This window comes from Clostridium sp. DJ247, from assembly GCF_014231265.1.
This window is the reverse complement of the sequence record NZ_JABAIW010000041.1, coordinates 1-47704: the sequence shown is the minus strand read 5'-3', so window position 1 is coordinate 47704 and position 47704 is coordinate 1. Positions and strand designations below refer to the sequence as shown.

Below are 47704 nucleotides of genomic sequence, written 5' to 3'. Positions count from 1 at the left end.
TTTTGATGTAGTATTTATTTTCTCTACATCTTTATTAATGCTAATATAATTACTATTTTATCCATTTTAGTACAATACTTATTCTGAAGCCTATGGGCATTAAGCTTCTTTTAGCAATGGCATGTTTTTAGAAATAAAATCCTATAAGATATTTGTGTTATGGAATTTTTAAAGTATTATTAAAGTCATTGTTTTAAACTATACTATGTGTCTAACAACTTCTTGCCAATTTGTTAGCTTAAATCATATTTTGTCATAATTTTTAACAACTGTTGCTACCTCCTTAGATTTAAACTATATAAATTTACACAATAACTACATGAACTAGATTCTGTTGAATTAGATTTGTTTTAATATTCACATTTAACATAAATTACTCAATCAATTATCTATTTTACCATACCTTACAAGAAAACTCGTCTATTTTTTAATTATTATTTTTTTTTAGAAAATTCTTAATCAACATAAATGTTTTTCTTTAAAGTTAACTGTCTATTATCAATATTTTGTCTGTAGATTTACAAATTGTACAATTTCAATGCTATAGCATAACAAATCTTCATGAAAACTATACCTTTTGAGTATACTTTTATCTTTAAATTTATGGGCTTATGATGCCCACTAGAATTTAATGATTATGGTAATTTAGTTAAAGTATATAAAAACAGCACATTTTTAATATAAATCTTTATATAAAATTTGTCAACGAATTGTCAATATTTTTTCTACATTACAATTACAGGAAAAACACAGAAAGGACTACATTATTTTTAATATAGTCCTTTTAGATTCTTATATTTTATAAGTTGTGGAATTCTTCCTTTCCTTCTATCCAATCAATAAATTGACGTGCAGTTCTTGGAGATCTTCCATTATATTTTAACTCCCATTTAATAGCTTCTGCATGTAATATTTCTTTATCAATTTTTAATTTTCTTTTTTCCGCAATACCATCTACAATCTCAAGATATTTATTTTTATTCGGAGAAGTAAATACCACAGTAATACCAAATCTATCTGCCAGAGAAAGTTTTTCCTGAATGTTGTCAGCTGCATGTAATTCGTCATTGGCACTACCATATTGAAGACCTGACCTGTCAGAGAAACTCTCTTTCACTAAATGGCGTCGATTTGATGTAGCATAAATTATTACATTAGAAGGCTTACCTTCTACACCACCTTCAAGCACTGCTTTAAGGGCTGAATAACTATCTCCGGTATCTTCAAAAGCTAAGTCATCAATAAAAATAATAAATTTCTGCGGCTTATTTTTTAAAGAATTTATGATTACAGGAAAATCCACAAGATGAGCTTTAGGCACCTCAATCATACGCAAGCCTTGTAAATAATACTCATTTAGAACAGCTTTTACTGTAGATGATTTTCCTGTGCCTCTATCACCATAAAGAAGCATATTATTTGCCGGAAATCCATTTACAAACTGTAGTGTATTCTCAATTATTTTTGAACGTTCAAATTCATAATCAATAAGGTCTGATAGCTTTGTTGGGTCAGGTGTCTCCACACCCTTTAAATATCCTTGTTCTTTTACCTTGTCCCAAGTAAAAGCTCTGAATCTAGAAAATATACCACAACCATATTTTTTGTAAAATTCATCGAGAGCTTCTAAACAACTACCCCAGTCATTACTTTTATAAAACTCTTCTTTCAATATGGTAATATGGTTAGCATAAACATTGCCAGTATGAGTACATTGCTCTTCTATTCCCCAATCAGGAAGTCTTTCTATTATTTCAGAGTAGAATATAGATTCGTCCACATGCTCTTTTATGTAATTTTTAATTTGAAAGGAAGTAAATTCTGATATTAATTGTAAATTTACCAAATCATTTCTAATGGCTTCTTCAAAAGGATTTTTCCTTTCATTAAACTCAGGGGTCTCTACTATTCTAGAGTAAGGACTTTCTTGGAAAATTATTTTATCAACAATATATTCTTTCAAAGAATTATTGGAATTACAAGCTAAAGTATAGAAAAAATCATTATATAGGCTAATAAAATGACCTAAATCAATATCTTCGCTATTAATATAGTTAACTAGTGTGTGTAATCTATTTATAACTTTATCTTCAAGTAATTGTCTATAAATAGAAATAGAGTCTAATGCTAATTTAATTCTTTTTACTTCATTGTTTATAGGAGTCACTGTATTTTGCATAAAATTCACCTCTAAATGTTGTATTATAACCATGCCCGAAATTCAACTTATACTCCGGTATATATTACCATATTTCCTCACGTTAAATATTTTTAATTAGTCTAAAGCTCAAATTTAAGCAGAGAGCCAAAATCTGTGATTTTGTGCAAATCGCTTACTCCTCTGACCAAAGGAAGAGGAGTTTCATAATAAAATCTAAGAACTTTGATAAACTCGTACCTCAAACATATCTAAAGTTCTAAGATTTTTTCTCAAATTTTCGCTAAGACTAATAAAAAATATTTAAATGCGACTTCAATATTGGTAATATATCCCTACGTATAAGTTAAATTTAAGTTTTGGTTATCTGTATATTTGTAATCCAATATAGCTATTGGTATTATTTATTAGTATGATATTGTTATATTTGGGGTTATTCCAGCTAATTGTGCTTCATATTCACATTCTTCATATAATGCTTCTGCGTCACCATATGCATTTAAAATATTTTCAAAATATAACATAATAACTTTTTTTATGTATTCGGCATAATGGTATTCTTTAGTTTCTTCACCGCTTTGTATGCATTGAAAATATAAATTTTTGAATCTCTTTGCCATTTTCCCCATATCATCAGCTTTATCATTATTAAAGGCTTTTTCTACCTCTTCCCTTGCTTTACTCAATCGGTCTATCATATTCTAAAATTCCTCCTAGTATATAATAAAAATTAATTTTACCCTTTTAATATAGTTGTATTAAAATTAATATAAACATAATACAGCTAATTTTTTAAGTTAAATTATATAAATTTTATATTATTCAGTAATTATAATATCTATATTATTATATAAAAGACCTTGTTATTATTTATATACATATAATAACACTATTTATACAAAACTTCTATTACATTATTTTCGAAAAATAACATAATATCTTATCAAATAATAGTATCGCCTTTAAACGGTAAATCAGAAATCTCGGGAGTAGCTTTTTCCCAACCACCTGCAAAAATGTTAAAGGGATATGTGGTAAAACCACTCATTTTATGATTTGCACCATTCATAATAAACTTAACGCCTTGGGCAATTGCACAAAACTTACCTATAATTAGTTTGTCACCTAAAAATTCATAATGGTGCTCAATGTTATCATAGAAATTCTCTGGATTACTTGCATCACTGTAATATGTATAGTCTCCAATAATAACATTAGGGCGTTTGGGTAGATTTTTTATTTAATGTTAAACAAAATATATAGTAGGGACTTTCCAATTATAGATTTTAAACGTAAGGTATTATGATAAACTAAATATATCAACTTCTCATTGTATAAATACTTGGAAGTTATATTTATCTCAATTCATATTTCCAATTATAATCGCCGCTGTATATCATTTGTTTAGTCATACCACCATTTATAGACACAACCAGTTTAGTTTATGTTTTATCCGATGACTACCCGCTCTCATACTCCCAACTTTATAGGAAACTTCTCTTCTGAGGAGTACTCACAGAGTAAGCGACCATATCAAAATCACAGATTTTGGCTCTCTGCTTAACTGGGAGTAAAGAGCGGCTACGTCCCTGGATTCGTTCAACTAAGAATCAGTTGGGGTCAAACCCCATCTGATTCAAGTTTCACTTTATTTTACCTCAGCACTAATTTTAGTATTTAATTTATTTGTTCTTATAGTTAATCCTTCAGGCAAACCTCTTTCAATTAACTCTATTATTGGTAGTTTAAACATAAAACCCCTCATATTTTTTATCTATAAATTATTTGAGTATAGATCTGATAATTCTATAATCACCTTATTATTTACACTATTCATAATTTCAGAACTTTTAATTACTTAGATAAAAATAAAAAACTCCTACCTTCACTTTCAATCTACAAGTTTTCATAACTGCAATATATATTTCAAAATAATTTTTATACTTCTGAAAGGATATTAATGAAATTATTAACTAAATCATTTACATTTGAATCATTACGTTTGATAAAGTGTATTGGTAATTTGTTAAATTCATCAGATAACTCATGAATATATACTCTGTCATTATCTTTAATCACGCTTTTTAGCAGTAGTGAAATACCCATACCATCTGCTACACACTTTAAAATAGCTTCTAGAGAATCGTTCTCAATAATTCTACTTGAAGTTCCTTTGTTTGCAATAACCCACTTTTCCAAAATAGCACGATAGGGACAATCAATATTTTTATTATGGATTTTATGATTTAAAGTTTAAACTATATCTAACAACAAAAAAAGGCGAAAATAATAATCTGCAGAATAGTTATGCTCCTTTATATCTTTGGAAAGATAGTAACGGACTAAACAAATTCTTATTTAATGGATTCTATGACAATATAATAACTTCTTTTGGATGGCAACAAATAAATATAGGAATACCTTTAATTGATATAACAACATGTAAAATTAAAGATACCAAATATCTATTTGAAATCACAAGAGATATTGAACCACAAGAGAGTTTAAATAACTTTAAAGATAAAATAGAAAAAGATATTCCTAAGATTGATAATACAGAATATATAGTTATTTATAGTCCAGATAAATGGAAATATACTGTGTTTTATTTTATAGATGATTTAAACAAAGTAAAAGCAGAAAAAGGCGTAATTTATAATATACTTCATATATAACAATAAAAGTTTTCTCAATATTACTTACTAGAGCATCTAAACCCGAACAAGAGCCATTTATAGGTTACCAGACAGACAGTAGGGTTTTTCTATTTTTAAACACTGATGATTTTTTGAGAGACTATAGTGAAACGAAAACTCTTATCCATATTATTCCATTTAATACCCTAGAATGTCTCCAACGATTAATACCTTTATTCTTCCCTTAATGAATTGCCCTCTGATTATCACAAAATCATTGCAAATTCTATTTGGACTTTTGCAATCCACACAATATCCAAGCTTTGTACAAGGTGTATCTTTATTTAATCTTTTTGCATCAATTGGTGCTGCATATGACCTTACTCTTTTCTCTGCTTCTTCTATGTCTTTTACAATTTTATTTATTCCTGCAACAAGAATAACCTGCTTAGGTCCATAAATAATTGGAGCAACTCTACTACCATTTCCATCTATATTATATAGTTCTCCACTTTCAGTTATTGCATTCGTGCTACAAATAAAAGTATCAGCTGAAAAATTCTTAATATATATTTCTCTTTTTTCATCTCTTGTCAATTCTTCTTTATACTTATCTAAAAAGTTGAATTTCCCACTCCTTAAAAACTCTATTATTCCAGTTTCCAAAAGAGTCATTGAGTCTCCTAGACCAACTGTAGAATCTTCAACTATTAGTTCTTTTAATTTTTGAAATAACTGCTCTCTATTATTAACATAATACCCTTCCATATTACGGTCATTTAAACCTTTTATAGTTCTCTCAACTCGCTTCTCTATATACCATGAAACATTTTTATCCATATTTATACACCTCTATAATTAAAATTTTAAATATACAGTCTTCTAATAATTTTATAGACTGACTAACTGCTGGCTGTGATGTAAAAAGTTCTTTTGCTGCTTTAGATATACTTCCTAGTTTAGCAGTAATATAAATATTCTGTAAAGTTCAAGATTGATATACATATAAAATTTTAGTATATCTCCTATATTGTATATTAATATTGCTGGCAAATTCATATATAGATACAGTAATGATTTTCTCTTTAGTATTTTTTGATTTTAAGCTTTCATAAAAAATTGCGCTGGTTATTTCTATCAATAATCCAACGCACTTCTTATTAAGTAAATATGTATTTTAGTTTTGTTAACTAAAATCTTATTTAACTATATTTACTTTTTCACCATCATCTAATAGATTTTGTCCTTCTGTAATTATATCAGTACCTTCTTTTACATTACCTGTTACTTCTGTAAATTTATCATTTGAAATTCCAGTATCTATGGATAACTTTCTAACCTTACCATTTTCCACTATATACATATAATTTACACCATTTTCTACCTTAATAGCTTGATTAGGAACAGTTAAGACTTTATCTTTACTTTCAGCTTGTAAGGATACTTTAGCAAACATACCAGCTTTCATATCTCCATTTGAGTTATCAATTTTAATCTTAACAACATAAGAGTTATCTTTAGAATTAGCATCAGGACTAATTGCATCTACCACACCTGATATTTTTTTATCTTGTAATGCGGTAATAGCTACTGGTACTGATTGCCCTACTTGAATTTTTCCCAGCATTTTATCTGGAACAGTTATTTCTGCAGTTACCGTACTTGAATCTATAACAGTCACAGAACCTGATTGCCCGCCAGCGATTTGGCCTACCTCAATATCTCTTGAGGATACTATTCCTGAAATAGGTGAAGTAATTGTAGCATTATTTACCTGAATTTGTGCAGAGTTTACTCCTGCCTGTGATTGTGCTACTTGAGCAGCTGCAGCTTTTGTATTCTGAGGACCAATTTTATCTTGTAATAAATTTAGGTTATCCTGAGCTGTATTTAAATCTATAGAAGCATTATCATATTGAGTTTTTGCATCATCCAACTCTTTTTTTGATATAGCTCCTGCTGAATATAACTTTTGCATTTTATCATAGTTATCTTTTACACTGTTAAATTGAACTTGTGCTTTTCCAGCTGCTTGTTCAGCTTGAGATATTTGCTGTGCCAGTCCAGAATCACTGGTTTTTTCCAAGTTAGCATTTGCACCCTCAAGTAATGCCTGTTGTGCCTGAAGATTTGCCTGCAGCTCTGTTGTATCTAATGTATATAATGTTTGGCCTGCACTAACCTTATCTCCTAGGTTAACATTAACACTAGCAACTCTTCCTCCAGTTTTAGGGAAAACCACCACTTGGGTTTTAGGTTTTAAATTGCCTGCAAATTCTACTTCCGCTGATATGCTGCCAACATTTATTTTTTGCGTCTTAACGTTTTTGATTTCTTGTTTTACTTCTACCTTTTTATTTTTTGTATGAGAACGAATACCCTGAGCTGCAACAGCAACAACTACAACTACAATTACAATTGATAGAATTCTTTTTATTTTAAACTTTTTTATACTAAAATTTTTAAACTTCATATTGTCCTGCCTCCCTTAACTTTTTGTCCTTGTTTTTTCTAAAGACAAAATTTTTCAAATCTTCCATAAGTGTATAGATTACTGGTAGTACAATAGGTGTAACTATAGTTGATACAAGCATACCACCTATTATTACAATACCCATACCTTTTTTCATCTCGCTTCCTTCACCTAGGGATAGAGTAACTGGAAGCATGGAAACTATCATTGTAGCAGATGTCATTATTATAGGTCTTAATCTAGTGACACCTGATTCTATAAGGGCATCTCTCAAACTCATACCTTTTTTCATAAGTGTATTAGTATAATCTATTAGTAATGTACCATTTTTGGATGATAACCCTTCAAGCATTATTATTCCAATTCCAGACATTACATTTAAGCTTTGTCCAGTTATAGCTAAGGCAATTAAAGCTCCCATTAAAGCAAATGGCAGTGCAACCATTCTTATAGCTGGTGTTAAGAAAGATTCGTAAAGTACCACTAATATCATATATATAAGAGCTATTGATGCTCCTAAGGCTAGTATAAGAGATGTTCCTGCCTCTGCCATGCTTTTTTGATCTCCACCAAAGGTTATGCTGTATCCTGAAGGTACTTTAAGTAATTTTAATTTTGCATTAATATCATTAGTAACCTGTCCAACTACTCTTCCTTGAACATTAGCATCTACAGTAGCTACATCCTGTTTCTCTTCTCTAGATATCGATGGTGCAGTGTCTACTTTTTCAACAATTGCAACTTGACTTAGCGGTATTTGCTGCCCAGAAGAATTTGATATTTTTATATTTTTAATATCATTAATACTTTTTACTTCTCCCTTCATAAATTTAAGAGTTATATCATTTTCTTCATTATTTGCTCTATACACCCCTACTTGATTACCGGATAGTGCAACTCTTATAACACTACCTATATCTGAAGTAGTAAGTCCATAGTTAGCAGCCGCTAAACTATCTACAGTTATTCTTATTTCACTATTTCTTACTTTCGTTGAATTTCCTATATCCGTTGTGCCAGGTATTGTTCTTAATAATTTTTCAACTTCATTTGATAATGCTTTTAAAGTGTCTTCATCTTTTCCCTTTATTTTAATAGCTACTGGTTTACCACTTCCTCCGCTGCTGTCTGATTCTGATACCTGAAAATCTATTCCAGGTATTTTTTTACCAAACTCACGAACTTGACTTGCAACTTCGCTTTGACTCTTTGTACGTTCTTTCTTAGGAACTAAGTTAACATAAATTCGAGCAACAGCTTTATCCGAACCATCTTGCCCATTTCCTCCAATTATTGAAAGATAATTTTTTATTTCTTTCGTTTTATGCAAATAATTTTCTACTTCAATCACCTTATCATCTGTTTGTTTTAGTGTAGAACCAGGTGTAAGTGATATATCTATAGAAATAAAGCTTTCATCAGATTTAGCCATAAATTCTGTACTTATTAATCCAGTTAAAAGAAGAGATATGCTAAATACTATACCTATCACAGATGTAACCAAAACCTTCCACCTGTTGTCTAATGCCCATATAAGAATTTTTTTATACAATTCTACACCTTTGTTAAATAAGCTCTTTTTAGATACTTTTTCTTTATCTTCAATTTTTACTTTTTTAAGGGTAGCAGCTGCAAGCATTGGAGTAACTGTAAAGGAAACTATGAGAGAAAATATTGTAGCTATAGCTATTGTTAAACCAAATTCTTTAAAAATTTGACCTACCATACCTGACATAAAAGCAATAGGTAAAAATATAACCACATCGCACAAACTTATAGCTATAGCAGCAAGGCCTATTTCTCTACGACCGGTAATAGCTGCATCTACAGGATTTTTCCCCATATCTAAATGTCTTTGTATACTTTCCAGTACTACAATAGAGTCATCTACCAGAGTACCTATAACTAAAGACAATCCCAGCATAGACATTAAATTTAAAGTAAAATGGAGTTCATACATGAGAAAAAAAGTAGCTATAAGCGATGTTGGTATAGCAACCAAAACCACCAGTGAAGAACGAAGACTTCGGAAAAATAAATATAGCACTATTGCAGTAGTTATGATTCCTTCTATAACGTTGTGTCTTATTTGAGTTAACGAGGAGGTAATAAAAACAGTATTATCAAATGCAACATCTATGTTGATTCCTTTAGGTATAGTTTTTTTAATTTCTTCTAATTGTTTCTTTACACTATTGGCTACTTCTACTATATTGGAGTCACTTTGTTTTGTAACCATTATTCCTATGGTTTTATTATTCTTAAACCTTATTGATGTAGTAGGGTCTGGAAGTTCTAAATCTATTTTAGCTATATCAGAGAGATGTATATTCCCTCCAGCTGATGTTGGGATTAGTAAATTCCTCACAGCATTAATATTATTAAACTGCCCAACTACTCTCACGGATTGATCCATGTTCTCTTGCTTAATTTCTCCACCTGGTATATTTAAATTACTTAATTGAAGTTTTTGTGTTATAGAGTTAACACTTACCCCATAATAGTTCATAGCGGTTTTATCAAGTTTTATTATTAATTGTTTTTTGTCTCCACCTACCAGTGTTACTTTTCCTACTCCTGTGACTTTTTCTATTTCATCTTTTAATCTATCTGCTTCATTGTAAAGCTCATCATAATTAGCATTTCCATTTATAGAAAGAATTAAAATTGGCTGATCACTACTGCTCATTTTATATAGGATAGGTTTATCAGCAGCTTTTGGAAGCTTACCTGTTGCATTTTCAACTGCTTTCTGAACATCTAAATAAGCTGTATTTATGTTTGCAGACATTTTAAAGGTTATAGTAACTGTACCATATCCTTCTTTTGCACTGGAATTAATTGTATCAATACCACTTATTCCAGATACAGCATCCTCAATAGGTTTTATAATGTCTTTCTTGATATCTTCTGCACTTGCTCCATTATAGGCAGTGGTTACTGATATAATAGGTATATTCATGGATGGTAATAAATTTGATCCCATATTTTTATATCCAATAATCCCTAACGCAAGCATCAATACTATTGCCATCCATATGGCGGTGGGCCTTTTTACTGATATTTCAGTTATACTCATATTTGTCCTCCTTATTAAAAAAAATTTGAAATATTAAATATTAAGACATTCATAATCCATAGTCTTCAGATTTCTTAAGGGTGAAATCATGTTACTTATGGACACAAACAAAGGAATTAAAAAGGCATAGAGCATGCTGCTTACATGAAAGCTGTAAACATATTGTCCATTAGGTTCAAAAACTACTATATTAAGCAATTCTACTACTATTATGGTGAATACAATGCCAACAATGAAGCCCAATAAATTTAAAGTAATATTCTCTTTTAAAAGTTTCTTATAAAGAGTTGTTTTTTTGTATCCAATAGCAGTTAAAATAGCAAATTCATCCTTTCTATTTAAAAATAATATATAATTTAAATTACCAAGTGAAATACATAGAACTATGATTACTATAAAATTCAGAATAAACCTAAGAGAATTCATAGCTACAAGCGGCTCACTCATCTGATCATATACAGACTTATAATCCATAACAGTAACCTTTTTTTCCTTCATATAGGTAAGTTCATCATTAATCACTTTGTTATTTTTATTTTTTAGAGAAAATATTAAACTGCGTTTTACTGCCTCTTCTCTTTTAACATTTCCAGCATTAGTTGTTAACATGGTATTTACAGATCCATCAATTATACCGCATACTCTGTATTTTTTATTTAAAATTACATTTAAATCGGGATTTTTACCTATGTAATCTCCTATCTTAATTTTGCTTTGCTTAGCAAGCTTAAGTGGTATAAGCATCTCATTGCTATTTGATAAAGGAAGTTTTCCTTCCACAAGTTTCATATCAAAAATTTTAAGAACTTTAGGGATATCTTCTTCAAAAATATTGAAACCCTCAATACTAATTTTCCCCAAAGGGCTTCTATATTGAAATCTTCCAATATCATTTATGATTGGTATAATATACTCTATATTGCTGCAGCCTTTAATTTTACTTAAAATTTTATCTGGTATAGCATCATTAGTGTTAGTGCTTACAATTGTTGCTTTTTCAAGCATATTTAAAGAACCTTGGCTTATTCCATATACACTGCTGTATAATAAAATTGAGGAAAAATATATAAGAAATACACCCAATACCATACACACAAAACTCGGCAGCACTTTTTTAACATTATTTTTTAAATAGGTGACCGTTGAAAGAGGTTTCATTATATTCCCCCTCTGCCTTTATCAATGGACACTATAGCACCATCAAGCATATTAATAACATGATTGGCATTTTGTAGGATACAGAAATCATGAGTTACTACTATAATCATCTTATCTTTTCTATAGTCTTCAAGAAATTTTATTACCTCTAAGGCACTGCTGTGATCTAATGCAGCTGTTGGTTCATCAGCAAAAATCACTTTGGGGTCTCCTATTAATGCTCTTGCAATGGCTACTTTTTGTCTTTGCCCTCCAGACAGTTGGTAAGGTTTTTTACTTGTAAGATGTGCAAGTCCAAGTTTATCTAGTATGGATATTGCTTTTATTTTCGCCTCTCTGCTGTCATCATTTATGGGTACTAATACATTGTCTAGTACAGTCATATAGTCGATTAAAAAATGCCTTTGAAAAATAAAGCCAAAATTTTTTCTTCTTATTTCAGCACCTTCAGAGGGAGAAATTTTATTATAATCTATTTCTCCATAATAAACCTTTCCTGAAGTTGGTATTTTAAAGCCTGCCATTGAATAAAGAAGAGAGCTTTTTCCACTTCCTGAAGGTCCCATAATTCCGATAAATCTATTACCATCCAGAGAAAGATTTATATCTTTAAGTGCATAGGTTTGAGCTTCTTTACCTATGTCATAAACTAAATTTACACTTTCCATTTTAAAAATCATAACAGTCCCTCCTCAGTTGTTCTCTATCATGTCAATAGGATCAAGTTTGTTTATCATTGCATTTATAGGCACTACAGTAAATAACGTGGTAAATAGCGGAATATATAGAGATACAAGCACTGCCTTTTCATCAAATACTACTCCTAGGGCACCTACATTCTCAAAAATATTCCTTTTCATCAAATAACTTAAGGTAATACCTAAAAACAAACCTAAAATATATGAAATTGTATTAACTGCTAGTACTTCTAGTATAGCTCTCTTTAAAATCTGCCTTTTATTATATCCAATAGCATTGAGTATTCCAATTTCTTCTTTTCTATTAAAAAATTCAACATATTTTGAACTTCCAACTGTAATTACCATTAGAAATATTGATAATATACTTATAACATCAAGAAGTGCTAAGCATCCCATATCCTTCTTAAATTTTTCACTTGAAATATTGAAAGTATTATATACCGCTTCCCCTTTAGGTAAAGCTTCAACTAATTTATTGACTTCATTAATCTTGTTGTTTTTAGGAAAAACCATTATTCCTCTCTGTAGGGACTTTTCGCCATCATCATAATCTTTCAAAATTTCATTATTAAATGATACAACAGACAGCATATTTTCGCCTTTTAATATTCCAACCACCATATATTCACCATTTATTCTATCAAACTTATCTAGTGCATTTCCCACACTATCTCCAATAGTGATTTTTTTATTTTTTGCAACCAAATAATCTACTGCAATTTCCTTTTTACCTTCTTCTGGCAATGTTCCAACCATAACCTGTATATGTTGTTTCTCTAAAAAATAGTTCATATCTTCAGCTCTTAAGGCCATTACATCCGTCAGAATTAAACTTCCTGGAATACTGTACTTTATCCCATACCACATGAAAGGAACTGATCTTTCTACATTTTTATTATTTTTAACTTTTTCAATAATATTTTCATTGTCACAGGCTGTAATTGTGGCATGATATTTATATGAGGAAACACTAAGCTTATATAGTGAGTTATTTATTGATTTCACAAAAGTATTTATTAAATACAAGAAAGAAACCGCAACCAGCACTGGAATAATAGAACTTATAAGTTTATTTTTATTTTTTCTACTATAATTTAAAATGGATAGAGCTTTCATGGTTATATTCCCTTCTGAACATTCATTTTCAGTTCGTAATGCAAAATAATTTACTTATCCAGTTCACTTATATAATAATAAGTGAAATTACAATCATAGAAAAGTTACCCCAGTCACAAAAAATATGACTGGGGTAACTTTTTTTAACTATGATTCAATTATTTTCCTTATCTCAATTGCCGCTGCAGTTCTATCTGAAGTTCCAAGTTTACTATAAATATTACTTATATAATTCTTCACTGTACCTTCAGATATAAAAAGGGATGAAGCTATTTGACGGTTGTTAAAACCCATTGACAGCATTTTTGCAACTTCAACTTCCCTTTCTGAAAAATCAAGTAATATATTTTTTTCTTTAGGTTTAACTATGGTATTTTCAGAAAGTTTTTCAACAAGCTTTTTAGCTACACTTGAAGGAAGCATAAATGAACCTTTATAGGCATCATTTATAGCTTTAACAAGTTCGTCCCCTTCTATGTCTTTCAGTATGTATCCTGCTGCTCCATAATTTAAAGCCTCAACAATATAATCCACATCATTAAATGTAGTTAAAATTAAAACAACAATTTCAGGGTATAAGTTTTTCAATATTTTAGTACATTTAACTCCATCCATTTTAGGCATCCTTATGTCCATTAATACCAAGTCTGGAGAATCTTTTTCACAGAAAGCTAGTACTTCTTCACCATCCTTTGCTGTACCTATGATGCTAAAATTTTCTTCTAGTTCTAAAATAGTCTTTAATCCATCTCGCATGAGAGTTTGATCATCTGCTATTAATATTTTTATTTTCTCCATAAGTCACCTCACCAAAAGATTTTATTTTCATGAAATTTCATCATCTGTTTTTTTGCTATAAGGGAAAGTAATATATATACCAAAACCTTCTCCAAGTTTTGATGATATATCAAGACTTCCGTTAAGTTCTAATATTCTTTCCCTCATAGCCCTAAGTCCAAAACCATGAGTAACTATGTCAGCGCCCATTCCATTATCCTCAAGGGAAAAAAGAACTTTTTCATTATTTGAGTACAACTTAAATAAAAAAGCACTACTTTTCCCATGTTTTATCCCATTGGTAAGTCCCTCTAAAAGAGCTGATAAAATGACCTTCTCCTGAGATTTAGTAAAGGCTATATTATAATCTATTTGGGCTTTAATTATTACCCCTGAATGTTTTTCTGTTTCAGCTATGATTGACTCCATATCAGAATAAAAATCCAGTATATCTTGTCCCTTTTCAAGTATACGTACAGAGTTTCTTATATCATTGAGTCCTTTCTTAACCTGACTTTGAGCTAAACTAAGCTTGCAGGCTGCAAGATCCGTATCTTTTCTTATAAGCCTTTTAGCTGCTTCCATTTCAACTAAAACTGTAGTTAAAGTATGTCCTACTGTATCATGTATTTCTCTGGCAATCCTGTTTCTCTCTTTCAATGCAGTTATAGTTTCTACTCTTTCATAAGCTTCTTTAAGATCATTATACATAGAATCTTTTTCAAGCTTTTTAACAGTAACATCCTTTAGTGCTGCTTCTATAAGTTCCGTTTGTTTTAAAAGGTGATTAATTAGAAAAAATATTATATATACTACAATAAAGATTGGTAAGTTTAATAGTATTTCAGAGATAGCTTTAACATTATCATAATATAATTTGGTTAAAATTGAAACACAGGATATAGCATATAATGTAAAAAAAGCAATAAGGCCTGTAGAAAAACTTTGATTTACAACTATATCAGATAATATAAAAAGATATAAACCTATAGATATACTTGTAATATCAAATCTATTAATTAAAAATATCAAACATACCTCTAAAAAATATACAACAAAAATCAATAAATTATACTTTTTTAAATTTCTCCATTTATTCGAAGGATCATGTAAAAAAAATGTATTAATTGAATAGGATGTAAGAAAAATAAAGTATAAAGACATTAGCATAAACCAATTTGTACTATTATATATACAATTAACAAGCATAGTTAATGTAAATACACAATAGTTTATGATTATCACAATATTCTTAGTTTTACTATTCATTTTGATTTCCCCCAAATGCGTCTTTCATCAGGTGATTGGATTCATTAATTCTTCTTCTCCAATGCCTTTTCCGTTATCCTCAATACTTATATATATTTTATTCTCCTCTTTTATAGAAACTTTTATTATAGTATCAGCCGCATTATGAATTACTACATTTGTTACATAATAATTGTGTACCACCTCAAAAATACATAATACACTTATTACTCTTCATATAAAATAAATTCTACAAATTAACTTCAATTCCTCCATCTGTAATAAAATTTACTGTTGTTTTAACAACAAAATTGTAAAAGGCAGCAACCTGGCTACCCTTAATCCATTGATACCAACATTTTATATTTTTACTAGTCCTTTATTTCACTTTTTCTCTTATTGAAATACTATAATATATAATAACAATAATCCAGGAGATTATATATGTTTTTCAGAATACCTAAGGAGTTATTTAACTATAGGGATAAGGTCTATATACTTCAAACTAAACATGCTGATGTAAACGGTGATGGATTGGATGAAAGGCTTATACTTACTGGTAAAAATGTAAAACTTGTTCAAAACAAAAGACATATCATCTATTATAAATAAGATGATATGTCTTTTAAATTCTATAATATAATATGGCTGGGATGGCAGGATTCGAACCTACGGATAATGGAGTCAAAGTCCATTGCCTTACCGCTTGGCGACATCCCAATAAATGGAGCGGGTGAAGGGAATCGAACCCTCGTAACCAGCTTGGAAGGCTGGCACTCTACCATTGAGTTACACCCGCATATATAGGTATATAATGTAAGTTTAGATCTATTTTGCAGTTTCTTCATGGGACGTGTATTATGATACCATCTTTCTAAATAACAAACACGTATAACACATGTAATTTAATAAGTTTATATGTAAATTACTCTATTTTTCTTTAAAAAACTACATTTTTTTCATAGGGATACACCCGATTTCGTTTACTATTATTTTTTAATAATTTTTTATAATTTTTAATATTGTTTTAATATAATTTTTTTTAACTTGCAAAATAATTTTTAATCCACATTGCTATACTTATATATATAGACATCCATAAGTTAAATTTCGGGCATGGTTATCTATAATATTGGTAAAATAGTATTTTTTAGCCTATAATAATTTTAATTAAACTGTTTTATCAAGTATTTTCCTTGACAATATACAAATTACTATGATATTATTAATTTGTAAAAGTTAATAATCTTTGTTAAAAGGGAGTAGTTGAAATTACAAAGTCAACATTACGATTTAACTAACTAAATCTGGCTTTGTAAACCTAATAAGGTAATAAGACTTTTAACGTAACTCTAAGTGCATGGGTTATGTTAAGGGTCTTTTATTTATTTCAAACCAACATTTATATTAAGGGGGTAATTTTATGTCTACAAAAAAATCTTTACTACATTTAACCTTTTGGGTGGTACTAGCACTAGTATTCAATATTGGTATTTATATCTTTATGGGATCTGAAAAAGCATTAGCTTTCTTAGGAGGATATGTTATTGAACAAAGTTTAAGTCTAGATAACCTATTTCTATTCTTACTTGTATTTGAAAGCTTTTCTCTAAAACCAGAGTATCAAAAAAGAGTTTTAACTTATGGAATTTGGGGAGCAATAATTTTAAGGTTTATATTTGTACTGCTAGGCGTGACAATAGTAAATGAGTTTCATTGGATGCTTTATATATTCGGATTAATTCTTATTATTAGTGGAGTGAAGATGTTTTTAGGAAATGAAAGCTCTGAAAACTTAAAAGATAGTAAGATACTTAAAATTCTTAACAAAATAATACCTGTTTCATCTCAAATTGAAGGTGAAAAATTCTTTATCAGAAAAAATAATATACTATACGCTACGCCTCTATTAGCCATACTTGTACTTATAGAAGGCTCTGATATTATATTTGCTATTGATTCAATACCAGCTATATTTTCTATAACTACTGATCCTTTTATAGTTTATACTTCCAATATATTTGCTATCTTAGGACTTAGGAACTTATATTTCTTACTTGAAAAAATTCATAGTAAATTTGATTATGTAAAGTATGGGGTGGCTTGTATATTAGTCTTTACCGGTATAAAACTTTCAATAACATTTTTCAATATACATGTATCAGTACTTGCTTCTATATCTATAATCTTCTTTATTCTAGCCGCAAGTATTATAGTTTCTTATATTAAAAGTAATAAAGATAAGTCCTCTTACAATACAGATATTTCTAAAAATATTTCAAAGTAGTTTCTTTAAAAGCGGAGATCCATAGAATAGATCTCCGCTTTTAAAGAAGTTTTTCTAGATTTATATTTCAAATGTTATTATAATAGTAGAATAATTAGTATGATTTATAGGTCTATATAACAAGTATCTTAGTAAAGGGAACTGTTAACTTGAATAAAATATCTAATGCTCAATTACCAAAAGAAGTAGATTTTCCACCTTACCCATTACAAATTAAACTATTAAAAAAATAGATGATGAGTTATAACTCATCATCTATTTTTTATTAATAACGCCTCTTGTGCTTATTTAGCAACAGGCTTTTTTAGTAATCCTAGCATTATTGCTGTTACAATAGCTCCGATTAATACTGCTAAAAGATATAATAATGGATTTCCATTAACTATAGGAATTACGAATATTCCACCATGTGGAGCAGGTAACCCTATATTAAATATCATAGAAAGTGCTCCTGCAACTGCTGAACCTGCAACTGCTGAAGGGATTACTCTAGCAGGATCTGCTGCTGCAAATGGTATAGCTCCTTCTGTAATAAAGCATAGACCCATTACATAGCATGTCTTACCTGTTTCTCTAGCATTTTCATCAAATCTGTTTTTAAATATAGTAGTAGCTAAGGCAATTCCTAATGGTGCAGACATACCGCCTGCCATAATTGCTGCATGAGGAGCATAGTTTCCTGCATCGATCATAGCAATACCAAAGGTGAAGGCTGCCTTATTTATTGGACCACCCATATCAATAGTCATCATTCCGCCTAAAACCATACCTAATATAACTTTATTAGCTGTTCCCATGGAACTTAACCAATGTTGTAAACCTAAATTTATTGCTTCTACAGGACCAACTATAACAAGGAGCATTATTGCTCCAGTTATGAATATACCAAACAGAGGATATAATAAAACTGGCTTTATACCTTCTAAAGACTCTGGAAGTGGAGCAAATACTTTCTTAAGAAGCACAACTACATAACCACCTAAGAAACCTGCAATTAATCCACCTAAGAATCCTGCGCCATTGCTAGCAGCTATAAGTCCACCAACCATGGCTGGAGCAAATCCTGGTCTATCAGCAATACTCATACCTATAAATCCTGCAAGTACAGGTATCATAAGCACAAAAGCATTATTTGCACCTATATCATGTAATAACTTTGCAAATGGATGAAATGTTGGATCATTAACATCGAAAGCTTTAATTCCAAACATAAATGATATAGCTATTAATACACCTCCACCTACAACAAAAGGAAGCATATTTGAAACACCACTCATAAGATGTTTATAGAATCCTACTTTTTCATTTTTAGTGCTTGCAGCACCACTGTCACTTCCGCTGTGATGATATACAGGTGCATCTTCATTTAAAGCTCTATTTATAAGTTCTTCAGCTTTCTTTACTCCATGAGCAACAGGAACTTGAATTACTTTTTTACCTTCAAATCTAGCCATTTCAACTTGCTTGTCTGCTGCTACTATTATAGCAGTAGCTTTTTCTATTTCTTCTGCAGTTAGCTTACTCTTTATTCCTGTAGAACCATTAGTTTCTACCTTAATCTTTACACCCATTTCCTTAGCTTTATTCTTTAATGCATCTGCTGCCATATATGTATGTGCTATACCTGTTGGACATGCAGTTACTGCTAATATAAATGCTGTTGGTTCAGCAGCTTCTTCCTTACTTTCTTCTACCATATTTACTTCTTCTTCCGCCTGCTGAGCTTGCAAATATGCTTTTTCTTCTTTATCAATTAAATCTAAAACTTCATCTTCTGTCTTTGAGTTCATAAGGTCTTTTCTAAAATTTTCATTCATAAGCATGCTAGATAATCTTGACAATGTATCTAAATGATCGCTATGAGCTCCTTCACTAGCAGCTATCATGAAGAATATATAAGCATTATTACCATCTAAAGAATCATAATCTATACCTTCTTTAGAAAGTCCAAAAGCTAAAGCTGGAGTCTTAACTGCAGCTGTTTTAGCATGAGGTATAGCTATTCCATCACCTATACCTGTCGAAAACTGCTCTTCTCTTTTTAATATAGCCTTTTTATATTCTTCTTTATCATTTAATCTACCAGCACTATCTAACTTATTTACTAATTCATCAATTACTTCAGATTTTGTAGTAGATTTTAAATTTACAATAATAGTATCTTTCTTTAATAGTTCAGTAATTTTCATTTTTTTCCTCCTTTGAGATTATAAAAGCTCTTCATATGTATAATTTATAACTTAGTTACCTTCACTTCTGGAAGTAGCTTTTCTACATATTCTTTTTCACACAAATCCATTGAGAATGCAGTTGCGCTTCCTGATGCAGCCCCCCATCTAAAAGCTTCAACAATATTTAAAGTTTGAGAATAATTTGCTAGGAAACCAGCTACTAATGAATCTCCTGCCCCAACTGAATTTTTTACTGTACCCTTAGGTGCTGATGCATGATATACTCCTTCGCTTGATATTAAAAGTGCACCCTCACCAGCCATTGAAATTACTACATTTTCTGCTCCCATTTCTCTAAGCTTTTGAGCATAATGTATTATTTCTTCTCTACTTTTAAGTTCTACATTAAATATTTCACCTAACTCATGGTTATTAGGTTTTATTAACAATGGATTATATTTCAATGTTGAAGTCAAAGCTTCTCCAGTAGTATCTACCACAATTTTTACTTTTTTGCTAGAACACTTTTCTTGAATTAGTGAATAAATATTTGTCGGTAATGACTTCTGAACATTTCCTGCTAGTACTAGATAATCCTCAGAACTTAAAGCATCTATTTGTTCAAATAGCTTATTTAAATCCTTTTCCTCAATAGAAGGTCCTGCTCCATTTATTTCTGTTTCTTCATTAGAGTTAAGTTTTACATTTATTCTTGTATCTCCACTTACTTCTATAAAATCAGTTTCTATACCTTCACTCTGTAATGAGTCTTTTATGAACTGTCCTGTAAATCCTCCAATAAATCCTAAAGCTTTGCTCTTTACTCCAAGATTGTTTAACACTCTTGAAACATTAATTCCTTTTCCACCAGGATATTTCTCTTCATTTGCTACTCTATTTACTGCTCCTGGTTGAAAGTTATCAACTTTAATAACATAGTCTATGGAAGGATTAAAAGTTATAGTGTATATCATTTCTTCTTCACAACCTTTACTATAGTTTTTTTAATGTATTCCTCATAGTTATCTATTTCAGAATTAGTTATAATTACAGCCTCTCTTAAATCTGCTATTTTTACAAAGCTAACTTCACCAAATTTGCTTTCATCAGCTAACACAAAAGTTTTATTAGAGTGTTTCATAGCATTTTCTTTTAATATTGCCTCCTCTGAATCAGGTGTGGTAAAACCATAATCCATATGTATACTGTTAATACCAAGAAAACACTTATCAAATCTGTATTTTTGAAGATTTTTTAAAGCATCTAAACCAATAACTGCTTTTGTTATGCTTTTGACTTTTCCACCTAAAATATATGAATTTATATTTTGTTCAATAAGAGTATCTATGTGTTTTAAGCCATTGGTAACTACTACTATATCTTTTACATCTATATATTGAATCATTTCAAAGGTCGATGTACCAGCGTCTAAGTATATGCTGTCACCTTCCTCAATAAGCGCTGCAGCGTATTTAGCTATAGCTTTTTTCTCTTCGACACTCTGCCCCTCTTTTTCTTGATAACTAGGTTCTACTAATCTTCTTTTTGGTAAAGTTGCTCCTCCATGTACTCTCTTAAGCATACCAATACTTTCCAAGAAGGTAAGATCACGTCTTATGGTGGATTCTGACGTATTAGTTATTTCCACAAGTTCACTTATTTTTGATATGCCTTTTTTTTCTAGGAACCCTAATATTAAATTATGTCTTTCTTCTGTTAACAACCCTTAACACCCTCTTGTTTATCTTGTAATGTTATTATAATATAAAACCTCACAAAAAACAATCATTTTTAGTCAAAATCACTCAAAATAAGGCAAATTTTTTTATAAATAGTCAAAATCATTCATCAATATAAGTTATTACTATTAATTGAATATGATAAAAAAACAAGCAATGTGAAATTCACACATTGCTTGTTTTTAATTTAATTTATTTTTGTTCTATTGGTTTTTTTAGCAATCCTAACATGAAAGCTGTAACGAAAGAACCAATTAAGATAGCTAGAATATAAAGTAGAGGATTTCCTTTAACTATTGGAATTACAAACAGTCCACCGTGAGGAGCAGGCAATCCTATATTGAATACCATTGAAAGTCCGCCAGCTATAGCTGCTCCTACAACTGCTGAAGGTATTACTCTGCCTGGGTCTCCTGCAGCAAAAGGTATAGCACCTTCTGTTATAAAACTTGCACCCATTATATAACATGTTTTACCTGCATCTCTTTCTTGTTCTGTAAATCTATTCTTAAATATTGTAGTTGCAATAGCTATTCCTAGTGGTGGCACCATACCGCCTGCCATTATTGCAGCATGTGGATAGAAGTTTCCTCCACTTATCATAGCAATACCAAATGTGTAAGCAGCCTTGTTTATTGGACCACCCATATCTATAGCCATCATTCCACCTAGTACTAAACCAAGTATAACTTTGTTAGCTGTACCCATTGAGCTTAACCATCCAGTTAACGCTGTGTTAAGAGCTTTAACTGGGTTTATTATAACAAGGAACATTATTGCACCAGTAATAAGTATTCCAAATAGAGGATATAAAAGTACTGGCTTTATACCTTCTAAAGACTCTGGAAGTGGAGCAAATACTTTCTTAAGAAGCACAATTGAATAACCACCCAAGAAACCTGCAATTAATCCACCTAAGAATCCAGCACCATTATTAGCAGCTATAAGTCCACCAACCATGGCTGGAGCAAATCCTGGTCTATCAGCAATACTCAAACCTATGAATCCTGCAAGAACAGGTATCATTAGTGAGAATGCATTACCTCCACCTATGTCCATTAATAACTTAGCAATTGGGCTAAAGGCTGGATCCTTAGGATCAAAGGCTTTAATACCGAACATAAAGGATATAGCTATTAGTATTCCTCCCCCTACTACGAAAGGAAGCATATTTGAAACACCACTCATAAGATGTTTATAGAACCCTGTCCTTTCATTCTTGCCTTCCCCTGAATCTCTACCACCACTATGATGATAAATTGGTGCATCTCCAGCTATGCCTTTATTTAACAGTTCTTCAGACTTCTTAATAGCATGAGCTACAGGAACTTGAATTACTTTCTTTCCCTCAAATCTAGCCATTTCAACTTGTTTATCTGCTGCTACTATTATGGCAGAAGCCTTTGCTATTTCATCTTCAGTTAACCTATTTTTTATTCCTGTAGAACCATTAGTTTCTACTTTAACATCTATACCTAGCTCCTTAGCTTTATTCTTTAGTGCATCTGCTGCCATATATGTATGAGCTATACCTGTTGGACACGCTGTTACAGCTAGCACTAAACCTTTAGATTCTTTAATTTCATCAGTACTTACATTATTTTCAGCTTCTTGTGCTTCTAAGTATGCTTTTTCTTCTTTATCAACTATACTTAATATTTCATCTGCATCTTTTGCATTTATAAGATTTTTTCTAAAGTTTTCATTCATAAGCATACTAGATAATCTTGATAACGTATCTAGATGATCATTATGTGCTCCTTCACTAGCAGCTATCATAAAGAATATGTGTGCATTGTTTCCATCTAAAGAATCATAATCTATACCTTCCTCGGAAGAACCAAAAGCTAAGGCCGGAGTCTTAACTGCAGCTGTTTTAGCATGAGGAATAGCTATTCCATCACCTATACCTGTAGAAAATTGCTCTTCTCTCTTTAATATTGCTTTTTTATATTCTTCCTTATCATTTAATCTACCAGCACTATCTAACTTATTTACTAATTCATCAATTACTTCAGATTTTGTGCTTGACTTTAAATTGGGTATAATAGTATCTTTCTTCAATAACTCTGTTATTTTCATATACTTTCCTCCTTAATTATTAATAGATTTTATTAATTATGTTATTACTGAATTTATCTTAGGGGTAGCATACCTACTAGATATGTGCTGTAATATAATTTTATATATTTAACACAGAATTAATTTAAAATAAACCTTTATAGCGTATATTTAGTGTATACTATAAGTAAAATCATATTTTGTTCAATGAAAATTTTATATTTCAGTGACCTTCACTTGTGGAAGCAACTTTTCCACATCTTCTTTTTTACATAAATCCATTGAGAATGCAGTGGCACTTCCCGATGCAGCTCCCCATCTGAAAGCCTCAATAATATCTAAAGTTTGAGAATACTTTGCTAGGAAACCAGCTATTAGTGAATCTCCCGCTCCTACTGAATTTTTCACTGTACCCTTAGCTGGTGATGCATGGTAAACACCTTTACCACATATTAAAAGTGCTCCTTCACCAGCCATTGAAATTACTACATTTTCTGCTCCCATTTCTCTAAGCTTTTGAGCATAATGTATTATTTCTTCTCTAGTTTTGAGTTCTACATTAAATATTTCACCTAACTCGTGGTTATTAGGTTTTATTAAAAATGGATTATATTTTAATGTTGAAGTCAAAGCTTCTCCAGTAGTATCTACTATAATTTTTACTTTTTTACTAGAACACTTTTCTTGAATTAATGAATATATGTTTGTTGGTAATGATTTTTGTACGTTTCCAGCTAAAACTAAGAAATCATCAGAATTTAATAATTCTATTTTATTAAATAAGTTATCTAAATCCTTTTCACTAATAGCAGGACCTGCTCCATTTATTTCTGTTTCTTCATTAGATTTAAGTTTTACATTTATTCTTGTATCACTAGCTACCTCTATAAAATCAGTATCTATTCCTTCATTTTCAAGTGAAATCTTTATGAATTGACCTGTGAACCCTCCAATAAACCCCAAAGCTTTGTTCTTTACTCCAAGATTGTTCAGTACTCTTGAAACATTAATTCCTTTTCCACCCGGATATTTATTTTCATCAGCTACTCTATTTACTTCTCCAGGCTTGAAATTTTCAACTCTTATAACATAATCAATAGAAGGATTAAAAGTTATAGTATATATCATTTCCTCGTCACAACCTTTACTTTAGTTTTTTCAATATAACCTTCATACTGTTCTACTTCAGAGTTTGTTACAATAACAGCTTCATTTAACTCTGCTACTTTTACAAAACTAACTTCCCCAAATTTACTTTCATCTGCTAAGATAAAAGTCTGCTGAGAGTGTTTGATAGCACTTTCTTTAAGTATAGCTTCCTCAGAATCAGGTGTTGTAAAACCATATTCAAAATGTACACCGTTAATACCTAAAAAACATTTATCAAATCTAAACTTCTGCAAATTTTTAAGAGCGTCTAAACCTATAACAGCTTTTGTTGTAGCCTTAACTTTTCCGCCTAAAATATATGCGTTTATATTTTGTTCAATAAGAGCATTAATATGCTTCAATCCATTTGTAACTACTATTATACTTTCCTTATCAATATATTGAATCATCTCAAAGGTGGATGTTCCTGCATCTAAATAAATACTGTCTCCTTCTTCTATAAGAGATGCACAATACTTTGCTATGGCTCTCTTTTCTTCTACATTTTGTACTTCTTTTTCTTGGTAACTTAATTCTTCAAGTCTTCCCTTTGTTATCTTTGCTCCTCCATGAATTCTCTTCAGAGCATTTATACTTTCTAAGAAGGTAAGATCACGTCTTATGGTAGATTCTGATGATTTGGTTATGTCCACTAAATCATTTATCTTTGCTAAACCGTTTTCTCTTAAGTAGTCTAATATCAAAGCTTGTCTTTCTTCTGTTAACAATTGATATCACCCTCTTGCTTGTTTTATCTCTCTATGTAAACATTATAATACATAAATATTCAGAAATCAATCGTTTTCTTTCAAAATTAATCGAATATTCGATATACATTCCATTTTCAATCACAAATAATTATTTTGCATAATTTAACCTTTTGTCACTGCAAAACATATAATATATGGTAATCTTTTTAAGGAGCGTATAATAATGTTTTTCTGCAATTTTGCTTGTCCCTATAATTTTCTTTATCGTCAATTTCCTTCAACCATGTACCCAGGCTCAACCTATGTAATTCCAATAACTCAAATTCAGGGTACACCAGCAATGGCTCAAGTACCGCCAGGTTCTACATCAGCATCACCTACTCCAGTTGGTCCACCGCCTCCATTTATACCTAACAAGACAGATGCTTTATATCAGTCTATCGAGGGTGGTCCTGCTTCATTTCAAACTGTTCCTGCAAAGCTTACTACATGTAGATTTCAATATGTTTATATTTGGTTAAAAACTGGAGCGGAATTTTGGTCATGGGTAAGCTATATTTCCGGAAACACCATTTATGGATGGATATGGAATTCTAATACATGGACTCCACTTACGCTGGACATTAGAAATATCGAGGGTGTAGCTTGTTATACCCCAGCCCCGTAAATCTATTTAACTCTAAACAGTACTAAAATACTATTCATCAACTGCCTATTAATTATTATATAGATATCCACAGCTTAAATTTAACTTATACGTAGGGGTATATTACCAATGTTGAAGTCACATTTAAATATTTTTTTATTAGTCTTAGCGAAAATTTGATAAAAAATCTTAGAACTTTAGATATGTTTGAGCATAGCGAGTTTATCAAAGTTCTTTTATATTATTATGAAACTCATCTTCCTTTCGTCAGGTGAGTACTCACAGAGTAAGCGACCATATCAAAATCACAGATTTTGTATGTCTGCTTAACCGATTCGCACAAAATCACAGATTTTGGCTCTCTGCTTAAATTGGAGCTTTAGACTAATTAAAAATATTTAACGTGACGAAATATGGTAATATGTCTGGTCGTATAAGTTAAATTTCGGGCATGGTTATCTAAAAGGAGGTGTGATTTACCTTTGATTTACTGTTATCGTTGAGGCTCTCAATGTTGGTCACCTGTAGGTGATGTTAGTGGTACATTACAATCAAGTGTTCCATCTAAAACTCCACCAGCTTTTATTCCACCAAAATCCCAAGCTAAAAACTTTATAGATGTGTCAGGATTAACAATCAATGCAGACAGTTTAAAAACATGTATGCATAAATTAATTTATATATGGTTTAGGGATGGTATAAATTTTTGGGCTTGGATTTCATTCATTGGTGGAGGACATGCGGCTGGCTGGAGGTGGAATTCTCAGAATTGGATTAAGTTTGAGATAGATTTAAGAAAAGTAGATACATTTATTTGTTATGAATAGTTTAGAATGAGTTATTCAAAAAAGAACCCTATATAGTAAATTTGCTTACTATATAGGGTTTATTCAATTTTATAAAAGCTTAATATATTTCTTACATAAAAAACCTGTTTTTAGGTTAAATTAAATTATGAAAGGGAGTTTTATAATTGAAAAAGCATAATATTATAAACATTAGCCTAACCATATGTTTTTTTATAATTCAAGTTTTAACCACTGTATTTTTGATTGTTTTAAAGAAGCATGACTATATTTTAGAAATACTTTTCGTTACTTTTGTTTTCTTGATTTATACTTATATTGAATTTAAATATCAGTTATACATTCATAACTATATTAAAGCAGTGACTTATTTTTCAATATTATGTCACACTCTTATTGGCGAAGCTCTTGATTTCTATGTTAAGTCCTATATATATGATAAGATTCTTCATATTTTGGGCACCTATGCAATAACACTATTTATTTATGCACTGATTAATCAGATAATGCATACAGAATTAAATTTAAAGTATAAAGAATTTCTTTTTATTTTTTTACTTGGTATTAGTCTAGGAACATTTTTTGAAATTGCTGAGTTTATAATAGATATTACAATTAAGCCTAAAGTTCGTGCACAAACCAACTTAGTGGATACAAATCTAGATCTTATTTTTAATGCATTAGGATCTTTGATTTCCGCATTACATTTGAAGTTTACAAATTTTAAGTTAATACGAAAAAGTAATGAAAGTTAGGCTCTATAACTAATGCTTTTTATTTATTTGGATTTTATTTTTAGAAGCTTCTTATCTATTTTTTTTGATATATATTGTGTTATCAAAAATACTCCAATTGGACCTATTATAGCCAATAAATAATTTATAACTGTTAAAGTAAAAAAACTGTTGTTCATTTTTCTCACCTCTTAATGATTTCTCTATAGATATATAATACACATTTTTTATCTAATAATCAATATTATTAGATAAAAAATATCCCTATAATGCAAACACTATCAGTTTATTCAACTTCAATAAACTGATAGTGTTTATCTTTAATTATGAAAGATTATTAATTAATGCTTCAATAAAAGTGTGTTTCGAGAAGACCCTTTACTTTATATAAATAAATTAACATTAGAATCTTCTGCTTCCCCTAGATAGTATCCTACCCCTCCAATTTTAACTCCATCTATTAGCTCTTCTTGCTTAAGTCCCATTACGTCCATACTCATTTGACATGCAACTATTTCTATTCCGCTATCAATAGCTGCTTGGATTAACTCATCTAGTGAAGAAACGTTTTTGTTCTTCATTACCATTTGCATCATTTTTGTACCCATTCCAAGCATATTCATTTTAGAAAGCTTTAATTTTTTAGCTCCTCTCGGCATCATGAATCCAAACATCTTATCCATGAATCCCTTTGAAACACTAACTTTATCATGATTTCTTAAAATATTAAGCCCCCAGAAGGTAAAAAACATTGTAACTTTTTTTCCCATAGCAGCTGCTCCATTAGCTATTATAAATGAGGCCATTGCTTTATCTAGATCTCCACTAAATACAACTAATGTTTTGTTATCTTTTGGTGAAGTTGTAACAAAATTAGAAATATCATTTGAAGCAGAGTTATTGAATGCTATTGCTTTCTTTTTCCCTTTTCTTATGAAAGCAATAATGTTACCTTTATCCTTTTCCCTATTTAGTAATTCGTTATCTGTCCTTTTACACCAAGATCTTACATCCTCATAGAAGCCTTGGTCTGATGCTGTAACCTTTAAAACTTCTCCTTCTTTTATATCTTGTATAGCAGCATTAACCTGCATTAGGGGTCCTGGACAACATAATCCACAAGCGTCTAGATTTTTATCAAAACTTCCCTTTTTGTACTCTTCAGCAGCTTCTTTATATTCGTTAGTATTACTTTCTAAACTTACACTACTTTTATGGCCTCTTAAATCCATAGAACCACCATTATTGCTTTTATTCATTACAACATCTCTTGGTTTAAACTTAGTCATAGTATAAGTTTTGTATCCACCAGTTAGGTTTTTTACTTTAAAACCATTTGCCTCTAAAATTCTAGAAGCTATATATCCTCTAAGACCAACTTGACAATATATTAATATTTCTTTGCCTTTATCAAATTCATTTAGCCTATTTCTTAAAGCATCTACAGAAATATTTACAGCATCCTCTATATGACCATTATTATATTCTAAATCAGTTCTTACATCTACCAGTTGAGTTTTATTCTTGTCTCTGTTATCTATATATTCTGGTAGTATAACTTCTTCCTTACCAGTCAGAACATTTTCAGCAACAAATCCAGCCATATTTACAGGATCCTTTGCTGAAGAATAAGGTGGTGCATATGCAAGTTCTAGCTCTGTTAAATCATAAATTGTTCCACCAAGTCTCATAGTAACTGCTATATCGTCTATTCTCTTATCTACACCAACATATCCAAAGGCTTGAGCTCCAAGTATCTTGCCTTCATCATTGAAAATAAGCTTTATTGACATAGGTGCTCCACCTGGATAATACCCTGCACTTGAGTTAGGGTGAACATATATAACTTTATATGGTATATTCTTAGCTTTTAAAGTTCTTTCATTATTACCTGTACTTGCACCTGTTAAACCAAATACTTTTATAATAGCTGTTCCCATGGTTCCTTTATAAGTTGAATTTAATCCACATACATTGTCTGCTGCAATTCTTCCTTGTTTATTTGCTGGTCCAGCTAGTGCAATAGCTGTTTTACTTCCATTTACAAAGTCAACAACCTCCACAGCGTCTCCTACAGCATATACACCTTCTATATTAGTCTGCATTTTGTCATTTACTATTATATGACCTTTAGGGCCAAATTTTATTCTTGACTCTTTTAAAAATGTTGTATCTGGCTTTACCCCTATAGCAAGTATAACTATATCTGCATATAAGCACTTTCCACTATTCAGTATTACGTTCAATCCATTTCCTTCTTCTTTAAACGCCTTAACCCCGTCATTTAAAACAAGACCTACACCGTTATCTTCCAATTCCTTTTCTGCAAAAGTTACCATATCTGAATCAAATGGTGCTAATATATGCGGTGCTGCTTCAACTAAGGCTACATTTAAACCTCTCTCTCTAAGGTTCTCTGCCATTTCAACACCTATATATCCTCCACCTATAACAACTGCATTTTTTGTATTTCTGTTATCCACATAAGCTTTTATTTTATCAGTGTCAGGTACATTTCTTAGTGTGAATATTTTATCACTTTGTATTCCTTCTATAGGAGGCTTAATTGGGGCTGCTCCAGGTGATAAAATTAAATAGTCATAGTTCTCCTCATACTCTCCTCTATCTTTACTATTAACTTTTACTTTTTTATTTTTAGTATCTACTGATATTACTTCGCTGTTTACTCTAACATCAATTTTAAACCTTTCATTCATAGCCTCAGGCGTTTGTACTAATAACTTTTCTCTTTCCTTTATAGTTTCTCCTATATAGTAAGGTAAGCCACAATTTGCAAAAGATATATACTGTCCTTTTTCAAACATTATTATTTCTGCATTTTCATCAAGTCTTCTAAGCCTTGCAGCAGCAGATGCCCCACCAGCTACTCCACCAACTATTAATATTTTCTTCATAAACAATACCTCCAAATAATTATTAAATTATTTATTCTTCTTCACCTAAAAACAATTTAATTAATGCAGCAACTTTTTCGTTACAAACGCTGTAATATATTTCAAGACCATTCCTTCTACCCTCAATTATTCCTGCAGTTCTGAGTTTTTGCAGATGCTGAGATATGGTTGACTGAGGAGCATCTAAACATGTCTGCATATGGCTAACGTTGCATTCTCCTTTATCCAACAGACCTTTGACTATACAAATTCTTACTGGATGTGCTAATACTTTAAGGATTTCAGCAGTTTCATTATATTTAGCAAAATTCTTATCTATGATTTTCCCCTTCTTTCAAAGTTTACGTATAATCTTTATATTTATATATTACGATATAACGATTTAAAAGGTGAAAATTTTTATATAATTCATTTATTTGTACTTAAAGTATCTTATTTAAGCTTTCATAGGTATATTCTATAATTTCAGCACAACTAACACCATTTTTCTTTAAGTCTCTACAAATTTCTGTTCCATACTTTTCTTTAACAGCTTCCATTAACTGTTTTGTATATTTTCTAGCATCATTTACCTCATCACTGTTTTCTCTTCCCTTCAATGAACCTATTATTATTGCTGCCGCTCCCACAGCTCCACAGAAACTTCCTATAGTAAATCCAGCACCCATGCTGCTACCAAGGCTTATTGGTATATTAGTATTATGCTGTTCATTGTAGGATTTTATAATAGCTTCCCCACATGTAAATCCCTGTTTATGATATTCTGATGGCTTTGTCATTTTCTTTTCCTCCTAAATGTATATTTATTTTAATATTAATATTTCTTTAAAATCTCTCTATATACAATGCTCCGTCATATACTTTATTACATTGAATACTTTATCTTTTTCTTTGTTATCTTTCTAAAGGACGTACATAGGAACCTGTACCACCTATTACATCCACTACCTTGTAACCTTTTGATGTTAGCTCACTACAAGCTCTTGAGCTTCTTCCACCTGACTGGCATATGATGTGATACTCCTTTGATTTATCTAGATATCTCTCACTTTCCGTTAAGATTAAATTCATTGGAATATTTTTAGCAGTTGGTAAATGCCCTCTGGTGTATTCATAAGATTCTCTGATATCTATTAGATTTATCTTTCCAATTAACCCATCTAAATTATTAACATTTATTGAGCTAAATTTATTTCTATTAAAAAGCGAAAACATAATATCCCCTCCAATTTGAACAAATAGTTATTTTCTTAATACAAGTTGAATAAGTATATTAGCAACTTCTTATATACTTATATTATTCTCTAGTCCCAATTTTGTCAACACTTTTTTCTCTTAACCCCAGTTATAATTTTAACCTTGTAGTATTTTCCTCAAACTATACTCCTTTATTTAAAATTTCACTAAATAATATGTTAAGTTGACAACTATATTTAAATAAGAATAGTAATAAATATAAAAAACATCAATTAATATCACTTTATATTCTTTATTTACATTTATATTAAAATATGGTAACTTAGAAAATAAAAACCATAGATAAAACAAGTGATATCTATATTTAAATATAGAATTATGTAATTAAAATTTAAAAATAAGTGAATGTACTAAAGAAACTTAAAGATTATAGGGGGAAGTATTTTATGATTATCAATAATGACATTACATTAGACTACCCACACCTTAAACAAGCTGTTGAAACAAAATTAGCTAAAATAATACTATTTAATGATGGCTCAACAACTCGATTGCTCGAAACCTTAGTGGGTGATAAAGTAGTTGTAGATGTTCACATTCAGGATTTAGTTTCAAATAATAATTTACCAAAGGAAGGTATTAATTATTTTAAAGGAGATGGTCCGTACTTATTCCGGATTGCTTCCTTGTACTATAATGAAGAAGTACTTTCAAATAATGTTGTTATAGTACCGAAAAACATGTTAAACTTAAGTCTTCATAAAGAGTTAAAAAAAGGAAAAATTCCACTAGGTAAATTAATTAATGAAATAGATTATAGAAGGAACCTAATTTCTGGAAAAACAGAGGATTCTACCAAACTAAAAAGTTTATTTGCTCCATATGAATTAGAGCATGGAATATATCCAGTAAAAAAATATACTATTAATAGGAATGGAGAGTGTTGGTTTTATATCTGTGAAGTATTCCATTATAAAACAATACTCAAGTATTTTATAAAGAATGATATTCTTTGAATTAAATGTACCAAAATCATATAAACTTAAAAATATATCTTCAAAGTAAGCTATGCTTTTAAGTATAGCTTACCTCTTAATGTAACTAATTATTCTTTAAGTTTCTTATTTTCTTAAAAGTTCAATCCTTTCCTTAACTTCATTTAAACAATGAGCATGAGAACTGGTACTGTTTTGAAAAAATGTGATTGTTATAGCTTTATTTTAATTACAATAGTTTGCTTTTAATGTTTCAATTAGCTCAACAATTCTATCATCTTGTATTGAATAAGTAATTGTTAATCCACTTTTATTAGAATTCAATATTTTATGGGCCTTTAATATAGACAAATGCTGTGATAAGGCCGATTGAGTTAGATGATTCAATTTTTCATGAAGTTCACTTACAGTCATTGGCTTATCTATTAAATGACATACTATCATTAATCGATTTTCATTAGATAATACCTTTAATAATTCAGATATTTCTTTTGCTTTATCTAGCATTTATACACCTCCTGCACAAATAAGATAGTAAAATGTGAAATATAGTTTTAATTCGACTATGGATTATATAAGCATATTAGAAATTTATTAAATATTTATATTACCATAATACTTTTTTATTTATTAATGTCAACATAAAATTAGTTTAAATAAAAGCTCTGTATTTAGCATTTTTGCCAAAACAGAGCTTTTTCATTAAGCTTTAAATATTAATCCATAATGTTCAGTATTAATATCTACTTCTTCTAAAAATGTAAAGCCTAATGATTTAGATAGGCTTATCACTTCTTCTTTCGATACTCTCTCATTTACAGAAGGTCCATTCTCCATCTCTTTTTTCTCCCAATCGATTATATAAATACATCCTTCATCTACTAGTACTCTTTTTATTTCATTAAAAAATCTTACTTTATCCTCTATTTCATGAACAACATTACATACAAGAACGTAATTAATAAAGCTATCTTCTCTGGGAAAGAATATTCTTCACTATTTTTAAATTCTATATTTGATATATCTCCTGCTTTTTGTCTTGCAATATCAAGAATTTCTGTCATTATATCTACGCCAATTACATTTCCATTAGTAATAATTTTTGCAGCTGGTATAGTAAAATAGCCTATACCACAACCTATATCAAGTAATGTACCTTTATACCCTATTTTAAACTTTTTTAAAGTTTCTTCTGGCGGCATACTCTGTCTTCTTTTTGGATTATCTAATTTTTCTAAGTTTCTAATATCAAATTTATGCATTTTAATCAATCTCCTATTTAAAATATATTAGTATTCATGAAATCCACATATAAAAATTAATAGAGACAATTTAAAAACTGTCTCTATATATACTCTATCATCTTCAGGTATTATTTAACAGTATTTAATTTTAATTTTTAGTATAACCATTACCTAATCCATTACATCCTTTTCCCATTCCGTTTCCTCTTCCCCTATTCCCCTGTCTTTCACCATGAATACCAGTACAATTTTCTAAATTATTCTTTAATGTTACTTTTATAGCCTGGGCTTCTTCCTTAGTTATCTTTCCATCTGCAACTGCCTTATCAATGGCCTTGTTTCTCTCATCAAGTAATGCTGCTTTAAACTGTTCTTCTGTCATGCCTTTTTCCTTTGCTAAATCATACATTGTCTTTCCTGAATTAAGTCCATTTGTTATTTCTTTTTCTGTCATACCAAGGTTATTTTTTAAGATTGACTCCACATAATCATAACCTCTCATAGCTGTAGCTCTTCCAAGTCCAGCCCTTTGATAAGTACTATTAATTCCATTAGCACCATTAGTTGATCCTGTACTTGCATATGCTGTTGCACCAATACCTACTGCAATAGTCATTGTTAAAGCTATTATTAATTTTTTCTTTCTCATTTTTTATTCCTCCAATATATTTTATTTAGTACCTCTTGGATACAGTACTATAATAAAACATATTTAGTACAAAAAAGTGTCCTAATTGTGTTATATTTGTAAAAATAGAATTTATAATTTAATGTTATTTTTTCCAGATGCATTATTCAAAAACTATATAAAGTCCACAATTATTTCACATTTTTAAATAACAGGAATGCTATAATAAAATTGCTTAAAAGAGGAAGGTGATAATATGGATAAAAGTATTTTAATAGCAGATGACAATATTGAAATCATTAAAATTCTTAAGCCTTATATTGAAAAAGAGGGTTTTAGTATTATTACTGCTTTGAACGGAAAAGAGGCATTACATAAATTTAAAGCCCATAACCCTCAACTTATTTTACTTGATATTATGATGCCATTACTGGATGGCATGGAAGTCTGTAAATTTATTAGACAACAATCAAATACTCCAATAATAATGATTACTGCTAAAAGCGAAGATGCTGATAAAATATTATCCTTAGATAATGGTGCAGATGACTATATTGTAAAGCCTTTTAGTTCTGGTGAAGTAGTTGCAAGAATAAAAGCAGTTCTTCGTAGAATACAGCCCTTAGAAAAATCTTTACCTACTGTAATAAACTATCCTCCCCTTGAAATAGACATAACCAACTATTCAGTAAAGCTTGAAAATAAATTTATTAATTTAACCAAAAAAGAAATTGAGGTATTGTGGCTACTTTCCAGTTCACCTAACACAATTTTTTCTAGAGATTCTCTATTAGATAACATTTGGGGAGTAGACTATTTTGGAGATCCAAGAACTGTTGATACTCACATTAAAAGAATAAGAGCAAAACTTAACTTAAATGGAGAGTATTATTGGGATATTAAAACTATTTGGGGATTGGGATATAAATTTGAGGTGAAGGATGTTTAAAAAAAGTATTACTTTAAAGCTTACTTTTGGTTTCTTAACTATAGTTGTAATTTCAACACTTTTAATCGGTATCATCGCTTTGAGCATATTTAAAAATAATATATATGAAGTTAAAAGAAATAATATGAAAAAACATGCTCATGAGGTTTCATATATTATCTCTCCCCTACTTCAGAGAAAAACTACTGCAGAAGATACCAATAATATTTTAAATATTATTGATTCCTTCTCAAATTCAAAGATATGGATAGTTAACTCAGAAAAGAAACTCTTAGCTATCTCTAAAAATGAAAATAATATGGTTGTTGCCATTAATAATTCAAATGTAGAAAAAACCTATAATACTCTTATAAGTAACGGACTAATAGGTATTGAAAGCTCAGATGAATTATTAAACCCATACTATGAAAAAGAAATGATGACAATATCTGTACCTATTAAGGATAACAGTAATAAAACAATTGGCGTGGTGCTTTTACATTCATCTATTACTGATCTTTCAAATTCCATGGATAACTTCTTTTTATATTTAATTTTAGCTCTTATTGGAGAAGTATTTATTGCCGGCTTTATGGCATATTATTTTTCTAAAAGCATATCAAAACCAATAAAAAAAATAAACTCTTCAGCACTTGAAATGGCACGAGGTAACTATGGCATTAAAACAAATATTTATCTTAAAGATGAAGTTGGTGAACTCGCCTCTTCTTTTGACTTAATGTCACTAAAACTTAGACATACAATTGATCAGCTTACTCAAGAAAAAACAAAGCTTAGTAATATTATGACCAGCCTTGGAGATGGTATTATTGCTTTGGATACTAACCTTGACATAATAAATATTAATACCTCAGCTGTAAGACTTTTATCCTGTGACCTAAAGGAAGTAAATATTGATATTAAAACTATTTTAAAAGATTTAGATTTGGAAAGCTTTATAAAATCCTCAATGGCTAGTAACAGAAAAGAATGTGTATCAAAAAAACTTCATAATAAAACACTTAATTTCTCCTTATCACCAATCAGTATAACCTCAGATAAAGTTATAGGTATCGTAATCCTTATACAGGATATAAGTGAAAAGGAAGCTGTAGAGCAGATGAGAAAGGATTTTGTGTCAAATGTATCTCATGAATTTAGAACACCACTTACCATAATGAAAGGAAACTTGGAGTCTATAATTGATGGTATCATTTCTCCTTCAGATGTTCCTGAAAGCTGTTCAACACTCTTGAAGGAGACTAATCGACTTGAAAGAATGGTAAGAGATTTACTAGAGCTTAGCAAATTAGAATCCGGTAAAGTTCAGGCTAATTTCTCTAAAGTTGATACAAACTTACTGATTAAGGATATATCTAGAACCATAAAGCCTTTGGTTATAAATAAAAATATCAATTTAGTCCTTGATTCAGATAACAATCTGCCACCTTTATTTAGTGACTATGATAAATTAAAACAGCTATTTCTAATATTCTTAGATAACGCTATTAAATTTTCACCTTCTAGCAGTGAAATCAAAATTAAATCAACCCTAGCCAATGATTCTATACAAATCTTCATCATTGATAAAGGTATTGGCATAGATTCATGTAATATTGAACATTTAGGAGAAAGATTTTATAAAGAAGATAGCTCAAGAAGTTCATCAAACACTGGTACAGGTTTAGGCATTTCAATAGCCAAAAAGTTAATTGAACTGTTAAAGGGTGACTTTTCAATTCATAGTAAATTAAATAAGGGTACAACTATAAAAATTAACTTACCAATTATAAAAAGTTTAAAGGAGTAAAGCTATGAGACACAACTTCCACTGGGGTCTAGGTTTTTATAGCCCCTATATTATGACTTTAATAGTACTAGTAATGGCCATCATTATTTACTTTGCATTAAAATATAAAGCTCCACCTAATATATATTTCATTAAAGTTTTAGATACTTTAAAGGAAAAATATGCTGAAGGTCTCCTTAACTATGATAACTACATTGAACGTAAAGCTATTATTGAAGAATATGAGTATTTGAATCCTTACTCATTATTGATTCTTGAAAGATATGCTAAATGTGAAATAGATATTACAGAATTATTTAAGCTTAAAAAAGTTATTGAAAATGAAACTATTAATTCATCAATACGTGAAAATTTAGCAAAAGGAGTGCTGTCTTATAATGATTATGAAAAATATAATAAGTAACAAAGTTATTTAAAAAAATAAATTAGTTAAAAACCTTCGCTATATAATATTAGCAACTATTCTTGTTTTTATTACTATACAATCATATGACCGACCCTTGGGCTGCTTATGGACATGTAAGTGAAGGAATCTCCACTCTTATAAGTGAATTTTTAATTGGTTCTATACTATTATTAATTACTATGGTGGGTTGTATATTATATGATAGATTCTTCTGTAAGTATCTTTGCCTTATGGATGCCTTTTATGGAGTAGTATCAAATAAAATCAGCTACAAATTCTGATTTAGGATAGTTAAATATTTCTTCAGCAGTTCCTATCTCATGGATTTCACCATTTCTCATAATAAACAAACAACAAAAAGGAAATATTTGTTTTCTTTAGTATAGATTCTCCCATTAACAAATCACATAAATTCTGGAAAGTCATCGAATAATGACTTAAAATATTATTGGCATTTGACAATAATGCCTGGTTTTATTATAATATGAATTGAAAACAAAAATAATAATTAAATTTATTGAGAAATGTTTATGGAGGAATGTTTTATGAAAATAGCAATTCCAATTGACGGAGATATAGTAAATCAACATTACGGAAAAAGTAAAACCTTTATTGTTGCATCAATTAATGATAATAATATAGAAACTATTGAAGAATTATCTACTTCTTCTCTTGCTCATGAGCATGAAGGCTTGGCAGATTTATTAGTTAGAAATTCTGTAACTATTGTAATTGTAGGTGGAATAGGTATGGGTGCACTGACAGCTTTGGAAGAAAAAGGCCTTAAAGTACTAAGAGGAACCTCTGGAAAATATAGAGATGTTATCAATGCTTACCTAAATAATAGTTTAAAAACAAAAAATGTAATCTGTAATCACCATGATTGTTAAGCTTATAGGGTTCCACAGTGAAAACTTAACTTATACTCCAGAATATGTTGACAAACTTCAACACGTTAAAAACTTTTAATCAGTCTAAAGTTCGTGTTTTAAGCAGAGAGCCAAAATCTGTGATTTTGTGCGAATCGCTTACTCATCTGACGTAAGGAAGATGAGTTTCATATAAACTAAGAACCTTATATAAACTCGCTGCACTCAAACATATATAAGGTTCTAAGATTTTCTAAAACACTTCACTAAGACTGATTAAAAAGTTTTTAAATGTATATTCAGTTTTGTCAAGATATTCCTACGTATAAGTTAAGTTTGGAGCTTGCTACCATATAAGCTGATCAATAACTTTTTACTTAGTAAAACCCTTCACTTTTAACAAGCGTAGTGAAGTTAAATCTTTCACCTTTACGTTAGCAAATCTTCACTAAATTTAGTTATTTGTCCTGTATTATTATATATAAATCTGTCTCTAAACACATATTTTAATTTTTCAACAGCTTTTTCCCCAGTACAATGAGAAACACCTATTAATTGACCTGTATCAAAAATAATATTTATATTATCAACTTGAATATAAAAAGATAACCCATGTTCATTATATAAAAAAGAATTATCATAAGAATTATTTTCTATCAAAGTTGTTATTTTCACAGTGATTTAATTCCTCCTGGTATAGAAAGTTATATGTAACTACTAATCCTTTTCACTATGCCTATTACACATTTTGTGACAAAAACTACTTTTTTTGCTACACATCACATCACTTGACCCACATGACGGACAAATATTTCTATCTTCTTCATATTTTATTTCATATATATTACCACAAGTTATACATTTAAATTGGCAAACATTTCTTGTATAGTTTCCACCACTTATATTTATTGCTTTTCCTTCTATAATAGCAGTTGCAATCTTTTTTCTTGCACTATCTATTATGTTTTGAAAGGTTTGTCTTGAAACATGCATTCTTTCGGCACATTCTTCTTGATTTAATTCTTCAATATCTTTAAGCCTCATTGCTTCAAGCTCTTCAACCTTTATTGTTATATCCTCTATTTCACATTTTCTTCTACCTGCTGGTATAAAGTATGTATATTCTGGTAAGTTTTCTACTCTTCTACACTTGATTGGTCTTGGCATTTTTTATCCTCCCTGCATTTACTACATAGTCCAACTAAAATAATATTTATATCGTTAATATCAAGATTTTTAGTTTTTTCTATATAGTTATTTATTCTAATGTACTCTAAATTAATATTACTATCCTCTATGTCTATTATACTATTACAATTAATACATTTAAAATGAATATGCAGAGGTTTTTTGCTATATATTTTTAATTCATAATAACTTATTCCATTTATATTAATTTCCTTAGTTATACCTAATTGAGTAAATACCTTAAATCATCTCCTATATACATATTGGCATTTGCCATTTTCATCTTACTCCTATTTATGGTTATTGTCAAATGCCAATTATAAATATTGACTTAAATTTGTAAACAGATTAATATTAACTGTAAATACAACTAATTTTCACATGAAAATATAATAAAAAATGATTTAAGTATAGGAGATAAAAAAATGAAAACCAAAGTATTTTTAGTAAGACATGGTGAAACTGAATGGAATAGATTGGGTAAGTTTCAAGGATGCAAAGATATAAACTTATCGGAGGAAGGTGTTGTACAAGCTCAATATCTGTCTAAAAAATTTAATGACAATTTTGATTACATATATACAAGCCCCTTAAAAAGAGCAATGCAAACAGCAGAAGTTATTGCTGCTAATAAAGAAATTAGGCCTATTATAGTGAATGAATTAAGAGAAATAAATTTTGGTGAATGGGAAGGTCTAACCATAAAAGAAATATCAAATAATTTTCCAGAAGAATTTAATGATTGGAGAAATGATAAAGTTGAAGCTCCTATGTGTGGTGGAGATTTAAGTCTAAAAAACGCAAGTAGAAGAGCTAAAAATGCTATAACTGAAATTGTAGCTAGACATAAGGAAAAGAAAATATTAATAGTAGCTCATGGTGGAATAATAAAAGCAGGGTTAATTGGACTTTTTGAATGGGACATGACAATGTATCATAAAATCAACTTAGGAAATACTGCAATTTGTGAAATAGATTTTGACCTTGACTTAAATCCAACTATCGTTAAGATAAATGATACAAGCCATCTGCCTAATAATTATATTATTAAATCATATGTATAAATTAACTCTGTCTCAGTTCCTACAAGAAAAAAATTAAGTGGTTAAAAGCCAAATTGACTTTTAATCACTTATATTTAATTTTTTTTGCTATCAAGCCTTTAGTTGTCCTACTTTTGGTAGACTCTCTAATATTTTTATAATTCCATTATGGCAGGCTTTAAATTGATTTGTTAAATCTTTTCCTGCATATAAACTAAAATGAGTTCCTCCACCCCAACCTGGAGCTAAACTTACATCATATACTATTCCATCAACAGCCACATACGCAGGTGCTCCACTAGAACCATCATATTTTGATAATTCTTCTAAAGTAAACTGCTTTTGAATTTCTCTCAATCTATTGTTATTCATTTTTTCTTTACATACTATACTTATTAATTCTTTTGCTTCTTTTATTTCATTTTTTATTAAACATCCATAATAATTTTTAATATATGGACATGCTACAATCATCATATTTTCAGTATAGTAAGTTATTTTTTCCTGAATACTAAAAAGCTTCTGCATCAACTCAAAATCCAATTTACTCTTCCTCCTTATTTTTAGAGGTTAATAATAAAAGAATATTTTCTAACACTTCTTTTGATATTATATGAATTTTACTTTCTAATTCTTTGCTAAGTCCTAATTTAAAACTAACACTATTTACTTCAATTCCAATAATATATCCCTTTACAGACTTATAATATAGCTTTATTAAATCTATTGCACTATAACTATGTTGAGTGAAATAATTTTTTTCATATTTATAGTTTTCTAAAGTGCCAATTGTTATTTCTCCTGGATTTTTGCCGTAATAAGCAGCATCTACCACAAATATAAAATCTCCATCTTCTATTAAAGAAATACAGTATTGAAAATCCGTTTCCCCAATTATAACTTCCACATTATTATTTATAAGTTCTTCTTTTATTTTTTCTGCTACAGCAATACCAATACCATCGTCTTCCATCAGGGTATTCCCTATTGCAATAGCCTTAACCTTCATATATGTTTTCTTCCACTTCTACTTTAGTTTCTAAAAAACCACTTATTCTCGTGATAGGATTAATGGTAAATGTTCCTACTACCCAATCCGGATGACAAGGATAACCTGGCAGTTTTATAACTTCACGGTTTATTAACGTATCTACAATATTATAAAAACCATTTTCACTAGTAGACACTGCTCCATCTACCAATAATATAAACTCAGTATTTAGGGTATTTAGAAATCCTTCAAAAGCAAAATCTCCCTCTGAAGTCATTAGGGTATTATTATACGTTAAGTTAACTAATTCCGTTAGAATGTAATTAAGTCCAGGATTTTCACTATTTAAAAAAGACATAATGTTTCCTGAACACCCAGTTACTTCAAGCCATATAGCATTTAATTTTTTTACCTGTCTATCTTTAATTAATCCTATAGCTTCCTGTGTCAATACTTTAGAATTACATTCTTTAGTTATGGTAAGCGGACACACTATTCTGTTCTCTAAAGTCATCTATATATCACTGCCTTTATTCTCAATTCTCTATATTAATTATATAATTAATATTTATTTAATATGACTGAATATCTTTGTATGTAAATAATCTTTTACAAATATTAAGCTTATTTGTTTTCTCCATATTTCCTCCATAATTTAATTCTATAATTAAACTAAGAACATAAAGCGATATTAACTCTTTATATATCTTTGGAAAACGAATATTATCTTAAATAAAACTAGATTACCATGAAAAGGAGGGATTTTCACATGTTTTGCGGTTATGGATTTTACAATTATGGTTTAGGTACTTGGGGATTTTTAATGATGGGTATAAGAATGTTACTATTTGTGGTTTTAATTGTTTTAGGTATAAAGTTAATAAAAAACTATATTTCATCATCAAATAATGCTATAAAAATACTAGATGAAAAATTTGCAAAAGGAGAAATTAGTGAAGAAGAATATATTAAGAGAAAAAACTTTATTACTGAAAAAAACTAGAGATTATTCTCTAGTTTTTTCATCTAGTGGATAACCTATGTTATATAAAGTATAATATACATTGAATAAGCTTGTAAATAATACAATTAAGACGAAAATCTATAAATCAAAAATTCTTTATAATTAAGTCTTATTATCGTACATGAGGTGGGATTATGAATAATATAAAACAAATACTAGTAGTTGATGATGAGCTAAAGATCTTGGAGGTAGTAGAAGCTTACCTTAAAAAAGAAGGCTATAAAGTGGTAACTGCTGAGGATGGAGAAACAGCACTATCAATATTTAATAAAGAAACTATTCACTTAGTTATTTTAGACTTAATGTTGCCTAAAATTTCTGGTGAGGATGTTTGCAGTAAAATTAGAGCTGTTTCTGATGTTCCTATTATTATGCTCACAGCCAAAACTGAAGAAGACAATAAGATTGAAGGATTCGCCATCGGAGCAGATGATTATTTAACTAAACCATTTAGTGCTCGCGAATTAGTAGGTAGAGTTAAAGCTCTAATTAGAAGAACCTATAGAGATACTAGTCCTCTTGCAGAGCATTTAATTTTTAATAATGGCGACTTAGAGGTGGATATTAGAAAAATGGAAGTTAAGAAACGTGGAGACAAAGTTAATTTAACTACTAATGAATTTAAAATTTTAACCTCTTTATTAACTAATCCTGGTCAGATATTTTCAAGAGAACACTTAGTTGAAAATGCTTTTGGAATAGATTATGAGGGTTTTGATAGAACTATAGATTCTCATATAAAGAATATTAGACAAAAAATTGAGGATAACCCAAAGGAACCTAAATATATTATTACTGTATATGGTATGGGCTATAAGTTTGGAGGGAGTTAAATGAAGTTATCTCTAATGAAAAAGCTATCTCTAGGTTTTCTTTTATCTGTTATAGGTTCCTTAATTATAGCCAGCTTTATATCAAATTATATGATTGAAAAAAAATTTAATACCTATTTAGTTGACGAGCATAAAGCAAAGGTAAATAAAGTTACAAATCTAATTGAGGATTTATATAATAGTAAAAATAATTTCTCAGATTCTAGTAAAAGTGAAATATTAAGATATGCAATCTTAGAAGAACTTTTTATAGAAGTCAAGGATGTAAATGGAAAAGTTATCTTTAATTCTGGTAACTCTCATTTGCAGCATACAAAAATGATGGGATCAATGATGCATAATTCCTCTGGAATGAATTTGGGTGACTATACGGAAGAAACACATCCATTAGTAAAGGATAATAAAAATGTTGGCAATATAATTATTGGATACTTTGGTACCTCATATTTCACTAAAGATGCTCTAACTTTTGAAATGACACTAAATCACTCCTTTGTGTTATCAGCCTTTATAGCACTAATTTTTGGGTTAAGCATTGGTTTTATTTTGTCAAGACAACTTTCATCACCCATAGTTAAAATTACTAATGTAGCAAATGAAATGAAAAATGGAAACCTTGAAGTTCGCTCTAATACTCTTTCTAGCATCAAAGAAATCCACGAACTTTCTACATCAATAAATTATTTGGCTGAAACTCTTCAAAAGCAGGAAGATCTCAGAAAAAGATTAACCTCTGATATGGCTCACGAAATTCGAACTCCCCTTTCAACACTTAAAACTCACGTGGAAGCTTTATTAGATGGAATATGGGAGCCTACCCAGAAAAGGCTTGAAAGTTTTTATGATGAAATAGAACGACTCACAAAGTTAGTAGAAAATCTACAGAATCTAGCAAAAGTAGAACAAGCTAACCAAAATCTAAATAAAACAAAATTTAATTTATCAATAGAACTACAAAAAATCTTAGACTCCTTTGAACCTCTATATTCTAAAGCTAATTATAAAATAATACCTAACATCAATCCAAATATATTTGTACTAATGGATAAAGATAAATTAAAACAAATAATGCATAACTTACTTTCCAATTCTTATAAATACTTAAATAAAGATGGTGTAGTTAAAGTTTCACTTATAGATGAAAAAGACACCATTATAATTGAAGTAGAAGATAATGGAATAGGTATTCCTGAAAAAGATCTACCTTATATTTTTGAAAGATTTTATAGAACAGATATTTCACGAAATAAAAATACAGGTGGTTCTGGTATAGGACTTACTATTACTAAAACACTAGTAGAAGCTCATGGCGGTAAAATATATGTTGAAAGTACATTAGGTGAAGGAAGTACTTTTACAATAAACCTGCCTAAATCAATAGTTTTTAAATAAACTTAATTTAGATGGGGTTTGTCTTAATAATCATTACAACTACACTGACCATAATAAAAACACACTTTAGTATACACTGGGTAAGTTAATGATATTTTTACTTTATGGTGTGTTAATACTTATTTTTAAAATAAATATACAAAGAGCTTCTATACTACTATTTAGTTTTATACGAAAGCTTATGGGATCTTCTATTATCGTTATAGGACTATACATCCTAGGTGTCTTAAACCTTAAAGAATCCATAGGAAATTCCTGTACACTTGCCAGTTCTAAACTTTGTCATGTATAATAGATTTGTTGAATTAATGCTTCTTGCATCAATTCAACAAATCTATTATAACTTACAAGCTTAGGAAAATAAGGTTTGAGAACATTACAAAATGGAACAGCTTGAGTAGCTACATTTGCTGAAATAGCTAAAAGTGCTACTTCGAAAGCAGTATCAAACCCTAAACCGAATAAAAAAACAAGAGGATATACATGCAAACTCTTATTAATGAAGTGATAAAATGATCCCAAAAAACGCGAAATAAAACCACGCTATAATATTAGATATACCTCCTTTGTTGATTGTGGTGGGCAAACTACTTCCATATTACATTGGAGGTATTATTTTTCTACTCATAGCTAGAAGCCTTTTAGAACCACAGGTATAACCTGTGGTATTCAAAATAGAATAAATTTTATTACAATATTAACTTAATCCACATATTTCCTTCATAATTATTCCGTATAATTAATGAATATAAAAATAATAACTATATTTTAAAGGAGAGATTATTAATGAAGAGTATCAGGAAAAGACTATTATTAGGCTTTAGTCTTATTTTAATTTTACTTATCACACTTGGCATCATAGGACTCTATGAAATGAAAGAAATAAACTACAATGTAGAACATATATATTCTGAGCAGTTAAATGGCATTAATTATATAAAAGAAGCCGAATATTACATAGTTAGAGTTCAAAATGCAGAAAAAAATGTGTTATTAGCATCTACTATAGAAGAAAAAAAAGAACATTCCATGCATTTAGAAGAATTCTATTCTAGTGGTATTATAGGAAATCTAAATAACCTTAAGAACATAGTTCATCAAGATGATTTTAGAAAAATCGATGACTTAATAAATAGGATAACTGAAATACAAAAACTTGAGATGAATATAATTAATACAAGTATTAATGGAAACAACGCAGAAGCTCTTACCCTAACCAAAGAAGCTGATACAAAGTTTCAAGATATTGAAAAAATTACAGATGAAATAGCAAAAGATAAGTTATCTGAGGCTAAAAATAGTTATATACAAAGTATAAATATATATAATAGAGACATTAAACTAGTTATTGGATTCATAATAATAGCTTCTATTATTAGTTTAACTGCAGCAATCAGAATGTCTTCTTCAATTATAAATCCATTAAATAAAAGTGTACAATTTGCTAAAGAATTAGCTGAAGGCAACTTAAAAAATAATATGAATTTAAAATTGAAAGACGAATTAGGTGAATTAATAAATTCCTTAAATAATACTGGTGAAAAGTTAAAAGATATAGTCTCACAAATTAAATCCACTTCCACAGAGGTTACCTCAGGTAGTGAACAGTTGTCTGCTTCTATAGAAGATGTAAATAAAGTAATGAATGGAATAGGACAAAAAATCTCAGAAATTTCTAATAGTATACAGAACACCGTTTTTTCTGTGGAAGAAATTGATACAAGTATTCAAAATATATCTGAAAGTTCAAATGAAGTGTCTATACTTACTAGTGAAGCAAAAATCGAATCATTTACTTTAAAACAATACGCAGAGAAAGGCAAAGACTCTGTAGATATAGCTATACATTCAATGATTGATATTGAAAAGGCGGCTGGAGAAGTAAAGTTTTCTATTAATGAATTGGATGTATTGTCTAAAAAAATTGAAGACATTACATCAATGATTGGAAATATAGCAACCCAAACTAATATGCTAGCTTTAAATGCAGCCATTGAAGCTGCTAGAGCAGGCGAACACGGAAAAGGCTTCTCTGTAGTAGCTGAGCAGGTTAGAAAACTTGCTGAAGAAAGTGCTTCTGCTGCTAGCAAAATTGAAAGTATGATTTTAGAAGTACGAAATAAAACAGAAATTGCTGTAAGTACTATAAATATAGCTGAAACTAAAGTTAAAGAAGGAAGTACTGTTTCTAAAGAAACTGCTGATCATATTAATCTTGTTATAAGAAATACAAATATGTTATTAGAAAGAATAAATTCAATAACTAAACAAGCTTCTAATCAAGCAATATCAACGAAAAAAATAGCTAAAACGATGAAGAATATTGTTACGAATGCTCATAATGTTGGTTCTGCATCTCAGGAAATAACCGCTAGCATAGAGTCACAAATAGCAGTCATAGAAGAAATTTCTTCTACTTCTGAAGAATTGTCTTCTATGACAGATAGTTTAAACGATATGGTGGGATATTTTAAAATATAAATACTATAAAAGCAAAAGAAGTTAATGGTTACATGAGAACGCACATAGGTTTGTGTAAAATATAATAGATAGGTTGAAACTTATTTGGAAATTACTATGAGGATTTCTTCC

General features: G+C 29.7%; 48 protein-coding genes, 2 tRNA genes and 5 pseudogenes. 16 read left to right on the top strand and 39 right to left on the bottom strand.

Features of this window, described 5'->3' with window-relative positions:
• Positions 1 to 799: 799 nt before the first annotated feature.
• From HGI79_RS15850 to HGI79_RS15840, 4 genes and pseudogenes are all read right to left on the bottom strand, one after another.
• Complete coding sequence (locus HGI79_RS15850; RefSeq protein WP_185651663.1) at positions 800 to 2179, bottom strand: ATP-binding protein; 1380 nt, start codon at positions 2177 to 2179, stop codon at positions 800 to 802.
• A gap of 386 nt (positions 2180 to 2565) precedes the next feature.
• The gene (locus tag HGI79_RS15845; RefSeq protein WP_185651662.1) at positions 2566 to 2856 is read right to left on the bottom strand and encodes a hypothetical protein; all 291 of its coding nucleotides are present in this window, start codon (positions 2854 to 2856) and stop codon (positions 2566 to 2568) included.
• Positions 2857 to 3104: 248 nt separating this feature from the next.
• Positions 3105 to 3398: pseudogene (locus tag HGI79_RS22900) on the bottom strand (acetyltransferase); the annotation flags it as partial.
• Positions 3399 to 4096: 698 nt separating this feature from the next.
• Positions 4097 to 4381, bottom strand: coding sequence for a LysR substrate-binding domain-containing protein (locus HGI79_RS15840; protein ID WP_313885222.1), 285 nt, complete (start codon positions 4379 to 4381; stop codon positions 4097 to 4099).
• A 65-nt stretch (positions 4382 to 4446) separates the two neighbouring features.
• On the opposite strand from HGI79_RS15840, the pseudogene HGI79_RS15835 reads away from it, so the two are divergent.
• Positions 4447 to 4833: pseudogene (locus HGI79_RS15835) on the top strand (DUF4865 family protein); the annotation flags it as partial.
• 159 nt (positions 4834 to 4992) lie between these two features.
• On the opposite strand, the gene HGI79_RS15830 reads toward HGI79_RS15835, so the two are convergent.
• From HGI79_RS15830 to HGI79_RS15785, 10 genes and pseudogenes are all read right to left on the bottom strand, one after another.
• Positions 4993 to 5634 (bottom strand): lactate utilization protein, encoded by a 642-nt coding sequence (locus HGI79_RS15830; protein WP_185651660.1) that lies wholly within the window; start codon positions 5632 to 5634, stop codon positions 4993 to 4995.
• 40 nt (positions 5635 to 5674) lie between these two features.
• Positions 5675 to 5799, bottom strand: a pseudogene (locus HGI79_RS15825) (LysR family transcriptional regulator); the annotation flags it as partial.
• Positions 5800 to 5992: 193 nt separating this feature from the next.
• A complete protein-coding gene (locus HGI79_RS15820; protein ID WP_185651659.1) occupies positions 5993 to 7267 on the bottom strand; it encodes an efflux RND transporter periplasmic adaptor subunit in 1275 nt (424 codons plus the stop codon).
• The gene (locus HGI79_RS15815) at positions 7257 to 10346 is read right to left on the bottom strand and encodes an efflux RND transporter permease subunit (RefSeq protein ID WP_185651658.1); all 3090 of its coding nucleotides are present in this window, start codon (positions 10344 to 10346) and stop codon (positions 7257 to 7259) included. Before HGI79_RS15815 ends, HGI79_RS15820 begins: the two co-directional genes overlap by 11 nt.
• A 33-nt stretch (positions 10347 to 10379) precedes the next feature.
• A complete protein-coding gene (locus HGI79_RS15810) occupies positions 10380 to 11504 on the bottom strand; it encodes an ABC transporter permease (protein WP_185651657.1) in 1125 nt (374 codons plus the stop codon).
• The gene (locus tag HGI79_RS15805) at positions 11504 to 12184 is read right to left on the bottom strand and encodes an ABC transporter ATP-binding protein (RefSeq protein ID WP_185651656.1); all 681 of its coding nucleotides are present in this window, start codon (positions 12182 to 12184) and stop codon (positions 11504 to 11506) included. Before HGI79_RS15805 ends, HGI79_RS15810 begins: the two co-directional genes overlap by 1 nt.
• A gap of 12 nt (positions 12185 to 12196) precedes the next feature.
• Positions 12197 to 13321: an ABC transporter permease gene (locus HGI79_RS15800; protein ID WP_185651655.1), complete on the bottom strand. Its 1125-nt coding sequence runs from the start codon at positions 13319 to 13321 to the stop codon at positions 12197 to 12199.
• A 147-nt stretch (positions 13322 to 13468) separates the two neighbouring features.
• Entirely contained in the window at positions 13469 to 14119 is a 651-nt protein-coding gene (locus tag HGI79_RS15795; protein ID WP_185651654.1) for a response regulator transcription factor, read from the bottom strand.
• 27 nt (positions 14120 to 14146) lie between these two features.
• The gene (locus tag HGI79_RS15790; protein ID WP_241428236.1) at positions 14147 to 15130 is read right to left on the bottom strand and encodes a sensor histidine kinase; all 984 of its coding nucleotides are present in this window, start codon (positions 15128 to 15130) and stop codon (positions 14147 to 14149) included.
• Between the two features lie 264 nt (positions 15131 to 15394).
• Positions 15395 to 15550: an ATP-binding protein gene (locus HGI79_RS15785; protein ID WP_185651668.1), complete on the bottom strand. Its 156-nt coding sequence runs from the start codon at positions 15548 to 15550 to the stop codon at positions 15395 to 15397.
• A 240-nt stretch (positions 15551 to 15790) separates the two neighbouring features.
• Between HGI79_RS15785 and HGI79_RS15780 the strand changes: the two genes are divergently transcribed.
• On the top strand, positions 15791 to 15958 hold the full coding sequence (locus HGI79_RS15780) for a hypothetical protein (protein ID WP_185651652.1): 168 nt from the start codon (positions 15791 to 15793) through the stop codon (positions 15956 to 15958).
• Positions 15959 to 15991: 33 nt separating this feature from the next.
• Here the strand turns inward: HGI79_RS15780 and HGI79_RS15775 are convergent.
• Positions 15992 to 16066: transfer RNA gene (locus tag HGI79_RS15775), tRNA-Gln, on the bottom strand.
• Between the two features lie 5 nt (positions 16067 to 16071).
• A tRNA-Gly gene (locus HGI79_RS15770) sits at positions 16072 to 16145 on the bottom strand.
• A gap of 624 nt (positions 16146 to 16769) precedes the next feature.
• Here HGI79_RS15770 and HGI79_RS15765 point away from each other — a divergent pair.
• Entirely contained in the window at positions 16770 to 17633 is an 864-nt protein-coding gene (locus HGI79_RS15765) for a TerC/Alx family metal homeostasis membrane protein (protein ID WP_185651651.1), read from the top strand.
• Positions 17634 to 17917: 284 nt separating this feature from the next.
• On the opposite strand, the gene HGI79_RS15760 is transcribed toward HGI79_RS15765, so the two are convergent.
• From HGI79_RS15760 to HGI79_RS15735, 6 genes are all read right to left on the bottom strand, one after another.
• Positions 17918 to 19822, bottom strand: coding sequence for a PTS fructose transporter subunit IIABC (locus HGI79_RS15760; RefSeq protein WP_185651650.1), 1905 nt, complete (start codon positions 19820 to 19822; stop codon positions 17918 to 17920).
• A gap of 44 nt (positions 19823 to 19866) precedes the next feature.
• The gene (pfkB, locus tag HGI79_RS15755; protein ID WP_185651649.1) at positions 19867 to 20778 is read right to left on the bottom strand and encodes a 1-phosphofructokinase; all 912 of its coding nucleotides are present in this window, start codon (positions 20776 to 20778) and stop codon (positions 19867 to 19869) included.
• Positions 20775 to 21527 (bottom strand): DeoR/GlpR family DNA-binding transcription regulator, encoded by a 753-nt coding sequence (locus tag HGI79_RS15750; RefSeq protein ID WP_185651648.1) that lies wholly within the window; start codon positions 21525 to 21527, stop codon positions 20775 to 20777. Before HGI79_RS15750 ends, pfkB (HGI79_RS15755) begins: the two co-directional genes overlap by 4 nt.
• Positions 21528 to 21735: 208 nt before the next feature.
• On the bottom strand, positions 21736 to 23625 hold the full coding sequence (locus HGI79_RS15745) for a PTS fructose transporter subunit IIABC (RefSeq protein ID WP_185651647.1): 1890 nt from the start codon (positions 23623 to 23625) through the stop codon (positions 21736 to 21738).
• 195 nt (positions 23626 to 23820) lie between these two features.
• The gene (gene pfkB, locus HGI79_RS15740) at positions 23821 to 24732 is read right to left on the bottom strand and encodes a 1-phosphofructokinase (protein WP_185651646.1); all 912 of its coding nucleotides are present in this window, start codon (positions 24730 to 24732) and stop codon (positions 23821 to 23823) included.
• Entirely contained in the window at positions 24729 to 25481 is a 753-nt protein-coding gene (locus tag HGI79_RS15735; RefSeq protein ID WP_185651645.1) for a DeoR/GlpR family DNA-binding transcription regulator, read from the bottom strand. The genes pfkB (HGI79_RS15740) and HGI79_RS15735 overlap by 4 nt, the downstream gene beginning before the upstream one ends.
• Before the next feature lie 205 nt (positions 25482 to 25686).
• Here HGI79_RS15735 and HGI79_RS15730 point away from each other — a divergent pair, with 205 nt between their 5' ends.
• Complete coding sequence (locus HGI79_RS15730; protein WP_185651644.1) at positions 25687 to 26130, top strand: hypothetical protein; 444 nt, start codon at positions 25687 to 25689, stop codon at positions 26128 to 26130.
• A gap of 487 nt (positions 26131 to 26617) precedes the next feature.
• On the opposite strand, the gene HGI79_RS23340 is transcribed toward HGI79_RS15730, so the two are convergent.
• Positions 26618 to 26749: a hypothetical protein gene (locus HGI79_RS23340; RefSeq protein ID WP_278046723.1), complete on the bottom strand. Its 132-nt coding sequence runs from the start codon at positions 26747 to 26749 to the stop codon at positions 26618 to 26620.
• A 22-nt stretch (positions 26750 to 26771) separates the two neighbouring features.
• Here HGI79_RS23340 and HGI79_RS15725 point away from each other — a divergent pair, with 22 nt between their 5' ends.
• Together HGI79_RS15725 and HGI79_RS15720 are read left to right on the top strand one after the other, a co-directional pair.
• Positions 26772 to 26936: a hypothetical protein gene (locus tag HGI79_RS15725; RefSeq protein WP_207725795.1), complete on the top strand. Its 165-nt coding sequence runs from the start codon at positions 26772 to 26774 to the stop codon at positions 26934 to 26936.
• 146 nt (positions 26937 to 27082) lie between these two features.
• Positions 27083 to 27670 (top strand): hypothetical protein, encoded by a 588-nt coding sequence (locus HGI79_RS15720; protein ID WP_185651643.1) that lies wholly within the window; start codon positions 27083 to 27085, stop codon positions 27668 to 27670.
• Between the two features lie 23 nt (positions 27671 to 27693).
• Here HGI79_RS15720 and HGI79_RS23335 read toward each other — a convergent pair whose 3' ends face one another.
• From HGI79_RS23335 to HGI79_RS15700, 5 genes are all read right to left on the bottom strand, one after another.
• Complete coding sequence (locus tag HGI79_RS23335) at positions 27694 to 27828, bottom strand: hypothetical protein (protein ID WP_278046722.1); 135 nt, start codon at positions 27826 to 27828, stop codon at positions 27694 to 27696.
• 204 nt (positions 27829 to 28032) lie between these two features.
• On the bottom strand, positions 28033 to 30564 hold the full coding sequence (locus tag HGI79_RS15715; protein ID WP_185651642.1) for a CoA-disulfide reductase: 2532 nt from the start codon (positions 30562 to 30564) through the stop codon (positions 28033 to 28035).
• Positions 30565 to 30595: 31 nt separating this feature from the next.
• Positions 30596 to 30883: a helix-turn-helix transcriptional regulator gene (locus HGI79_RS15710; protein WP_185651666.1), complete on the bottom strand. Its 288-nt coding sequence runs from the start codon at positions 30881 to 30883 to the stop codon at positions 30596 to 30598.
• A gap of 103 nt (positions 30884 to 30986) precedes the next feature.
• Positions 30987 to 31343 (bottom strand): C-GCAxxG-C-C family (seleno)protein, encoded by a 357-nt coding sequence (locus HGI79_RS15705; protein ID WP_185651641.1) that lies wholly within the window; start codon positions 31341 to 31343, stop codon positions 30987 to 30989.
• Positions 31344 to 31458: 115 nt separating this feature from the next.
• Entirely contained in the window at positions 31459 to 31779 is a 321-nt protein-coding gene (locus tag HGI79_RS15700; RefSeq protein WP_185651640.1) for a rhodanese-like domain-containing protein, read from the bottom strand.
• Between the two features lie 428 nt (positions 31780 to 32207).
• Here HGI79_RS15700 and HGI79_RS15695 point away from each other — a divergent pair, with 428 nt between their 5' ends.
• Entirely contained in the window at positions 32208 to 32777 is a 570-nt protein-coding gene (locus HGI79_RS15695) for a chorismate pyruvate-lyase family protein (RefSeq protein ID WP_185651639.1), read from the top strand.
• A gap of 204 nt (positions 32778 to 32981) precedes the next feature.
• Here the strand turns inward: HGI79_RS15695 and HGI79_RS15690 are convergent, their stop codons facing one another.
• From HGI79_RS15690 to HGI79_RS15680, 4 genes are all read right to left on the bottom strand, one after another.
• Complete coding sequence (locus tag HGI79_RS15690; protein ID WP_185651638.1) at positions 32982 to 33263, bottom strand: helix-turn-helix transcriptional regulator; 282 nt, start codon at positions 33261 to 33263, stop codon at positions 32982 to 32984.
• A 195-nt stretch (positions 33264 to 33458) separates the two neighbouring features.
• On the bottom strand, positions 33459 to 33593 hold the full coding sequence (locus HGI79_RS23330) for a hypothetical protein (RefSeq protein WP_278046721.1): 135 nt from the start codon (positions 33591 to 33593) through the stop codon (positions 33459 to 33461).
• Positions 33594 to 33679: 86 nt separating this feature from the next.
• Positions 33680 to 34018, bottom strand: coding sequence for a bifunctional 2-polyprenyl-6-hydroxyphenol methylase/3-demethylubiquinol 3-O-methyltransferase UbiG (locus HGI79_RS22890; protein ID WP_241428235.1), 339 nt, complete (start codon positions 34016 to 34018; stop codon positions 33680 to 33682).
• A 130-nt stretch (positions 34019 to 34148) separates the two neighbouring features.
• Positions 34149 to 34649 (bottom strand): hypothetical protein, encoded by a 501-nt coding sequence (locus tag HGI79_RS15680; RefSeq protein ID WP_185651637.1) that lies wholly within the window; start codon positions 34647 to 34649, stop codon positions 34149 to 34151.
• A gap of 235 nt (positions 34650 to 34884) precedes the next feature.
• Here HGI79_RS15680 and HGI79_RS15675 point away from each other — a divergent pair, with 235 nt between their 5' ends.
• The 4 genes from HGI79_RS15675 (at position 34885) to HGI79_RS15660 (ending at position 38662) form a co-directional block, all read left to right on the top strand.
• Positions 34885 to 35577 (top strand): response regulator transcription factor, encoded by a 693-nt coding sequence (locus HGI79_RS15675; RefSeq protein ID WP_185651636.1) that lies wholly within the window; start codon positions 34885 to 34887, stop codon positions 35575 to 35577.
• Entirely contained in the window at positions 35570 to 37366 is a 1797-nt protein-coding gene (locus HGI79_RS15670; RefSeq protein WP_185651635.1) for an ATP-binding protein, read from the top strand. Before HGI79_RS15675 ends, HGI79_RS15670 begins: the two co-directional genes overlap by 8 nt.
• 4 nt (positions 37367 to 37370) lie before the next feature.
• Positions 37371 to 37769: an SHOCT domain-containing protein gene (locus HGI79_RS15665; protein ID WP_185651634.1), complete on the top strand. Its 399-nt coding sequence runs from the start codon at positions 37371 to 37373 to the stop codon at positions 37767 to 37769.
• A 548-nt stretch (positions 37770 to 38317) separates the two neighbouring features.
• On the top strand, positions 38318 to 38662 hold the full coding sequence (locus HGI79_RS15660) for a NifB/NifX family molybdenum-iron cluster-binding protein (RefSeq protein WP_185651633.1): 345 nt from the start codon (positions 38318 to 38320) through the stop codon (positions 38660 to 38662).
• A 408-nt stretch (positions 38663 to 39070) separates the two neighbouring features.
• Here HGI79_RS15660 and HGI79_RS15655 read toward each other — a convergent pair whose 3' ends face one another.
• From HGI79_RS15655 to HGI79_RS15645, 3 genes are read right to left on the bottom strand one after another with little or no spacing between them, the layout of a single operon-like run.
• Positions 39071 to 39316 carry a hypothetical protein gene (locus HGI79_RS15655; RefSeq protein ID WP_185651632.1) on the bottom strand — a complete coding sequence of 82 codons (246 nt, stop codon included), beginning with the start codon at positions 39314 to 39316 and terminating at the stop codon, positions 39071 to 39073.
• A 42-nt stretch (positions 39317 to 39358) separates the two neighbouring features.
• A complete protein-coding gene (locus HGI79_RS15650) occupies positions 39359 to 39808 on the bottom strand; it encodes a DUF134 domain-containing protein (protein WP_185651631.1) in 450 nt (149 codons plus the stop codon).
• Positions 39778 to 40023 carry a Fur family transcriptional regulator gene (locus tag HGI79_RS15645; protein WP_395939552.1) on the bottom strand — a complete coding sequence of 82 codons (246 nt, stop codon included), beginning with the start codon at positions 40021 to 40023 and terminating at the stop codon, positions 39778 to 39780. Before HGI79_RS15645 ends, HGI79_RS15650 begins: the two co-directional genes overlap by 31 nt.
• Before the next feature lie 231 nt (positions 40024 to 40254).
• Between HGI79_RS15645 and HGI79_RS15640 the strand changes: the two genes are divergently transcribed.
• Positions 40255 to 40893: a histidine phosphatase family protein gene (locus HGI79_RS15640; protein ID WP_185651630.1), complete on the top strand. Its 639-nt coding sequence runs from the start codon at positions 40255 to 40257 to the stop codon at positions 40891 to 40893.
• Between the two features lie 90 nt (positions 40894 to 40983).
• Here HGI79_RS15640 and HGI79_RS15635 read toward each other — a convergent pair whose 3' ends face one another.
• The 3 genes and pseudogenes from HGI79_RS15635 to HGI79_RS15625 form a co-directional block, all read right to left on the bottom strand.
• Entirely contained in the window at positions 40984 to 41415 is a 432-nt protein-coding gene (locus tag HGI79_RS15635) for a cytochrome b5 domain-containing protein (protein WP_241428234.1), read from the bottom strand.
• 1 nt (position 41416) lies between these two features.
• The gene (locus tag HGI79_RS15630) at positions 41417 to 41881 is read right to left on the bottom strand and encodes a hydrogenase maturation protease (protein WP_185651629.1); all 465 of its coding nucleotides are present in this window, start codon (positions 41879 to 41881) and stop codon (positions 41417 to 41419) included.
• 70 nt (positions 41882 to 41951) lie between these two features.
• Positions 41952 to 42377, bottom strand: a pseudogene (locus HGI79_RS15625) (Ni/Fe hydrogenase); the annotation flags it as partial.
• Positions 42378 to 42632: 255 nt separating this feature from the next.
• On the opposite strand from HGI79_RS15625, the gene HGI79_RS15620 reads away from it, so the two are divergent.
• From HGI79_RS15620 to HGI79_RS15610, 3 genes are all read left to right on the top strand, one after another.
• Positions 42633 to 42866 (top strand): SHOCT domain-containing protein, encoded by a 234-nt coding sequence (locus HGI79_RS15620; RefSeq protein ID WP_185651627.1) that lies wholly within the window; start codon positions 42633 to 42635, stop codon positions 42864 to 42866.
• 155 nt (positions 42867 to 43021) lie between these two features.
• Entirely contained in the window at positions 43022 to 43720 is a 699-nt protein-coding gene (locus HGI79_RS15615) for a response regulator transcription factor (RefSeq protein WP_185651626.1), read from the top strand.
• On the top strand, positions 43721 to 45112 hold the full coding sequence (locus HGI79_RS15610) for a HAMP domain-containing sensor histidine kinase (RefSeq protein WP_185651625.1): 1392 nt from the start codon (positions 43721 to 43723) through the stop codon (positions 45110 to 45112).
• Between the two features lie 369 nt (positions 45113 to 45481).
• Here the strand turns inward: HGI79_RS15610 and HGI79_RS15605 are convergent.
• Positions 45482 to 45655 (bottom strand): annotated as a pseudogene (locus tag HGI79_RS15605) (HoxN/HupN/NixA family nickel/cobalt transporter); the annotation flags it as partial.
• 243 nt (positions 45656 to 45898) lie between these two features.
• Here HGI79_RS15605 and HGI79_RS15600 point away from each other — a divergent pair.
• Complete coding sequence (locus HGI79_RS15600) at positions 45899 to 47593, top strand: methyl-accepting chemotaxis protein (RefSeq protein ID WP_185651624.1); 1695 nt, start codon at positions 45899 to 45901, stop codon at positions 47591 to 47593.
• Positions 47594 to 47704: the final 111 nt, after the last annotated feature.

Coding starts and splice junctions, on each gene's coding strand:
- HGI79_RS15850 (WP_185651663.1), bottom strand. CDS start 2,179: ATGCAAAATACAGTGACTCCTATAAACAATGAAGTAAAAAGAATTAAA.
- HGI79_RS15845 (WP_185651662.1), bottom strand. CDS start 2,856: ATGATAGACCGATTGAGTAAAGCAAGGGAAGAGGTAGAAAAAGCCTTT.
- HGI79_RS15830 (WP_185651660.1), bottom strand. CDS start 5,634: ATGGATAAAAATGTTTCATGGTATATAGAGAAGCGAGTTGAGAGAACT.
- HGI79_RS15820 (WP_185651659.1), bottom strand. CDS start 7,267: ATGAAGTTTAAAAATTTTAGTATAAAAAAGTTTAAAATAAAAAGAATT.
- HGI79_RS15815 (WP_185651658.1), bottom strand. CDS start 10,346: ATGAGTATAACTGAAATATCAGTAAAAAGGCCCACCGCCATATGGATG.
- HGI79_RS15810 (WP_185651657.1), bottom strand. CDS start 11,504: ATGAAACCTCTTTCAACGGTCACCTATTTAAAAAATAATGTTAAAAAA.
- HGI79_RS15805 (WP_185651656.1), bottom strand. CDS start 12,184: ATGATTTTTAAAATGGAAAGTGTAAATTTAGTTTATGACATAGGTAAA.
- HGI79_RS15800 (WP_185651655.1), bottom strand. CDS start 13,321: ATGAAAGCTCTATCCATTTTAAATTATAGTAGAAAAAATAAAAATAAA.
- HGI79_RS15795 (WP_185651654.1), bottom strand. CDS start 14,119: ATGGAGAAAATAAAAATATTAATAGCAGATGATCAAACTCTCATGCGA.
- HGI79_RS15780 (WP_185651652.1), top strand. CDS start 15,791: ATGTTTTTCAGAATACCTAAGGAGTTATTTAACTATAGGGATAAGGTC.
- HGI79_RS15765 (WP_185651651.1), top strand. CDS start 16,770: ATGTCTACAAAAAAATCTTTACTACATTTAACCTTTTGGGTGGTACTA.
- HGI79_RS15760 (WP_185651650.1), bottom strand. CDS start 19,822: ATGAAAATTACTGAACTATTAAAGAAAGATACTATTATTGTAAATTTA.
- pfkB (WP_185651649.1), bottom strand. CDS start 20,778: ATGATATACACTATAACTTTTAATCCTTCCATAGACTATGTTATTAAA.
- HGI79_RS15745 (WP_185651647.1), bottom strand. CDS start 23,625: ATGAAAATAACAGAGTTATTGAAGAAAGATACTATTATACCCAATTTA.
- pfkB (WP_185651646.1), bottom strand. CDS start 24,732: ATGATATATACTATAACTTTTAATCCTTCTATTGATTATGTTATAAGA.
- HGI79_RS15730 (WP_185651644.1), top strand. CDS start 25,687: ATGTTTTTCTGCAATTTTGCTTGTCCCTATAATTTTCTTTATCGTCAA.
- HGI79_RS15725 (WP_207725795.1), top strand. CDS start 26,772: ATGCATAAATTAATTTATATATGGTTTAGGGATGGTATAAATTTTTGG.
- HGI79_RS23335 (WP_278046722.1), bottom strand. CDS start 27,828: ATGAACAACAGTTTTTTTACTTTAACAGTTATAAATTATTTATTGGCT.
- HGI79_RS15715 (WP_185651642.1), bottom strand. CDS start 30,564: ATGAAGAAAATATTAATAGTTGGTGGAGTAGCTGGTGGGGCATCTGCT.
- HGI79_RS15705 (WP_185651641.1), bottom strand. CDS start 31,343: ATGACAAAGCCATCAGAATATCATAAACAGGGATTTACATGTGGGGAA.
- HGI79_RS15700 (WP_185651640.1), bottom strand. CDS start 31,779: ATGTTTTCGCTTTTTAATAGAAATAAATTTAGCTCAATAAATGTTAAT.
- HGI79_RS15695 (WP_185651639.1), top strand. CDS start 32,208: ATGATTATCAATAATGACATTACATTAGACTACCCACACCTTAAACAA.
- HGI79_RS15690 (WP_185651638.1), bottom strand. CDS start 33,263: ATGCTAGATAAAGCAAAAGAAATATCTGAATTATTAAAGGTATTATCT.
- HGI79_RS23330 (WP_278046721.1), bottom strand. CDS start 33,593: ATGGAGAATGGACCTTCTGTAAATGAGAGAGTATCGAAAGAAGAAGTG.
- HGI79_RS22890 (WP_241428235.1), bottom strand. CDS start 34,018: ATGCATAAATTTGATATTAGAAACTTAGAAAAATTAGATAATCCAAAA.
- HGI79_RS15680 (WP_185651637.1), bottom strand. CDS start 34,649: ATGAGAAAGAAAAAATTAATAATAGCTTTAACAATGACTATTGCAGTA.
- HGI79_RS15675 (WP_185651636.1), top strand. CDS start 34,885: ATGGATAAAAGTATTTTAATAGCAGATGACAATATTGAAATCATTAAA.
- HGI79_RS15670 (WP_185651635.1), top strand. CDS start 35,570: ATGTTTAAAAAAAGTATTACTTTAAAGCTTACTTTTGGTTTCTTAACT.
- HGI79_RS15665 (WP_185651634.1), top strand. CDS start 37,371: ATGAGACACAACTTCCACTGGGGTCTAGGTTTTTATAGCCCCTATATT.
- HGI79_RS15660 (WP_185651633.1), top strand. CDS start 38,318: ATGAAAATAGCAATTCCAATTGACGGAGATATAGTAAATCAACATTAC.
- HGI79_RS15650 (WP_185651631.1), bottom strand. CDS start 39,808: ATGCCAAGACCAATCAAGTGTAGAAGAGTAGAAAACTTACCAGAATAT.
- HGI79_RS15640 (WP_185651630.1), top strand. CDS start 40,255: ATGAAAACCAAAGTATTTTTAGTAAGACATGGTGAAACTGAATGGAAT.
- HGI79_RS15630 (WP_185651629.1), bottom strand. CDS start 41,881: ATGAAGGTTAAGGCTATTGCAATAGGGAATACCCTGATGGAAGACGAT.
- HGI79_RS15620 (WP_185651627.1), top strand. CDS start 42,633: ATGTTTTGCGGTTATGGATTTTACAATTATGGTTTAGGTACTTGGGGA.
- HGI79_RS15615 (WP_185651626.1), top strand. CDS start 43,022: ATGAATAATATAAAACAAATACTAGTAGTTGATGATGAGCTAAAGATC.
- HGI79_RS15610 (WP_185651625.1), top strand. CDS start 43,721: ATGAAGTTATCTCTAATGAAAAAGCTATCTCTAGGTTTTCTTTTATCT.
- HGI79_RS15600 (WP_185651624.1), top strand. CDS start 45,899: ATGAAGAGTATCAGGAAAAGACTATTATTAGGCTTTAGTCTTATTTTA.